Source organism: Delftia sp. JD2 (genome assembly GCF_001682645.1).
Lineage (GTDB): Bacteria > Pseudomonadota > Gammaproteobacteria > Burkholderiales > Burkholderiaceae_C > Comamonas > Comamonas acidovorans.
Genome location: NZ_LFJT01000003.1, coordinates 52734 through 110257 on the forward strand (window position 1 = coordinate 52734; position 57524 = coordinate 110257).

The following is a 57524-nucleotide window of genomic DNA, read 5'->3' on the forward strand; positions in this document are numbered from 1 at the left end:
TCGATTCCGAAGGAAGAGACCGCTCCGTAGCCCATAAACGATTCGAACTATTCGTTTTTTGGGCTGGTTAGGCTACGGGTGGGCCAAAACGATGGGATCGGTTCGATTTCCTGCCGGTTAGCGCGCCGTGCGGCTAAAATCGATGCGAACTCATCGATTGGCTATGCAATATCCTATTCACACAACGGCGGAACTCGGCGAGGCAGTCCTTGCCGTCAGGAAGGCCCTCGGCCTGCGACAAGACGACGCAGCGAGCGCGGCGGGGGTGGGCCACGTGTTCCTCCGCGATGTAGAGCGCGGGAAGCCCACCGCGCAAATCGGGCGGATCTTGAGGGTGCTGGATGAGCTGGGGATCAAGATCTACCTAGATATCCCTGAGGAGGTATTTCAGAATTTAGACGTCGTCCACAAGATCCCGAACGCCGCATCGACTCGTTCCATTGCGCCTATGACGCCGGTTGTCAACAAGAACGTTCACCAGAAATTGATTCCAATCCCTAAATTCAAGAAGGGCTGACGGATGAACCAGCGGCAATTGGAAGTGGTGCTCAATGACCAAGTGATCGGCGACCTAAAAGAAGTCTCGGACATCTGGGGGTTCGATTACCGGAGGGAGTGGCTGGAGAATCCTAAGTCCTTTGACCTCTCCCCAGCTATCGGGAGGCTTCAACAGCAGCACCTGGACGGCTCAACGACGCGGCCGGTGCAGTGGTTTTTCGACAACCTGCTGCCGGAGGAGGGGATGCGCGCGCTTCTCTCCAAGGAGATGAACGTGCCCAAGGCAGATGCCTTTGGCCTTTTAGCCGCCCTTGGGCAAGAGTCAGCAGGTTCACTGGTGCTTAGAGTGTCGGGAGCTCAACCCTTGGCTCTGGGCAGCAAGCCACTCGCCCTCGACCAGCTGTCTGAGCGCATCCAGCGCCTGCCGCGTGCGTCCCTGAGCAGCGAGGCGCCCAAGCGCATGTCTCTGGCGGGGGCGCAGCACAAGATGGTCGTGTTCTTCGACAAGGAAACAGGGGATCTGGCCGAGCCGCTGCCTGGCAGCGCTTCGTCGCACATCCTGAAGCCCGATTCCCAGGCCGAGGCTTATCCCCATTCAGTGGTAAACGAAGCCTTCACGATGAAGCTGGCGGCACGCCTGAGGCTCCCGGTACCAGAGGTGCACATGATCTACGCGCCAGAGCCCGTCTACATCATTGATCGCTTCGACCGCTTCCGGACCGAGCACGAAGTGGAGTGGCAGCGTAAACACGTCCTCGATGCGTGCCAGCTGCTTTCCTTGTCTTCGGGCAACAAGTACAACGATGCGAATGTGGAGACCTTGAGAGAGCTGAGCGATATGTGCCGAAGCAAGGCCAGCACCAGGTTGCTGCTGTATCGCTGGCTGGTTTTCAACACTCTCGTTGGAAACTCAGATGCCCATCTGAAGAACTTGAGCTTCCTAGTCACGGGCGATGGCATAGCGCTGGCGCCTTTCTATGACCTTCTTTCCACTTCCGTGTACGTAACGCCGCTCTATGCGGATTCTCAGGCTATCTGGCCTAGGGAGCCATTGCACCCACCCATCCCGGGAGCTTCTGTTTTTGACGAGGTCTCAAAGGACAAGATGTTAGCGGCGGGAGAGGCCATCGGTATCGGAGTCCCGGCCGCGAAGCGCATCCTGGAAGAGATGGTCGGAAGACTTGAGAGCCATGCCGATGCATTGATTGAAGAATTCTTGCAGGGAAGACATGTGCATCCGGCATCACGCGCGCCGTCGGGAATGCAGCAAGGGTCCGAGGCCCAGATGCTTCGGGCAATCCGATACGTAGTAATTGCAACAATGGTTCAGAAATTGCGTTGAATTATTTGACAAATTGCAATTATTTTGGTTAAATCGTTACTAGAATTGAATCAATAGCATATTCCTGGAGAGGGTTTCTTCTGAGTGATTCGGACAGAGAATCGATTGGGGAGCGTGGTCGGATTTTTAGCCCGAATGCTGCTGAAAGCTGGTCCTTGCTAAGTTATGAGTAAATCAATGCAGTCAAAAATACCTCTTCCGGCTCCCGATACCCAAGAGGGGCGGCATGCTGGTGTGGTGCCATCCTTTGCAATTCAGTGCTTCAGCTCGATCATCAAATGCTCCGCTGGTGATTTCAAACGTGAGTCATTGTTAGCCTGGAACGGATCTCTCCCATCACAACTGGTTGCGAACGCAATTCGCGAAAGTCTGGTAAAGACACAAGCATGGGTTGGATCAAAGGGGTATGGCAGCGGTATATGTTGCGTGCCAACTCGCGTACGGCTCACTCCAGGTTGGCAGAAGGTCTTAGGACCTTCTGAATTTGCAAAAATGGAGGGATTCGTCAATCGTCTATCATCTGAGGACGAATTTCCTACTTTGAGCGCTTTTCAGGTGCGTTCGACGTTGAAGATCAGCATTGTTAAGACGCTTGAAATCCTGGCCAAGTTTGAGGCGCTTTATTGGAAAAATGAATCGGATGAACAAGGCGATTACGAGTTGCAAAACGTCAGCCAGGCTTGGAGATCCAGTGTCAAGTCTGTACTGCAACAGCAGTGGGTTCAATCCCTTGACGGACAAGATATACGTTTCCCGGGTTTTGTATTTGCCGCTCTTGATGATTGGGTGAAGACGTATCTCCACGAGTCTCGACTGCCTAGTATCGCTGTCGCGCAACTTAATGCATTGCTTAAGGCGGATGCAATGACTGTCGAGCAAGAAGTTTTAGCTATTGCTGAAGCAGCCTTAAAGTATATTCGTAAAGGTCCCGAGGATGAGAACAAGGCAAAAAAATGGATAGACTGGTTTGTACAAGTTACACAGGACGGGCTCTACCGTTATCCGGCAGATAAAACAAAGAGAATACTTGATCCTCAGTTGGAGGGGCGGAAGGCCTTTGATACCGTCTTGTATGAATTACACAGTCGCCGCGTAGCAACCCCTCGACTTAGCAATATTCTAGACAAAGCTAAAAGACTGGCTCCATTGTCTATTATTGAGGCGCAAAATAAATTGCGACCCCTTCTTGGCCCGAATTACTCATTGCTCGGCGCGATGGAACTGAGTGATGCAATCGGATTGTCCATTGCATCCTCTAATTCTCAAATTGAATATGTAACTATAGCCGGACGCGAAAATAAAGATGACCGTATTGCGGTCTTGAAAGATAGCGGCGCGCCACCTTGGGTGGCAGCCGCCGCCAAGTTCCTGATAGACGAGTGCGTTCAGGTCGGCTGCACTTCTTATGCGCGCGTAGCAGGCTATTTGGCTGATGAAGCACACGTAGAAGTTACTCGTGACCAGTTATGCTCTGCTCTTCAAGCTCTTCCGGGGTTCATGGAGCTTGACGTTAAAGATGGCTGGATCTGTATAAATAACGAATCAAAGCGTAAGGTTAATTATGCTTTGCGCAAGATGTTGGCGCTTAATCCAGAAGGGATTTCCGTAAGCGAATTGATGGATGGGATTACTGTCAATTATGAGAAATACAACAAACAATATGATGGGTATCGACCTGGTTTTCCTGTCCCTATTCACGTACTGGAGCTGTGGCTCGCTAGCAGGGATTGGCTGAAGCGCAACGAAAAAGGGGACTTTTACAGTGCTCAGACTATCAAGATTGATAGCTGCCTCACGGAAGAGGAAATTAAATTAGTAGGTCTCATGGAAAATAATGGTGGGGTTGTCTTGTATTCCGAGATCGGTGATGCGGGGATAAGTCGCGGGACCATTATATATTCTGTAATCTTCAAGAGTTTAGTAAAAGGTGTCTATAGCATCCGTGGGCGAATAGTTGCAGTAAGGGCTTTGCAAAATGCTCTTACTAGGAAGCTAGGGCTTCGGAGGAGGTCTGAAAGAAGGGGCGGTTTAGTGGAGGCCGGGAGTATTAATGAATTGTCACAAGGAGCTTGTGGCAATGAGCTGAAAGCATTGAAGTCCCCAAAGCCATCGACTAAGAAGAAGTCGGCCATTAATTCGACGGTTAGTAAGATCGAGTTCCCGACGATTGCCAATGAGATTAGTCCGGGATTGCTTAAAAAATGGCTTGCTGAGAAGAGGAGTTTATTGATCAGACGCAGGGTGCGGCAGAAAAACATTCATACTGATAGGATTCAGGCGGTGGAATCTTGGGAGAGCTTCGATTTATCAAGGGAATTTAGCTTTTGCGTCGCCTTAAGTGGACAGAAGGAGAAGAATGGCACGCGGAAATTCCATATGAATATCCCAGGTTCATTCTTGTTAGATGGCTATTATGAGCACATGGTAGTGGACGGGGTTGTTCTGAAAACGTACGCATACGGGAAGACCGCTTGTGCTCGGATTTCTCTTCCAGATGTAGCCAAGTTGAATTTGCCATGGGACTCCAACATCCGGTTGACGTTCGATCCAGTAGCGCGCACCTTTGATGCTGTTGTTGAAAATGAAGGCGGGGAGAATAAAGTCAATGTGACCGATGGCTCCACGTCGGAGCACAGCGAATGATCCCACGGAAGCGTGGCAATTCAAGACAGGGTGTTGTCGTCGATAACAGTTGCGCGGGGCTTCAGCTGACGACGGCCCAGAAACCTCGTCGGAAGGGCGAACGTTGACTGCAAAGCGCCATCATGGCCATGGGCCGAAGAGGATCATGAACGGGCGCTACGACCCCAACGTCCTAGAAGGCCTCCGACGCAAGCTGGAGGCGTCGGGGTGTCAGCCGCCCCATCCGAGCTTCAAGCACATCGATTTCCACCCTTCCTGGGGGGCATGGCGCGTGCAGTTGCCTGGGATCTGCGGTTCAGGCATTACCTTCTTCGGCTTCGGTGACTACGGAGGGCCAGAGGCCGCTTTGATTGAGGCCCAGTTTCATCGCGACGAGGCGTATGCCAAGCAGGGGCTTGACCCCTACATGCGAGTGCGGGACCGCTACACCAAGCAGCAGCGTGGGAGCCTTCTGAGCATCCAAGAAATCACCGACCCTCGAAGGAACAATGCCCAGTACGTCGTGGGCAGCTGGATGGTTACGGTGGGTGGCAAAGCTCGCCAAGTCAAAGTGAGGCGGGTGTTCGGTCGTCTGCGCACCAGGGAAGAGGCTTGGGAGATTGTGGAGTCGGCCGTTAGGGACGGCATGGCCGCCGAGGCGGATCGTCAGCGTCTGGAGCACAAGCAGCCAACCCAGTGAGCCTGGCCCTGCACCGGGGGCCGGCGTGCGTGGATGCGCTCTGCAATGTGAGTGACGCCCGTCCAGCTGTCTCGGGAGGTCCCTGGGTATGCGCGTCGCGCCGGCGCCGTTGTCGGAGCTGGCGCTGGACCGCTACGGAACTACAGCGGAATGCCTTCACTTGTTGGCGGCGCGGGCGAGGTTGGGAAAAGTCCGTGGCGCAGCCATGAAAAAGCCCCGGGGCCTTGACCTCGGGGCTTATAAGTCACTTGGGTCGGGGAGTGCTAGTCGCCCCGCGATGAAGTAAACGGCGCCTGCGCCAGGTCAATGGTCTTAAGGCGCATTTCCTCAAGCGACACGACATGCAGGCGTTGCCAGTTCCGCTGAAAGGTGAGCGCAGGGTTTGCGCTGACAATCCGTGCCGTGCTGCGGATACCGTTCAGTGCTTCATCTTCGTTTGCGAACGTGGCCACGACGACGAGGCCCGGGTGCTTTGCCAGCAGTGCGCGCAGCGTCGTCGTGCCCGTCTCCGTCATGCCGACATACCGATAGGAGTCGAGGGGAAGCGTGGCGTGACGTACCCGGCGTGACTTCCCCAGAGCGCTCAGCGTCGTGAGTGGTGGAGGTGCAGGCCTGGGTTCACCAAAGGCGGGGCGTTCATAGAACTCGCGGGCAGGTTCGGACGACTGGTCAAACACCAGCAGTCTGTCGCTTTCCTTGAACCTTATGCGCTGTATGTCGATGAGCGAGGCTTGACCAACGTCCACAATGAAGCCGCCCTTACGGTCCACGACGTGCGCCGCCAGGAGCGTTTTTCCGCTGCCGGGGGGGCCGATGAGGGCCACAACCTCCAGAGTGCCAGGGTGGACACTACTCAAGGCTTCGTCGATGAGCTGGTAAGCCTGGCGCTGCCAGCTCTCGTCAAAGCGAGGAGGGAGGTTGCCTGGAAACCGAGAGCCTCGCTTGATAGCCTCGGACTGCAGTAGCTTCACTGCCTCTTGGTGGTCCCAGCCGCGAATGTCAGGATCAGTGGCGCGCCTGCGCAGGTCGTAGTAGCTGTCACAGCCCAGTAGGCGCGATGCAAGGTCCAGACACTCATCATGTGAGGCATCGGGACGGAGTTGCTTTTTGATGCTGCGCGCGAGGCGCGAGATTTGGACGCGGCCGGCGAAAGCCTCGTCGTTGCGAAAGTGAAAATCCATGTCGTTCTCCAGTTTTCCCGGGCGAAAGCCGTGGACGCATACAACAACCCGGTGATCCAGAGATCGAAAGGGAAGATGAAGTTGGTGCAAAAAACAAGGCCCTGCCTAATCGGCCCCCCGATTGCGTCCGGAGGTGGCGGCAGGGATTCTAGGGGGTACGGCCCAGTCTGACAAGTGATGGACGATGAAAAGAAAAAGCCCCACGCATGCTCAAGAGAGCAAGCGTGGGGCTTTGGTGGGGTGCCGAGATCAGGAGGCGCAGGCCTCTTCTGAACTGGCAGGAGCGGTGAAGCTCTCCAGGATGTCGGGAAGTCGGGAGGTCTCGGACGCACCCGCAATGTCGTCCAAGAAATGATGGCCTTCCACCGAGAGCTGCTCGTCTCGCCAAGGTTCGAATTCGCAGTCGAGCACTGATTTCGCGTGCGCCTCACTGGGCATGGATTCCGCCCAGATGACGTAGGTCGAGCAGCCGGCGCAGTGGGTATGCGTGACTGTGTAAGGCTTGAGTCCGTCAAGCTGCTGAGCTTCCTGCAGCATGGCCAGCGCCTGCCTGCGGAGCTGCAGGGCCTTTGTGGACTTCGGGTCGGTGCATGTCATCGTAATTTCCTTGAGAAATGCGGAAGGCTCCGGCCCAGTGGGCATCAGGTGCCCTCCATGGGTTTCAATACCCCCGTGCCACAAACGGCACGGGAGGCGATGGTTGCGCGACTACTCGCAGTCTTTCAGGGGGTGGATGTACGTCGCCCAACGTTCCCCGGATGGGAGCGCGGATGCGATATCCACCACCTTCGACATGGCGGAGAGATGCTCAATAAAGCTATCCGAGAGGATGGCGCTATGGAGGTACATCAGATCCGCGAGAGTGCACGTGCCATGCACTTCGGCGATGCCCGATAGTGTCTCAACGCTGTTTAGCAGTTCGACCATGAACTGGCCTGCTAGCTCCGCGCAGATCACCGTTTTACAGGCGGCGAGCTCTGCCGCACGTTGCGGCTGTGCATCCGCATTTCCGCTGGGAACGAGGCGGCCATGGACGCCTGAAACCATGCCGGTGGCAAGGGACAACTTGTCGCAGGCGCCCATCATCTCGCGGTCTCCTGTCGCTTGGAAACCCGCGTTGAGGGTCGCCTGAGCTTGCAACAAGTCGATGAGCACACCATTCGCCAGCCGGAGAACGCCCTTGTAAATCGACGCGTTGTAGACAGCTTTGGCGCACAAGTAGTGCTGCACGAGGGCGGCCGGTCTCTCCTCATAGGCCAACTGGCCTGAGCATTCGGAGTGAGCAACCAGATCGTCTCCCGAGGTTTCGGAATCGTCTTCTTCAAGCATGGTGCCGTCTTCCAGGAAGACCGAGATCTCGAAGTCATCGAGGACTGCGATACCCTGGTTCTCATGAAACTCGGTCAGCACCGCCGCAGCAATCGCTGAGGACTCCCGCTTAGTCATAGCCAGAGGAGCGACCGCGCGTGCAAGGCGGAGCTCAATCAGGAAGATGCCGGGAAGACCTTCATCGTCCTCATCAGACGCGTCCCCTTGGACGTCGACGAAGCAGTTGAGCCTGTCTCCATCGACGTGCACGGGCACAATCGGCGCCCGTGTATCTGGATCGATCTGGGCGGCGAGCTCCTTCAGCTGCAGGATGACGACTGCTGCCAGCGTGCCCCAGGTCTGCCCTTTGCTGTCGGTGGCTGTAGCTTCCACTAGGGCCCCTGTCGCAGGGTCGAAGCGCACTGTGAAATTGAGGGTGCAGCGCGGGGGGGGCCCGTCATCCTCCATCTCGGTTTCGACATAGACCTTGCGGGTCCGCTCGTAGCCGGGTGTGGTGTACTCCCAGCCAGAGACATCGGCAACCTCAACTCCGGTGCCGAAGTAGTAGTTCTCGAATGCGCGGTCTGCGGCGGTAGCCTGGTAAACGGTGCTTTCCATTCTCTTTTCTCCTGTGGTCAAAAAGACGGGCACCTACCCTGAGGGCTGGTGCGCCCGTCAGGGGTTATCCCCATCCGTCCGAGGACGGGTGGGGGCTGGGTTGCGATTGCTAGAAACAGGTTCAGTGGGTGCTGGGCCCTTGGCCAACGACGCAATCCACCTAGGGCTCGATTAGCTCGCCAAGGACCAGACGCCTCGCGCCAACGGTGCAAAGGAGGACTGGTTTTGGTTCAGTGTCTGACGTACTTTTGCTTGCCAATGCGAGTTGGCTGCCAGACGCTCAGGAGCGTTCTTGGCCACGACCGCATAGATTTCGGACAGGGTTGCTTTGCCGCCAAGACTCACCAGTACCGTTCGCACCAGTGCCTTCCATGTTGAGGTCAGCCGAGCCGCTTGCTGCTTGGCCATGCTTGCCAGGTCGGAAAGGAACGAGGTGATCACCTCAGGGCGGCGCCAAAGAAGGATGTACTCGTGTGTCAATCTGGGCAGCCTCATGCCGCGATAGGTACGCGTGTCCGACATGACGTTGTGCTGCTGCTTGATCAGCACGGCCGCCAACTCCTGCGATGGCATTCGCGCGATGGCTTCCGCCTGGTAGGAAACATAGGCGCCGTTCTTACGCTTGTCGCCAACAATCGTCCCGTAGTAGCCGCCAGGTTTAGTCGCATCGCGCTGGTTAAGGAGCGCGATGTGAAGCTTCTCGTGGAAGTCTGCTTCGCTGGTGCAGCGGGAAAGATCGTCAGGATGAGGGGAGCCCCACACCTCACCGGAGTAGATCACCATGTCCCCGTAGGGTGGGTGTGAGAGGCAAAGATCAGCATGCTTGCCGACGGCGTCCAGGATGCTGTCCCGGAGTACGTTGTGTCCGCTGTGTAGATCGAGGCCGTAGGCCTCAATGCCCAGTTCCCTTGCAACCTCGATAGAGGTTCCAGAGCCGCACATGGGATCTACGAAGACTGCTGGGCGCAGCTGCTCAAAAATCGTTTTGTAGACGTATCCAGAGCAATTGCCGCGCCACTTGGCATCACCCCAAGGGCCGCGCTGGGGAAAAGAAAGAACACTCATCAAGAACTCCAGTGAAGAAGACCGAGGAGCGAAACCCCTGAGGACTTCGCATCCCCGGTGGGTTTTAGGAAAGCACCAGAAGGTGCGGATTTGCTGGTTGCCAAAGCACGGCCAGCTGCCGTATCAGCCCTGGGCGTTACGCCGAGGGGTTGAATGCTTTCCAAAGCCCCAGGCCTGCTCGGGCGTTGGGGCTTTGGAAAGCCCTCCTGCCCTTGCGGTAAGGAGGGAAGGGGTTCTGGGGCCTCCCAGAAGATGTAGTGGTTGTTCAGCGCCAGCGCCATTTGCGAAGACGCTGACTCTCACTCGGTTCTCCAGGTCTTGCCCAGGCGCCGACCAGCTGTGGAGCTGGGTTGATTGAGCGCTGAAGGCTCGGCCGTGTCTCCTGGCCCGGTGGGGCCAGGGACAAGGCTTAGAGCTGGTGCAGGGCGCCGATCAGGTCAAAGCGCTGCAGCGCATCAAGCAAGCCACGAGGCACGAATGCCCAGACCGTTGTGCGTCCCAGCTCGACGTGTTCGCGATCAGGCACCGCGAACAGCACGCCTGGGTAGGCGATGGCGAGCTTAGGAAAGGCGCTCAGGATCTGGCTGAACTTCTCCTCCTGCAAAGGGAGACTCAAGTACCAGGGATCCTGTGGGTCAACCTTGCCTGTCTCGCTCTCGACTGTGGCGAAGGGAACCTCGAACAGGATGCCCCAAACACCGTCCTTGCGAACGATGGATGAGACGTTCCAGGGCATTTGCGCCTGCAGGCTCCTGAGAAGAGCGGGATCGCTCTGGAGTCTGGGCAATGCAGGGCGCCTTTCAGGGTCCGGTGCATTGAGCAATCCGCAGCGGTTCGTCAGGCGTAGGCTGATCCTCCATTTCGTCCACCCCCGGGCTTCCGACTCACGAACGCGAACTAAGGGATCGAGGAGGTAGTGCACTCCCTCAATGCCGTAGGTCCGTTCCATGTCTTCCGTCCTGGGTTTGACGAACTCCACGCAGCAGTCGCCCAGGCCATGGCCTGTGTCCTGATTGTGGAATTGCCGACCTGTGATGCTTCCTCCGCAGCAACAGCAAACCAAGCCGCGAACGGGCTTCACGATGTCCGGGTGAACTGTGCTGACGCACATGAGCGAATCAATTTCCATGGCGAGTTCCTTTGAATTGGTTCTCATCCAGGGATGTGCTGGGACGATGCCGCGTTGGTAGCGGCGAGCACCTTCTGCGCCAAGTCGTCGCGGCTCATGTTGAACCGGTCTTCAAACTCCCAAAACTGGTCGCCTGTGCGCGCGAAGATGGTGGTTATGTCGCCGCAGGAATGCTCCATGAAGCGGAAGCTCTCGACGCCCAGGTGCGTTTCCCACCGTAGCGGGGGCAAGCACTCGAAGGCTTCTTGGAAGCGTTCTTCGGTGATGAGCCTGGGCTCTGTCACGTAGCTGTCGTCCTGCATTCTGCTGAAGGTGTCCCTCTCGGTAACCAGCAGCTCAGTCTTCATGCGCGAGCTGAGTTCTTCCTTGGTCATCCGGGTGTAGCGACCAATCACGCGGCCATCCTCCAGAGTGACCAGGTCATCCACCAAGCGCGGGTGCCGTTCGCTGGCGCTGGCGGGAACGTATAGCACCTGGTGGGTGGTCTGCAGAGTGATGTTGGTGTCCATGGTCTTTCTCCTATGTGAAAAACCGGGTACACATCGCCCACGCTGGGGATGCGGTCCCCGGTGGGATTGAGATGCCCAAGCCTGGTGGCAGGGGCGGTAGTAGCTGCATTGCCGAAGGCGCGGGCAGCTGCCGCATCGGTCCACTTGCGTTGAAGCGGGTTGCCTTAGTCCGATACTGCCCAGAGGCAGTGATGAAGGGAACTGACTGCCTCTTTGCGCAGAAGCAGCACCAAAGTTCTCAGGTAGCGCGAACCGATCAGGGCTATGACGCCGCCTGCTGAGCGCAGTTTTGATAAGCGGATCCGTTCCATTTCTGCAGCAGCATCATGGAAGGGCTATCGACACTCCTTGCGGCTTCCCGAAGAGCGTCAGCATCATCTGTGGCTCCGATCATCACCCATCCGAAGACGGAGGGGTGCCGGTAGCTCTTGAGACCTCTGGCCGCAAGCGGTAAGGAGGTCATTAGCAGCGCATAGCGGCTGCTGTTCACACTTTTCATAGTGGCCCCAGAAAAAAGCCCGGAACCACCCCCCATGCGGGAAGCTGTCCCGCGCGGGTTTGTTGAACATCCGGCGACGCCGAACGTGAAAATTGCTGGTTTCTACTCCTCAGCTTGGAGAACTACGACAGGCAAATCCTGTGCGAAAGATGCAGGGATTCTAGCGCATGCTCGGCCCCTCCGGAGGGCGGGTAAGAGAGCATGTTTGCCTGACGGGACAATGAAGGACCATGGCAACAATTGAATGATATTGGTAAAGACTTGGTAATTAAGCTACAATTTAAATTGACAATTAATTGATCTTTCATTTGGAACCGTTGCGCAAAACCTAAAGGATCCTTCGACATGCCGACAGCACAGCACGCCGCAAATCGTCATATCCTCAATATCGATGAGCCGATCTCTACCGATACGCAGGCGCCAACGATCAACCCAACTCCTGCGCAACAAATCCTTGCTCACTACCCCAAAGGAAGTTGGGTTGCTCAGTTCGATTGCGGCGCCGAGCGGCCCGTCATCGCCCAGGTTCGCGATGCCTACGCTGACCCAGTGGCTGCCGGGGCCGCGCCTCTGCTGGACCTGGTGATCTTCAATCGAAATGGAACGCGGATTGGACGGCAATCCCCTGGCATGGGTGGACCCCGCAGCTTTGAGCCGGCCTGTTCCTCCCAGCGGTGGGAGCGCATACAGCGGCCGGACTTCTCCCGGATGAGCGAAGAGCGGCATCACTGGGGTCACCATCTTGTTAAGGTTAACCCTGGTGCCTGACATAACAACGGATACCCTCTTCAAGGACCGTGTACCGGAGGCTGCCGCGCGCCAATTGGCCACGGTACTAGCTTGGCTCACCGAATGCCAGCTAGCTACGCTGCAAGACCTGCGCCAAGTTAAATCCACACCGAAGAGCAAGCTGGCCCGCCAGCAGCAAATCTGCGACCGGGCAGTAACCCAATGCCGCGACCTCGGAGTGGAGCCTCGGGGTCTGCGTGGCGAACGATGCCTGCGCCTCACAGAGGAGCTGTCGAAGCTCCGGGCCGAGACCTATATCCACCACCTCAGGAGTTGACGATGAGTGCCGACATGAGCAAGGACATATTCGCCGAGACCCAATACGGCAAGTTGGCGCTGGAGAAGCTGGCGCCGGTGCCCGAAAACTTCCGGCTTTTCGAGGCGGGTTGGCTGGGCAAGCGGCCCGAGGATTGGCGCGTGATGTGCGTCAAGGGAGCGGAGTTCAGGGTGGCAAAGACAGGCCCGCGCAAAGGCACACTGAGCATCATGGTGAAGGGCACGGAGCGAAGCGTCTGTCTCACCAGGGAAGAGATCGCCGCTGCAGGCGCGGACAATACCGTATGACCAGTTCCACTATCCGCCTCAACCATCGGCGAGCAGCCTCCGCCTTTATGGATGCCCTGGACGGGCCTTTCCGGCGTCAGCAGCTGGCTCAGGCCATCTACCCGCACACGACTCCCCGGTCGCGCGACCGTGCCGACCAGATTGCTCAGTCGCTCATGGTCGAGATGGCCAAGTCGGGCGCCATCCAGCGCCACGCTCACCTCCACTGGGTCAAGGTGGCCACGAAGAGGATCTTGCGAAGCGGGCGGGAAGTGCCCGAGTTGCAGGGTCCGGTTCCCCCGCTTTCACTGGACACCCGTTGCCCGCAGAAGTGGGCTGCAGTTGACATGGAGACCGGGGAAGTCTTGGTGGGAACAGCGCAAGGGTGGCGGCGTGCGACACGCGCCCAACAGGCCGAAGTCGCTGCCTGCATGGGTACAGCTTGAGGAGGGAAGTCAAAATGATCTGCACCATGCCCGAATGGGCCAAGGACGTGAAGCTAGGCGACTACCTTACTGTTCAGGGGGAGTACCTGTCTCGCGGTGGAGAACAGGGGCAGGTGGTGCTGGTTAACGAGGAGGGCGCGGGCATCGACTTCTTTTGCGATGTGAATGGGAATCCCAAGGGGCTACCCAGCATTGAGTTTTGGGAGTGGGGCGAGATCATCCCGGTGTGATGAATGCGGTGCGTTCGTACCGCTCGATGGTGGGGGCGACCCTGTGCTCCATCAAATATGATTTGCTGATTTGGCTGGATATAGCTTTCGCCCCGATTCGCGCTGCGGCTCGTAGCGCATGGGTTCTGTTTCGTTGAGTGCCGTTCTTAGCGATAGCCCAGCGCCAGTACCTCATTGGGCCTTCCGATGACCAGCTTGCAGATGCGCGCGTGCCAGCAGCTCCGGTAGAAGCGTTATTGCAAACTTCTGTAACCGTGATCAATATGACCTCCTCAACCACCAGGAGGAGTCAGCATGTCCATTCGGATCGCGGAAGATCGAGTCATATACGACGACGACAATACTCTTGAAATTTGCGCCACTGACATACGGGCGTCGGAAATCAATCCACGCATCGGCGGGCGTAAGCGGGTTGTCGTGCACGCGGACTCACTGCGCTTGGATTCACCAATCATTGCTCCAGGCGCTGCCGTCACGCTCATTGCGCGAAAGGCCTTTGGCGGGTCGCAGGCCACCGTAAATGTGTCCGGCATTGACGGGGTAGACGCGCCGCAGGTTCGGCCTCCTACGCCGATTGATGCCGCTGCTCCGCCACAGGATGGCAAGGACGGAGGGAGCGGTGGGCATGCGGGCAGTATTGAAGTTCTCTTCAAGGATCTGGATGGGCCTTTGGCGCTCATCGCGGTAGGCGGGCGGGGGGGATTGGCGCAACCTGGAGCGAACGGTGCGAATGGGAAGAGGGGCTATCCGGACAATGCCGAGGGCAAGCCCGGTGGGCCTGGCGGTGATGCAGGGCCGCCTGGCCATGCTGGTCGGCCTGGCACAGCCGGAAACGGCGGGCTCATCCGGACCTTTGTGGACAGCGGATCCGAACAGCTGAGTTTTTCGTTCGTGGGCGGTGCGGCGGCACCTGCTGCTATGCATGGGAGTCCAGGCACACCCGGTGAGGGAGGGGTGGGGGGCAAGCGGTGGAAGTGCTATCCGCAGGATCGGGGCCCAAAAATCACGGTTCCACTGCAATTTAGAGGCAGGGACTGTTTTCCTGACGGGAAGCACCCCGACGGTCAGCGCGGCAGACCTGCCTCGCCAATCTCCGACGCTGCGGCCGAGGGAAGCGCAGGGCAGAACGGCTCAGCGGCGCCAGGGGATGTCTTCCGCCATGGCCTCTCCATCCCACTGCGGGGCGTCAAGCTGCTGGGCATCGACGCCGACCTTCAGCACTTGCGCGGCAACGAGGAGGAGGCCGCAGCCATTGCGGCCTGGTTGTTTGCCATATCCAACTCGGCGGGCGACGGCCAGATGCAGGAGATCCGGCTGCGGCTCTCGGCGACACTGGCGCGGATATCTGCCGGCATGCCGCCTGTAGGCATCCAGGGCGTCTATTGCTCGCTCCGCCCGATCGACTTCCACATAAACAACCTGCGCGGCATGCTGGAAAGCCGTGCGCGCGCTCGCTTCTACGTCGCCGAGCTGCGCGATGAGCACGTTCAGGTTGAGACCGTCCGCCTTGCCGCTCAAAAGGTGATCAGTAATGCATTGGAGGTGGCAACCCTCGGCAAGGCGCGTCTGGGGGAGGTTAATGCGAGGCTGCAAGACGTTTCAAAGCAATTGGATGCGATTGCAACCACTTACTGGGAGGTGTGGCAGCAGGTTCAGAAGGCGGATGAGCAATTCAAGGATGCAGTGGCACGGAAGAACCCGTGTGCGAGCTTCCTGAACACCGTCATCGCAGTTTCCATGGTGGTGGTGACTGTCGCGTCAGGCGGGGCCACTGCTGCCTCCATCGTTGCCGGTGGCGCCGAGGCCTTCCAGTGGCTCAGCAAGGACGCTCAGACCAAGAAGGAGTACGGAGCGATCATCGACTCGTCGAACAAGTTCAAGACGCGCCTGGAGGGCTATGCAAAGGACGCTAAGGGTGTCGCCACGGCGGCTGAGAAGCTGAAGGAGTTCCTTGGTGGGGACGAATTGGAACCACCATCTGACCAGGTCCGCATCAGCATGTCCCGGGAGGACTTCAACCGAATGATCGAGCCCTACAAAGGTATGGCCGAGGCAGAACGGCTGCGCGGGCTCATGGACAAGTTCTTCTCCATGACTGAGACGCGCAATAGCCTCCTCATCGAAAACACGCAACTGATCGTGGAGCTCGCCACCATCCGGGCTGCGATTGCGACTGCCCAGCGCCAGCGTGATGATTTCGAGAGGGCTGATGGGAGCGCGCTTCTCACGCAGATCGGCGACGTGTACGAGGCCGCTCTATGGGCAGACCTGGAGTTCGGCAAGCGCCATCTCGTGGCACTTGCCGAGGCAAATTCCGCGTTCGAGTACGAGTGGATTGCTCCCCGATTCGTGGACCTTTCAAGCACACGGGGCGAACACATCGAGAAGGAGTACGACCGCATGCTTGGGGATCGACGGCTGATCCCCGTCGATAGCAGGCTCGCGTCGGTGTGCGAGTTCCGCATCAGTGGGAACAGCCACAAGGAGGTGTTCGATCAGTTGAAAGGCGACAAGGCCTATGTATCCCTGATGCCAGGTCACGTCGCTGGCGCTCAGAGGAGCCGATGGGACGAACGCTCGACCTCGCTGGGAATCCAGCTGGTCTTTGACAGCGGTTACCTGACCCACAAGGTGGTGGAGACGCCTGCAATGCTGACAAGCATGGGCGTCTCTTGGTTCAAATCGGAGGCTGGGCAGATGTTCTCCTTGAAGGTTCCCAAGCGCAGCGCCGTGAGCACCGCGCGCACAGTTCTGAACATGGATCTCGTCCAAGAGGAGCGCAACTTCATGGATGCCCGGACCGACATCGTGGAAGTCTCGCCTTTCGGCGTCTGGGCGCTACAGCTCCCGGGGATCTCGGAGCACCTTCAGCACCTGCAGGAAATCCGATTCGTCTTTGTGGGTACGGCACGGCACTCTCCTGACATGCGGGTGGCAATTCGTCGCTACGGGGATGCGCTGCTTGAGAACCACATCAGCGCGGCGCAGACGGCGAAAGTCAAGGCTGGAACTGGCAGCACAGCGCCCCTCCCGTTGCTTCCGTTCGACGTGGATGCAGAGGAGGCGTTCTACGCAAGTCCCGCAGGCCTCAGAGTACGAGAGGCGGTGAAGATGCGACTCGTGGAGGATGCCGTTTTCAGCGCGCAGGCTCCGGCAGCTTGAGGCTGGGGGAATTTCCGCGAAAAAGCTCAAACGCTGCGAGCTTTTCGCAGTATTTTGGAGAGGCGGAGTCTGTATTCTAGGTGCCTCATTTTGAGGAACCGTTGTGAGTGATAAAAGACTCTATCTCGATGAAGCCACTGGCGAAGTGAGTGCATTACCCGTTGAGGCTGGAAAACTCAGAGCCTTAATTGAGCTCTCTAGCGAAACCCGATCGTTTGCGAACGATTCGTTTAGTACGGCAGAGCACGAGTGGTTGTTTTCCAAAATAAAGAGCGGGTTCCGTGATGGCCTTCTAGTTTACGAGTTGGGGATAGCACAGTTTACGATTCGCAAGAAACTTGGGATTGAATCCTTTGTAGCCGCCGCGACCCATGGGTCGTTACAGAAGTATTTCGACTGGGTGAAAATGATGTCCGGCTCAGATCTGTCAGATTGGAGGCCTGTAGTTGTCACGTTGTATGAGTGCTGGGAACCAGCTATAGACTACCCTAGTGATCCGGAATTCACGCCGATTGATAGACGAGTGTGGTACTACAAACATGTTAGCGACGCTGCCTCCTGTCGCGAGGTGGATGTATTCGCACTGCGACATCGCTCTTGGCGCTGTCTTAAGAAAGGGGAGGCGCGCAAATTCTATTGCTCTAGATTTAGTAGCTTGGAAAGAGCGCTCTGGTACCGTGATAATCCAGGTGTGCGTCCAAAGCCGACCATAATCGGAGGTCGATCAGAAAGAGGGTTCTATATAACCGGAAAGACCAAGCGCGCTGCCGAAAGAGAGATTTTGACTTGGCCATCGTCGGACCTTGGTGTCACAATTAGTAGGGCAAGGAAGCTCCTTGATCGAGGTGTTAAAGATTTGGTAATTTGCGAGTTTGGTATCGGATTCGTGTTTAATGAACGGATGGAAGCCATTTGGAAGATTGTGCTGGAACTAGATGTGGAGGGTAACCAAAATTTAACGCTCCTTGGCCTGTGGGACATACTTGCAGGTCTTTTTCCGGCAGGGGCCGTCATCAAAAACAGTAATCTGCGTATTTGGCAGAGGTGACCGCTATTGCTGGGTCAGGCGGTACCTTTGTTCCTTGGTAGGTCTCGCGAGCGCGTCTCAGGCAGCGCGCGCCATAGAGCGCAAGGTGTGGGACTTGATCAACGACGGGCGGCAGGTAGTGGAGGCGTTCGGCTATCGGGCCAAGGCAGCTGCCGTCGAGCGCGCATGGCGTGAACGGGAGAAGGATTTCGAGGAGATGAAGAGGGCCGTCGCAGCGGGAAGCGCAGAGACCCTTGTGGACTGGTGTGGGTCTCTCCTCGCCCTCACTCTGCGATCAGCCTCGCTTGACAACTCTCTGGATCGAATGGCGTCACGGTGGGGCTGCGACGCACTGTTTGGGGAGCAATGGCAGTGGCAAACGCGGATTCCGATGGGGTTTCGTAGCGAGCGCGCAACGCCTCTTTCCCAGGGTGAAACACAGTTTCTGAGGGTGCAACAGCCTCTTGCGTTTGCCATTGCCAACCCACAGACTGGCGCCCAGGATAGCTTCTACGCGGTGGAAAGACGATGGCGAACTTGGAAGACGCACTGGTGGACAGATGCTTGAAGCGCGCTCGCGACTACGGCGGCGTGCCATTCACGAAACAGCGACTGGCTTCAAGGTGCTTTTCGGATATCTCCATGCATGGCCCAGAAGCCAACACTTCGGTCCGGCTCAAGGGCACCCGTGGCTTGGGTCTAAAAAAGCAACGCCGGCTCTTCCCATCCGGTCCGCTTGGGGTGATCCGTTTCGCGGAGCCCGGAGTGCTAGAAGTCGAATTTCCGTCAGTCGAGCTTTTGACCGCCCTGGATGGCCGGCACACTGCGCGAGGAGCCCTTGCCGCCTTCTTCACTGGGCCATCGAAGGCATTTCCGGAGAAGATGCCGCTTGCTCTCGCACTGCAGTTTGCTCAGCAGAATCTTCGTGTCGATCTTGATCCCGAGGTGGTCGAGCTCGTCTATCAGAACAGTGCCGCCAAGCCAATTGGCAACAGCAGACTCCTGATACAGGAGCTGCTGGAAATCGAGGATGTCGCGGTAGCGCGCCGCTGGAAAACACTGGACATGGGCAAGTGGCGTGCGGCGGGGTTGACATGGCCCCTCATACGTCCACTGCGCGCTCGATCCCTACCCCCTAAGACTTCGGGGAGGATGTATCTGGTGTGCGAGCGGCATGCCAAGTTGCTGCGTCATTTCGACCAGGCCGACGACGCGGGCAAGCTGTTCATCGAGCAGTCCGCGTTCCTCGCAGCTGCGCCGCGCCCGCAGCCAGCGCCCCAGCAGTAACGCATCAGCCCAGCTTCGGTTCGGCCTCGCAAGCGCTCGCCGCTGCTTTCTGCGAGAAGCTCCTGAAACCTGTGCTTTTCCCCGGAGATTTTTCAGGGCGTCACCTTACTCTAGGACTGGTCCTTTTTAACCAGTGAGAAGCCCATGAACGACGCTCAATGCCTTGAACTCCGAGATCTGATCATCGCCAGCACGTTCCCTGCGAATGAGCACGGATACGCGGCGCCCCGCTTTCGCTACGTTGCTGTCGTGCGCGACAGCGATTACCCCCCGAGTGTGTCCGGGGATGCCACCGTGCTTTACCACTACTTGCCTGCAGCGTGGGAGCGCGCTGGCGCTGCGTGTGATGCGGACGCCTTCATCAGAGGGCTTTTGAGCCAGTCCCCGTTTCACGCCAAGTCCATCCGCCTTGAGCACCGGCCAAAATCATGGGATGCGCTGTGGTCGATCGCGGCGGTGAGCCCGAGCGACAACATGCCCACGTTGGTCTTGATCGAAAAGCCTGACCGCTCTGTGGAAGGTGTGGTGATGCGCGAAGTCGGCACGTTCGGCTCTCACGCCACTTTGGCCGACACCTACCCTGAGCCAGGTCAAGCGCAAGCGGCGCTGCAGCAGCTGGTGGGGCTGGAGCCTTACGCGCCGTTCATGCGCTGGTACAAGGAATCGAACCTCGCTGCCGCGACACTGGATGAGGCCTGCTCACGGGCGCCGGGGTCCCCTCAAGGTCAGAAGTTCGTGATCGTCTACCGCCGTGACGAATGGCTATGGGGGATCTGGAACAACCCCGGCCTGCAGCACAGCGCCAGCAAGGAACCGTTGCTGCTTTCGAGCGTGGCCGATTTTCATGGCTCGCGCGTTTCGATGGCCAAGCGTGCCAAGCGCCCGGGGCTGGAAGATGCAAAGCGGAGGCAGACCATCGAGGGCGACGGCGCCGCCTTGGAGCGGGCTCTGACCCTTGCGAAGATGGCGCGCTCGGAAGAGCCGAAGTTCGGCGAGTACGAATCGCACCCCGGCGTCAAGGCGTTGTGCGCCTGGTGGAATGCTGCGGCGCCGGACAACATGCGAACTGCGGGATGCTTTCGCCTCTACGCATGGGACGACGCAAAGCAGATCTTCTTGGCTGGTGATCCCGAAGAGCCCGCGATGCAGGCGGATGTCCTGGCCAACGGAGGCGCCTATGCGATCTTCGAGAGGGAAGGGTGCCCAACCATTGCAGTTCAGTTCTATCGGGGCCGTGAGTACAACCAAGAGCAAAGCGGGGGTTCTATCGTGTTCAGCGCCAGCGGCATCGAAGCCTATGACGTTGGCCTCAATGTGGCCGATATCGACGAAGCGTACTACTCCGCACGGGGCCTGTGCGCGTCCCACGTCCAGGCGTTCGCGGCGGACGGGGTGCAGTGACCGGAAGCTGAGAACGCCACTCCAAGGGCCTCTCGGCATAACGCCCGGTTGAGGTTGTCGCAAATTGCGAATATATTCATCCCATGGCAGCCTCGCTGCTCCCGCTCCGCAGGGCATTCGTGGAAGGTCACCATCATGAAAATTCTCATCGGCACCCGTGCCAACCCTCGCGGCGAAATCGTCTACCTTGGCCACGGCCCTAGCGAGGCCGCCGCCCGACGCTGCTTCCGCGAGTGGCTCAACAAAGGCCTGAACCCCAACGATGAAGAAGCCGCAGGCGGGCGCCTGCTCGACAGCAGCAAGTGCACAGAGCGCCTGTTTGCGGCGCTCACTGCCCCCCAAGCCGAAGGTGCAACGGCGGATGCGATACATGTCTTCAACTGGGCCAGCGGGAGCCTGTATTTCAACGAGTCAGGTCTGCTCGATGCCCGCTACGTCTGCCGCGAAGAGTTCGATGTAGCGAATCCCCATCTGGCCCGGAATCCACAACCCGCGCCCACGGTCGATGCACAGTGGGATGGAGAAGATGGCTACGTGTACGACTGAATCACCTCGCGAACAATTTCTCTGCCGCACAGGTAGCCGATTTGCACGCAAAGGGCATCATGATTCACGCACAAGACAAAGCGTCATCCGGCTGGGTGAGCCGCATCATTCATCGCTACGAAGGCCTCTACCCCGAGGGCCAAGCTGACCGCACAGCGGTGGCCGCAGGCTTGGAGAAATCAGGGGGCTGGTGGCTCGCTGGTGAACTTCTGGTGCTCGCTGACACCCTGGGCGACCCGAAAATTAGCAGCATCATCCACACGATGCTCAATCCTCCAAGTCGCCATTCGCGGGTGACACAAAAGCAGCGGCATGCCGTGGCCGATGCACTTCTGACGCGCTATGAGACGGCGTGGCATGTCTATGCAACAGCCATGGGAAAGACAGTGGATGAACTGAAAAGCGCGAGGGACGATTGATGGAAGGCCTTGATTTCTCTGGCCTCACAGATGACCAGCTCATAGAGTTGGCCCGTGGCTGCTGTGTAGAAGCCCTGGCGCGCAGCCCTTCAGTCACAAATGCCATGCTTGACATGATGCGCGACGAATCTGCGAAGGCCCGCGATCTGGCCGAGATTGCCAGAAACCGGGATCTCGCATTGATCTTGCAGGCTGCAGAGCTGGTGGGCCATGCCCCCGATGAAATCAGCATTTCGCATGTCTATTCGCGTGGCAGTCGGCGCGTCTACATCAACATGGGCCGCTATCGCTTTTCGCGGCACCACATCGTGGACTACAACACGGCGACAGCCGAAATATCGACCGTGGCGGCGTTGCGCGATGTACGGCCCCAACTCATTGAATTTTGCGCGGGCCTCACTGCTGTCGTCCCACTCGACACATTCATCACAACATGACACGTCAACTCGTAAACCCCCTGCAGAGCCTCATCGGCAAAGCCAAAGCCTCGTTGCCTCAGCACACAGGCACCGTGGCAAAGGCTCACGACCGCATGACGCGCCTGGGCAGCGGGCAAACCGTCGTGCTTGCGGACGTTTCCGGCTCGATGGACAGCCTTGCCTGGGGTGGCCGCAGCAAGCATTCCCTGTTGGGCGAAGCGATTGCTGCCACAGCAGCAGGCCACGAAGTCCTGGCATTCGCCGAAGATGTCACACCCGTGCCGAATGCGTCCTCGCTACCACCAGCCAGCGGGAGCACTGCACTGCATCTGGCTCTAAACGCCGCGCGTGAGCGCAATCCTGGGCGCATCCTCGTCATCAGCGATGGGGAGCCCGACGACGAAGTGGCAGCGCTGGCAGCCGCCAAAGCGTTTCCAGGCGTCATTGATGTGCTGTACATCGGCCCGGACAGCAACGCAGCAGCGATGCGATTCTTGCGCTCGCTAGCCCAGGCAGGCCATGGCAGGTATGAAGGCAGCGACATAGCGCGAGCTGGACAGCCAGCACTGGCACACACGGTGCAGCGACTTATCGGGAGATCGGCATGAGCTACGTCGTCTACACAGTGCTCAATGACGGCATTCGGGAGCGCGTGACGCATGAAGACTGCGATGCCTGCGAGCAGGCCGGCATCATCGACCGCACGCTCTTGCCCGTGCTCAATACCGGCAAGGGCTGGGCCGACAGCCGCCGCAGCGGCTATAGCGTGACTGGGGAAATCAAGGCCAATGCCGCCACTTTCCAGTTGCTGGATGAAGGCGTGCCCGTGGCCGTGCTGGCGGTGTGTCTCAAGGCCAAGGCCAGCGCTGGGCTGTGGCGTTGGATCACGGCCCATGCGCAGGCGCAATTGCCTGATGTGGGCGAAGCACCTCCGCCCGCCTGGGCCGCGCTGCGCTATGGCGTTCCAGAAGCCGCGCTGCCGTCCTGGCTGGACTGGTGGGCCAAGCATGTGGCCTTTGCACTGCTGACCCGAGAGGGCTGGTGAGGTGACCGGGAACGAGCTGCAAGCCCTGTTGGATGCGCGGGCCATCAAGCCTGTGGCGTGGGCTGCCGCCCTTGGCGTGAATCAGTCCACCATATATCGCCTGATTGAACGAGGCGATACTCCGCTGCCATCGCCGTGGTCCCATGCGCTGGCGGCCTGGAAAAGCGGACTCAAGCCTCTCTGATGGTCCGGTTTTGGATCAGCTGGCCGCGCCGATCCTGCTTAACAAGGAAGGTGAAGCCAAGCGTCCACTTTCCTTGCGGAGGATAAGGTCGGATAGGTGGCTGTGCAGAACTTCCGAGGCGCCAACGGCCCGCGCCCTCGGGCTCCTCGCTCCAGCTGGCGCTGGCCCGTCTCTTCAGTGGGATCCGGTGTGGCATGGAGGCGGAAACGATCCCTGCGGCAATCGAGATCAACTCCGTCCGCCAGCCTTAGGAAGCAGTGGCAAGCGCCCAACGCTCCTTGTCGATTCCGATGCTCACAAAACGCTGGACGCGGGCACCCTGGTGCCGCGTCCATTCTTCGATTCCGAGATATTCCTATGGCATCATTGGCGCTCGGAATGGTCTCTTCCGTACCGCTGGCATTGGTAAAGGCATCGCCAGAGACCCGCACCCCTCATCGTTGAACGCATTTCCGTTTTTCATGGTGGCGCACTCCCCGGCAAGCCAGCCCCCGAATTGATTTCCGTCGCCACCGGAAGGAAGGAACCATGCGCATCCCAGTCACCCGGGCGGACCTCGATTCGCGCCGCTTCACGAAAATTTCCCGCACTCTGATCAAGAGCTGGCCACATGGCAAGCTGAGCCTCATGCAGGCGCAGGGAATACTGGCCCAAATGCTGGGCTACCGCTCCCTGCACGATCTTCAGGAGGCCGTCAAAAGCGGCCATGCCGTCGCTTCGCCTGGAGTGGCGCTTTCCCGAGCTCAGATCATCGCAGGCGCCGCCTGGAAGCTTTCGCGGCACGCTTCTATTCCGCTGGCTGCTGCGAGCCTTTTGGCGGAGGGCCTCGGACTCTCGACCCTGGATGCGGATGCCGCGACGCAGGATGCGAACTTTGAGCGCACCTTCGAGCATATGAGGAGAGATTCCGAGGGTCACGGGAAGATGCTGATGCTCGATGAGAGCCCTGCATACCTGAACCCGCCCTGGGAGCCTATGACGCCCTTGCTTCTCGATTGGGGCGTGCCGCCCTACGAGTTTGCGGTTCTCCGCGATGGCAGTGCGTTTTCCTGGCATGTGCTCACCGGGTTGCTCAGCAGATTGCCGGAGGGCTATACCGAGGAATTGGCCCAAGAGGAAGCCTACCAGCAGGCCACCACCAACGATGCCATCACCCGCCAGTTCGTGTCGAACGAGTTGATCCCGCAGGCCTTCTCACCTCTGGCCAGTGCAATCAAGCGGGACAAGAGGATGCCGAATGGTTTTGCCATCCGCTGGCTCTTCAATGAGGAGCGCCGCTGCCTTGGCCGCGTGATCGAGAACTGGATGTTGGGTGGCGTCGTGCCGGTGGTGTTCGATCCGGATAGCGATGCCATCTTCGATGCGCTGGCCGAGATCATGTGCGGTCGGGCCGTCCCAGCTTCCTCTGGTCCTTTGATGCCTGTGCCCGGTGTTTCCGGAGATCCCGTACGGATCATGGCCTACCTATCCGCACAGCTCGGTGGTGGGTTCGACCTGCGCGAGGACCTGAGCAGCTACCCGTATTCCAGAAGCGGCGAGCCACTTGATTTCGAGCTGAGGCCGCTCGGCATCCCCCTCACATTCTTGGGTCAGCACGCGGTGCTGGATGCGGGCTCGGGTGGTACTTTCGTTGAGCAGGGGCAAACTTATGTCCGTCACCAGCAATCAAAGTTCCTGGTCGCCGGGGACATCCCCGACTGGATGCGAGCTGACGCTCAGCTCAACACTCTGCAGCAGCGCTTGAATGTTCTCCAGCCGATGGGTAGAGGTGCCATTCCCGATCCGCTGGCGGCCTTGCACAACGTAGCCAAGGAGACCTTGCGGACGAAGCTTCAAGAAGCTCGTTCACGCGCAGCAGCGCGCACGCCGGACGGGCTTGCGCTCGTCGCCCATGCGCATGCTGTGCCCGAGGCGCTTGACGGCTATCTTGGTGCCTATGTAGGGGAACATGTCGGAGAAGATCCGGTGTGGCTGCAGCGGCTCGGTGGAGAGATCAAGGCGCTTTGCCCCTCGCTGCAACCCTACTCGAACCTGACCCTGGGGGGGCTATCGAAATTGATGGAAGACTCCGACAGCCCCAACTCTCCAGACAACGTGCAGGACCTGTTCCCAGCGCTGGTGGTGATGTCCGCCTTCTGCGCAGCCGAAGTCGATATCGAGGATGCCTGCAGGGTAGCGTCCGCCGAGAGCTTTTTGCTGGTTTGCGAGATGCTGATCGAGCGGCGGACTTCTACCCAGACAGCCTTTGCCGATGCCTTGGCACTGGCGAAATTCAACTCGGCTCTGGAGCGACATGATGGGGCCGTGCGCAGCATTCAGCGCTGGCGCGAGGAGGCTTCGCAGCAGGACAAGATCCGCGCCGAGGGGGCCTATCTCTATGCGAAGGGGCCACTATCGCGCGAAAAGCCCAAGACCATGTTGGAGATGGTGAGCCGCGTACGCAGCTACGGCCATGAGCCTATTTTGGCGAAGCAATCCTTGCATGACTTTCAACGAGGGGCGGCGGGCAAGGGGCACCTCATCCCGCTTTCGCATGCCATCGCACGGACCGCCACCGACGCAGATGCAGATGCAGATGGTCCAGCTGCCTGATAGGCTGGCGCTGGCGCTGCAAGACGTTGTCCTGGCCGTCCAGCAGGGCCTTGCCGACGCGCAGGGGCGAGCTCACCTCCCCATGGTGTCCAGGCGCTTTATGGCGCACGGCGTGCACATGTACTACCGTTGCCTCAGTGGTCGGTTGGCAGGCGCGCGTTATGCCGCGTCGGCCGTTCCCGCAGAGCACTTGGCCCGCGCGCGCCGCGTCGTTGTGATCGCCGACATTTCTCTGGACGGACACTGGCAGGGCTTGGGCTTCTTCAAGGCCCTGATCGCGCAGCTTTGTGAGCCCCGACAGGACATCGACCTTATCGAGGTCGAAAACGTCTCCAACGAGCGCCTGGCGGGGCACTTGGCACGTTCTGGCTGGCACTCGCGCAACGGGCTGGCTACAGGCGGTTCCTGGGTCACGACCACTGCGCTGGCGAGCCATTCCTCAGCGATCTCAGCGCCGCTATGAGAAGAGGGGTGCCATGCGGTGCGCCAGGGAGACATCGTGGCCTGCGGCGTTCATAGTCGCGGCTAAGTCGTTGGCGGGTGAAAACGCGGCACTTGGAGTGCGCTCGCGGAGAACGTTGATCTCACGCCTCAGCTGCTCTATCTGCGCTTTGAGCTGAGTCCCTTCGGCCGCTGCCTCCTGCAAGCCTGCGGCCAGCCCATCTCTGTAGGCAGCAAATTGCCCAGCCGTCTTCACGCCTTCGGAGGCCTGGATGAAAGCGTCCATTTCGTCTACGAGATTGCTACCGAGGCAACGAACGACTGCCCGTGATTCACGATCCAAGACCGGGGCGCCTTGCCTGCTGTCCGCGGCCTCGTCATCAGCATGGGGCTGGCGCTGCAGGAGTACCTCGGTGGCATAGGAGATGTCATCGAGCTCGCTCAGAATTGTCCGAGCCGCCATGCCCCGAATCAAGATTGGCATCAGCTCGCGGCGCCAGACGGCGTTGTTGATTGCATTCCAGCCTTTCTCGGTGACCAGGTAGACCTCCTCAGGCACGCTGGGGTCGGTTGAGCCAGCAATCGCAATATGGACGGCACTGGATAGGAGCGGTAGTCCAAAAAAGTATGCCCCCTCGCGAGGCGCAGGGTCCATCTCCTGAGCGGTGCTCGAAAAGACCTCAGCCAGATCCCAACCGGATGCGACGGCCGTCTCGATGGGAAAGAAGCAGGCGTCATACCACGGGTCTTCCAGATCGATCATGTACAAGCGCCCCTGCAAGGCCATCTCCCGCTCCATCAATTCAATGTGGCCACGTGTCATCGACACCATGCGAGAAGTGGTTTCGCGGAGCAGATCCCAGGCGCGGGACTTGAAGCGCGTTTCCTTCAGGCTCGCAGTGATCGACTTGGCTTGACAAGCCTTGAGCACAGACGCCTCAACCTCCTCCGGAGCAACCTCGCCCATCGCAGCCAGTCTTACCGTCATCACCATCAGGTCATCCATGCTGTTCAGGCGGCGATTTCTCTCGTGCTGGCGCTGGCGGTTGCGCTTCTCTTCCTCCCGCTTGCGCAGAGCACGCCTCTGGTCGCTTGTGAGCTTCTTTCCGGCCATGGCGCCTCCTCAGGAGCTGGATGTGTCGAGATGGGCCGGCATGGAGCCGACTACGACCTTCTGCTCATCTTCGTCGAACGTGAAATAGATCCGTAGGCAGAAGCGGGGGTCTCGCGCGCTCCCCTTGGTGATGTGCTGATCGAGGAATCGTCGGCGACCCCGCCATCGAATGAAATATTGGTCGCCGCGCTCTCCTGCTCTTGTCGGATCGACCGAGCCACCATATTCCAGCCCCATCGCATCGGCCTTCTTCTTGAAGGCAAAGCGGTCGGCTGCGCCAGTCTTGACCTGCGTGTACTCGGTCGCCAGCAGCTCAAGGCAATCGTAGAGAAACGTGGCGTTCTCGTAGGGGCTGCGTTTCGTGGCGCTGATAGCGCGCGGCAGTATGGTGATCCGCTCCATGTTCGCCGCTGCCCAAGCGTCGATGTCAGCAAGTGTCAACTCGGGTTCCCTTTGCGGTGCTTCCGGCACGGAGACTGCGGTGCTGGGGTGGCTTTGGTGATGGACTCGGCGCTGGCGCTGGGGGAGCTTGGACAGCGTCTTGGAAAGATGTGTCCAGTACTCCACTTCGCTTTGCAGGTGGGCAACGACACTGCGGTTGTCCAGGACTGCAGTGACCCCGCTCTGGGAGCATCCAGCGGCGAGCAGGTCCGTGAATGTGGGGATTCGCGCCCCATCCAGAGGCGCTCCGAGTACAGGGTTGAAGACCTTCTCCCACAGGGATGGAAGCAGCGACCGGCCCGCAGCGGCCTCCCAGTTCAAACGGCAGCCTGCAACGCATTTGTCCGCAGCCACAGGCACATGGAACACCTCCCAATGACTTGCGTCCAAGGTGTCGAGTGCTTGGACGGCGAAGTACCGGCCCGATGGATCAATCCACCACTGGATGTGCAGCCGATCGCCCCGTATCGAGCCCGTTGAATCCGGCACTGGTGCGATAACGCAGCTGTCGATCCCTGCAAGATAGTCCCACATACTCGCGGCGAGCTCGTGCTTGCCCGGGGAGGGGGCTACCTCTCTCACTGTATCGATGCCGGTACTGTCCACGTAGCTCCCTGTGTCGTTTAGGACGTGATGCTACCCGGTCAAGGGATGGGCGGCTTTGATGGTCACTGCCTCGGTAGGAAGCGCGAGAGCGTCATCATCGCGCGGCGCACATTCGAGCTGGTCGGAATCTCTGCAAGTGCCTGGGCAAACGGAGACTCAGGCGACTGCTGCATCGTCACAAGCACTGAACCGCCAGCAGCCAAGTGCCGCTCCAGGATGAGCCGCAGTTCCCTTTGGCTGAACGGAATGGTCTCGGTTTCGTCAACGATCCAGACCTCACCTGCGTCAGCGTTTGTCACGAATGGGAAGCTGTCGGCGTCAAGGGCGCCAGCGCCAGCTGCCTTAGCGCCTTCGAAATCGGCGACGGTCAGCGGCGCATCACCGAAGGCCTGGGAGTTGAAACCGTTGGAGTTGACACGGAGCATTGTGCCGCCAACCACTTCGGCCAACTTCGCGTAGGAGCCGCCGACATCGGCGACCCTCACCGTGCGGCCTTCTCGCACTGCGTTCAGGGCGTAGTCGTAGGCCATGAGCGTCTTACCGGAACCTGATGGGCCACAGACGATAGTGAAGTCTTGGGGTTTAAGTGGAAACCGATCCGAAGTGCACGTGCGTGCGGTGGCCACGGCGAGTGGCGAGCCCCCGCTGTTCATGGCGCAGGCCGTCACATGCTTCCAGTGCCTGTATCCCGCTTCCTTGGCGACCTCATCCAGGGCGTGTGCATGCAGAGTACCGGGGGCGGCTCGTACGCGAAGTTTTGCCGCCTTCTTGAGCTTGGAGACGGCATCGGCAGGGGTGTGAACGTGTTGCATGGATATCCTGACTGGCGGATCTGCCCGGTGCCTACCTGCCGGGACTCCGCGAGTGGGAGATCGGATGCTTTTTGATGGGTGAAATGTCGTCCCTTCGGGTTTGCAACGGTAGGCAGCAGGCTTCGACACAGCCTAAAGCTGCTATATGTTAGCGCAATTCAGCATTGCACATGTTTGCAATTAATTGACCCAATTCAGGGCGCCCGCCATGCTGGCGCTGCGCGGGCTCTCCGGTCGAACGAGCATCCATGCGCGCGTAGAAGCCCAAGCTCGACCTCCCTCAGGAGCTGGGCCATCGGCCCAGCGGCATTGTCAGCGGAGCATCAGAGTTAACGCGCAGAACGCCAAGAGTGCGGTGAGGTACTGCGCAAGCAAATAGCACAGCATCGAAAGCACAGGCCGCATCGCAAACCAGGCGCAGTGAAGCAAGGCTCGCATAACAAACACTGCGGCGCGTACCAGGTGGGCCAGAAAAGCTTTCATACCTATCTCCATATGCACAGGAACAGCCCTGTGATAGGTGTAGCGTTCTTTTTTATCTGGCACGCGCCGTTTCGGCTCGTCTCCCGCTTTCGCAGTGAAAAAGTGGCCGTGCGTATTGGCAGTTTTCGGGCTCAGAAATTTTTCGACCGATGGATCCACCTCCGAGCATCCAGGCCTTCACAGCCTCAATCGTGCGCAAGGCTACCAAGCCGGGAACGCGTCGTAGCTGCCCTGGGTGATGTCACCTCACCTGAAGGTTGGAGGGTCTGCGGTTGGCCTGGCGGCAGCTGGTCGGCCGCCCAACCTACCGGCGAACAGCCTTCGCTTTTCAGGAGGAATAGGCCTTGCCCAGTTCCTTTGTCCAGCAATGCCGCCCCGTGTGGTCGCTCAGGGCCGGGAAGTGCCCTGTGCTGCAGAGCTGGCCCATCCGCCTTGCATTCCCAGATCCGCTCGCCATCCTTTGCCGCCATGGGCGAGTACGAAAGGCATGCGGCTGGGGCTGGCGCTGCGCTGCGCGGCCAACGGGAGGCGGGCAGTCCATACCTTGCCTTGCCATCGCTGGGAGCTGAGTGCGGCTGTCTCGACCACGCCAGGGACTTCCGAGAAGACCTCTAGATCCTTTCCGCGAAGCTCCGATGGAAGTCCAGTGACCTCGACCTCCAGGTGGGCGCCGTTCACCCGCGCCATACTGCCTGCGCCGGTGGGAAGTGGCTGAGGCAGGGACTTCGCCGCTGCCGCGAAGGCCGCTGCATGGGCGACCGATGGAGCGCGCACTGGGAGCTTCAGGACGAAATCGCCCTCCTCGGGGATGCACTCCTTCCGGCACATCAGCCAGGTGGCATGCAGCTTGACGTCCACCTCGGCGGCCTGGCCAGGGCTGAATGCGGAGGAGATGGACACAGGAACGGGAAGGAGCACGAAGCCGTCATATCCGTAGTTGACCAGCTTTCCAAGCGGGAACTTGCTGGGCAGAGGCCATGCGATGGCCCCTGCGTCCATGCCCTGGGGCAATCTCCACGCCAGCTCGGTGGGGAGCCCCGCGTCTCCAGGGTTGGTCCAGTAGGTGTGCCACTCTGGCTGGTGTGTAAAGGTGAGCCCGAGCCACAGGGGCTTGCCAGCTGCGACCCCTTCAGGTGCATGCGCAACCAGTTCCGCGCGTACGTGGGGAGTGACGACCTGGCTGCTTGGCTTGGATGCATCCTGCTTTTGCAGATTGAACTGGGCTGCGGCCTGCATGGGGAGTAGGGCGATGGCAGGCAAGAGCGCGGCTGCACTGACGAAACTTCGAAGCATGGTCTGTTTGGGTGCTCTGTGGAATGGGAGAAAGGTCATGGCGAAGGGGTTTGAAACTCGCCAAGGAGCGCATCGGCAAGTCGAGTACCACCGTTGTTACGATCCCCCGCAATAAGGCGCAGCCTCAATGCGTGCCCGGGGCGTGTTTGCCAGCCATGGGCAGCCCATCTCAGGAATCGCAGGGGGCGGTCTCCCCGCTGCATCAGTGCTGTCAGCGCGCGCCATGAGGGTTTCGGATCCCACTTCAAGCCCAGCTTGAGAACAAGCTTCTCCGTGATTTCGCGAAACGGCAGGACCTGAATAGGGTGGTTATCGCTTTGGATGGCGACTGCCCAGGGAAAGAACGGCACTGGAGAGGCGGTGAAACCCGGTATTTCCGGGAATGGGTGTTCGACCACCAGCGCCAGCCGATCCACTCCAGCCAAGCGCTGGAGCTGTGCACGGTTTTTGCCTTCCCCCGCTACGAACAGCGGTAGCCCAGTCCAGACGTCAACGGACGACTCGGTACCGTCCCCTTGGTTGGCGGCGTGCGCCCTGAGCTCCAAGTCTTCGGGGGGAAGGGATGGCGTTTCCTTGTAGAGGTCTTTGCGCACCCAGCCCAAAACGGCCCATGGCGGGATCTCCCTCAACTGGATGGTCGACTGAAGGTCGCGGCGACAGAACCTGCGACCGAGAAGCATTGCCAAGAAGCTGTCGGGAAAGGTGGGCCCGTCTTCCTTCGAGCCCTTGGCAAAGTCCTGAAGGTTTAAACCGTGCGGACGAAGTGCGTCATCAATCCATGCTTCATTCCCGCCTTCGCCATGCCATCGAAAAGTATGGTCCAGCGCATCCTTGAGCAGGCATATCTCTTCAACGATCGGCCGCCAGCTTGGGTCGATATGCACCTTCACCGGCGTGGCCGGGGCCGAGCTTTGGGTAGAGGTCTCAGTCATGGGCTGCCGCCTTTGCTTTGGCCGCGCGTTTGTCGAGGGAGGCGATCATGGGAGTATTTCGAAAGTGCTGGAGTAGCCTGACCTTCTGCTCTGGGAGAAGGGCCGAGGCCTCAATCATGGCTGGCCAGGCCCCGTGCGCACGCCGCACCGTCTCCTTGACGATCGAATGTAGCTTGGGCTCGGAGAGCACCGGCACAGCGTTGCAGAGCTGGCGGATAACTGCGGGCGACACGCGAGCATGCTTTTGGCCTCCCGGGGAGAAGGCAAGCGCATGGCCGCGCCCCGTGAGGTACGCCGCGTAGGCCACCACGTCGTATGCCGGTGACAGTGTTGGCGTGCGGCCATCCAAATACAGGAGACCGAAGTTCTTCAGGTGGCCGTCAAAGTTGCCCAACAAATCGTTGACGACGATCCGGCGCAGCAGCTCGTGCGCGGCTTCCAGCCCCAGCGCCTCGGTGTTCGCCAGCAGCGAGAACATGGTCGCGTAGGAAGCATATGGGTGGGTGTATTTCTGGTCGGGTGGCACGCCGAGGATCTGCGCGAAATCCTCGCAATGGACGTGCTTGCGGCCCGCGCGATCGAAGCGGCGGACGGCGAGAAATTGCTTGCCCTCGCCCAGAGTAAAAGGCTGGTCAGCATCGATGTGCTCAAGGGGCTGCAGCGAGACATCGCAGACCTGCACGCCCGCCACTGCAGCGAGGCGCATCGACAGCTCTTCCACCTGGGGCAGTAGCGGGTACTCAACGGTGGGTAGCTTCGCAATGATGTGCACGCCCCTGGCGTCTTTTGTCCTGGCCACGTAGCGTCCACCGGACTGGATCAGGGATAGCTTGGGCTGAACGCCGGATAGCGACGTGGCTTCGGGTACCGGCACAGGCACTACGGACATCTCAAGAGCGTCGTTGTCCTGGGTGACAACACTCGCCACGCTGGCGCGGTCCAGAGGCGCGGGCTCCACATATACCGCGCCTGGCAGATCCGTGCCGCAAAGGCTGAGCAGGCCGAAGTGGTCACCCTTGCCGAGATTTCCGATCTCCTCCAGGTGCCGGCGCAGGGGGCCTTCTGGCAGGAGGTTCTGGAACCAGTTGGGGAGCATTTCCCCGTCCCCGTTGAAGAAGGGCTGTACCGCATGCTCGGCGAGGAACGCCGCGCGCACGGCGCTGTCTGCCACCCAAGCATTGGCCGCAAGGATGGGGGCTGTGTCGTCCATCCAATACTTGAGGTCCGGCACGAGGCGCGTGATCGCCGAAGGGCCAGTGCCGTACTGGTAGAGGAGGCCGACCCGGCGCTTGGAGGTGCCGATAAATACGTCAAGGGCTCGGTACTGCATGGTCTCCCCGTCACGTCACGCTCTCGGTAGCACTCAGGGCCGCGCGGTGCGCTTGCTCCTGCTCGCTCTCGAAAATCCTCTTACCAGTCGCGTGGTCCTCCACCCATGCGCGCCAGCCATTGCGGGCCACTACTTCGGCACCGGCCAGAGCATCCGCGCGCTTCATTGGGTTGTCGGCGTTCGCTGTCACTCGGGTGAACATCGCAGGGTTGCCCACGACGTACATCAGGTTCCAGACCTTGGTGTTCATTCGACCATTCCTTTTAGTATTTCGTGCACGTTCCATCCTGGATACGTGCCATCCACTGCCATCGAGGCCCGCGCCTCTCCCCGGTGGCGACAAAGCCCCAACGTGGCCAGGTGATGACCAAGCGGCCCTACAGGCGCGCGGGCTGCGTGCGCATAGTCGGCGGCCAAGACCTAGTGGTCCGTGTAGATGACCTGGCCGACAACCTTGCCGTTCGCCACGATGTCCGAAGCCGCGTACACGAAAGGTGCCTCGACGTCGGTGTTGCAGCGGCTTTGCTGGCCGACCGTCACAGGGTAGAGCTGGCCGTCCTCGTCGCAATAGAAGAACTCGGGCACGTCCTCATCGCAGTCCTGCAGATCGTATGCACGGCTCACGTGGCCTTCGGTCGTGGGCCACAGCTTCTTGCTGCCGTTCTCCAACACCCGCAGCACAAAGAACCGCGACTCCCACCAGTCGTTCACCTCGGCCTCTCGCTTGCGAACGGCGCTGCAGGCCTCCCTGAATGCTGCTTCGAGGCCGCGATTGTCACGGACCCATTCGATGTGTGCGCTGCTGCTCATGGTCAATTTCCTCGTACTTTGGGATTGGGGCCCGGTGCGTTCCCGGGTATGAGTCGTTCCACATCCGACACCACGGTGCGCCCTGCGCGCTGGCGCTGGACAAGCGACTGCGCAGCTTCGCTGGGCACCAGCATGAGCTCGAAACCAAGCTCCTGCGCCAGCGCCATGGCGTTTGTAAGCCTCGGTGCGGTCGCGCCTTCGAGCACGTGGCGCACGGACTGAGCGGACAGCCCCGTCCGGTTCGCCAGTTCGTTGACGGTCAGTCGGCGAGCCTTCTTCGCCTCCCTCATCGTCTCAGCGAATTCCTGTAGTGATCGCATGATATGAAACTAGCATCATTGTTGAAAACAATACTTTTATATCACACTGGCTGCAGAAAGTAGATGGTTATAAAACTGTCGTTTTAAAAAAAAACAATAGTTAACTATCATTCTTTCCTTGACACCAAAGTACGGCTGTAGACAATTCGTTGCATGGTTGCAGCGCGGTCGGTCGGACGAACTGCATGGTCATCAACTAGGTTTACCCATATGGAGAAGGAAAGCATGTCCCAGCTCTCGAACATTGACTACGCCGCCCTCGTAGAAGAGCTTGTGTGGGAGCGCGATCAACTCGCCTCCCGCTTGGAGGAGCAGCGCGATGCCCTGGAGGCAACGACGGCTTACGTCGAGCTCTTCACGAAAGACGGCGTCCGCAAGCAACCCCCTGCCTGGGCCATCGGCCATGATGGCGATTTCGATGCCCAGGTGATGGCTGACCGTGCACGGAGTGTGCTGGCCAAGCCGAGCTCTATGTCCTCGATCGCGTGATACGCCTGCTTGTTTGTCTGGCTGGCGCTGGCCTCCATGCTTTCGACGGTGTACTCGGGGGCGTGGGCGAGGTGGTGAAACCGAAACGAAGGGGGAGATGATGGCTGAGTCCTGCGATAGCCGGAACGAGGAGAGGGGTAACGAGGGGTTGCGATTGCTTAGCCGCCCGTGCCCCGGTTGCCCATGGCGATGTGACAAAGGCGCTGCCGACATTCCCGGCTTTTCACTGGAGAAAGCGCGGGACTTGTCGCCACCAGTCCCGATGCACGCGGATTCGGCCCGAGCTTTGGAGCCCCCCTGTTCGCATGCCACCAGTCCAAGGAAGGGGAGGAACTGGCTTGTGCCGGGTGGCTGGCCACGGTCGGTTCGCGCCACCCCAACGTGCGCCTCGCGGTCATGAGCGGGCGATTGGACGGCGAGGCGCTTCGGCCAGCGCTCGACTGGCCGGAACTGCATGACAACTATGGGGATGTTCTGCGCAAGCTTGAACAGACCGAGAGCTAATCGCCTGATGGCGGCTGGCGCTGCCTTGACACGTCTCGGCTGAGCAACCGCGAGCTGTGCGCGCCACAGGCGCTTCTTTTAACCCACACCTGATGAGTTGCGCGGCCAGGATCAGCAAGCAATGCCGATCAATCTGCGCGACGACGAAGCGAAGGAGAGAGACCTAATGGGACGTTTTACGAAATCTGCAGTCATAGACGACATCAGGGCCAGGGCTACCCGCGTGGAGGAAGAACAGGGCTTCGACCGGCGCACCGGTACTGCCCAGCTCCTCCCGCCTGGCGCTGACGAAAGCACCGAGGCACTGATTGATCGCGCAGTCGCTTATGGGGAGTGGCTGGCGCTTAAGCGTGTGGCCGAGGGTATTGAAGACGGCCAGCTGGGCAAGTCAGCCAGCCAGTAGGAGGCAACGTGCGCGCATACCTGCTCATCTTCATTTCAAGTCTTGGATGCGTCCTGGTCGGCTTCCTCGCAGCGACCAAAGTCTCGCCGAGCTCGCTTTTCACGGGGGAAGCGGCTTGGCCAGCACTTGCTGCATTGTTCATTGGCTGTTTGGCGCTTGCCTGTATAGCATTTGAGGGGCGTAGGCAGGACGAACGCACCCGTCCAGAAGTCAAGGAAACCTGCCGTTAGTAGATGTCGCGCCCCTGGCGGGCGTCTAGCCGCTCATCGCGGGACAGAGTGCGGGCGACCTGGTGCGGCCGTGCACACGCCGCGTCAAGCAGGCGGCGGAGAGAATGCATCTTCTTGCTTTGCCAACGTGACAGGACTACGAATGCATGAGTACACGATAGAAATCCCTGGCCTGGCAGAAGCCGTAGCCGCCGTCGCGCAGCCATTGACTTCTTCCCGGGACAAGGACAGGCGCGAGACGCTCCTGGCGGCTGTTCGCGGTGTCTCGGGCTGCGCTTCCGGGGCGTGGGCGACGAGCCGCGAAGGCGGATGGCTGACTCGACGCGGTGTTGCCAGCGCGGATGGGTGCCTCATATCGACGGACCATGCTGCCTGGCTGACCAGCGAGTATCTGGCCGATGGCGCGCGCGCTCTGCAGACGTACGAGCGCCTCAGCCAGCTACAGCTGCGGCTGACCAAGACGGAGTTGACGGAGATCTATCTGGTGGTCGATCGAGGTGGAGCCCAGGATAACTTCGTGCAGATCGAGATCGAGCTGCAGCAGGAGACTCTGGACTGCGAGTTGCTCCGGCGCTGGTCCGCCCCGCGCACGTTGCAAGACCTGGTCGAGGAAGCCTGCGGCGATGAGCTACCCGCTGGCGCACGTCTAGCGCTCGGGGCACCGCGCTATGTCGTCAAGCGTGTGATCGATGTCGCCAAGTTTCTCAGGCTTGCAGATGAGCTTGAGGAGCGCAAGCGCGAGCGCGCCCGAACGATCCTCTTTGATGTCAGCGACAGTTACACCAAAGAGCCGCTGGGAGTGAAGTCGCTGGCAGACCTGGATCCTGGCCACGACAAATTTCCCTGCAAGGCAAGGCGTCTTTTCTCGGACTGGGAGACCAGCAGCGCGGGCCGCGCCGGCGCCCGCCTTTGCCAGCACTGGGTGCTCAAGACCAGCGATTGGCAGGACCCGAGTCCCCGTGGTCTGCGTGAGTTGTCGATCGTGCCGGTGTGGACATATGGAAAGCATCTCGCCGAAGTCAGCTCCCGAAAAGGCACTGCCCAGCAGCTGCTCGACAAGCTCCAAGTGATCGACCGCCGAACGGGCGTGCCGTTCGCCTGGTTCTTCTACCTCTTGCACGGCAACAGGGTGCACGATGGCTCTGGGCACCGTGTCATCCATGCGGCCGAGGCCGGGGAGATCGACTTGCCTGAGTGCGACTACCAGACGCTGCGCCGCTGGCGCGAGCGCGAGTACGGCTTCTAGGCCCTCGATGAAGACCTGGGACTCTGCCGTTCGAGCCGCCCATCTCGCCCGCGTGCGCCAGCGGGAGACTGATGTCCTCGGCCCACCGGGGCGCGAGGCGCTGGACGCTCGCGCCAAGGCGGTCCTGCAGCCAGCAAACGGTGATCGCCTGCGTCTTGTGAACGAAGCGCTCGCCGCGCCCTCACGCGCGAAGGCCATCGTATGGCTGCACCGCGCCGCCGATCGGCTCAGCATGGCCGTGGCACCCGAAGTCGCTTGCCGCCGAGGCTGCTCTGCTTGCTGCCACCAAGACGTGCTGGTGTCTGATGCCGAGGCAGCGCTTATTGGGCGCGCCATCGGCCGCAAGCCGGTGGCAGAGCCAGCTGGCGCTGTGGTCGTTGCACGCGACCTGCAGGACGCACCTGTAGTGCCGATCCGGCATTCTGGTGAGCCGTGCACGTTCCTGCAGGACGACCAATGCAGCATTTTCCGAAACCGTCCGCTGATGTGCCGGCTGCACGCAAACTTCGACCGCGACGCGCTGCTCTGCCAGATAGTGCCGGGTGAATCGATCTCTGCGCCGTACGTGGATGCGTCGATCGAGAAGGCCGTGTACCACGGCAAGGTGACGGCCGGTGGCCTGGTGGCCGATCTGCGGGACTGGTTTCCCCGCGCCGCAGAGCGCTGACACATGCGTGTTCCAGAATCCCTGGGGAGCGAGAGGCAAGGGAAGAGTGCAGGGTGGCATGAGCGCACATCGAGCTGGTGCCGTCCAGGCGCCTCCTGATGCTGGCGCTGGAAGCTGCCCCGCCGACGCCAAGCCTTCGCCGTAGCGCAGACGAGAGGCACTGCAGGTGGACGCAATAGCTCTTGCGAAGGTCAAGCAGGCTCGATGCAATCGTTGACGATGAAAACGCTGTGCGCGCTGCTGAACCGGGGCGGGTGGGCGCCGCCGCGTGGCGCGGTATCTGCGTGGGCCGCTTGCGTGCTCTAGGCGGTTGACCGGCGATCAGCGCTGGCCGCGCTCGTGCTCGGCGCACGATGCACGAATTGCCCGATCCCAGGGCAACAGTCCGCGCAGGTTGGGAGCCAAGCAGGCCAGGCCGGAAATCATCGCCCTCCCGGTAGTCCGCCACCCCTCCAATTGCGCAGTAAAGGCGAGGCCAGCGGAGGCTGGCGCTGGAGAACTTCGCCAGGGAGGCCTGTGTACCGCCATAGGTCCTGCGGAGATACCCGATGCCGCGGCTCCCTCCGCCCGGAGGCGCGCGCACGGAGATGGCTGTGTCGATGCTCCAAGCCTGTGGCGGTGCGTTGAACCCGCCTCATGGCGACTCGTCCACGGGTGGGAGGATCTTGAGCACTTCCGGCCAACGGCTGACTACGGGGGTGGAGAAGCCCCGGGCCCGAAGCCATTGGAGAGCCATGACCACGTCTTTCACAGCGTAAGCCGTCAGGGAGAGGTCTGGCACGCCCACGGAGGGAGGAAGGGCCTCATCCCACCCATCGAATGCAGGCCACGGCGCAATCTTCTGCGTGCCGTCGCGATGCTGCACCCGAACCCAGCACTGACCATCGGCGCCGCGAACCACCCCTACCGACGTGTTTAGCTGGTGCTGCCAGGGCCAGGGGTGCTGTGGCAGAGTCTGCAAGGGTCTTGCGGGCGTTGGAGCGAACTGCGCTCGACGAGCAGCTTGATGCTGGGTCGCGCGTTCGCGCAGTGCGCGCAGCTTGGCATCGGCGAGCGCCATAGCGCTGTCGTGGCGTTTTTTGAAGCGCGCCATCAACGCGGCTGTGTTCTCCATGAGCATTTGGCGCTCCGCCTCTTCGAGCGTCCCACCGTTCCCGCCACCAGCGGCGTACGAGGGCAATCCCAGTGCATTGGTGCTTCCATATCGCTTCGCGAAGCACGTCGAGCCGAGAACCATGAGAGTGCCTTCGTCTTCGACCACGTGGACGGCGGCGTAAACGCCGTGGCCGCACCCCGGGTTTTGACACATCACTCGGCGAGCAGGCTCTACGGCCACGATGGCAAGCAGACGCGCGCGCGGTTGAGTGGGGCTAGGTTCCGTATTGAGGCTCATACGCTGGGGCTGAGGTGTTTATGGCCAGCCGATTGTTACCGCGATTCAGGACTACACGCCGCATCGAAAGCAAGCGTTGTCTCGGATTGCGAGTGAATTTCGTGTTGCGTCCTAAATCAGTCTTTCACTCTTGTCTTGCGGGGATAGTTAAAGCAGGGGCGGGGGTGCACACCGCCTCGCGACAATCGTCCGTGGCGAGCTGGAGCTTACCGCAGCAGGAGGCTGATCGTACCCACCAAGAGTTCCGCTAGGTGATGACGCCGTGCGTCAGTGCAGCCGGAGTCGAGATGTGTATTCGCACGGGTAGGCGTTCGTTCGCATGAACCAGCGCTCTCGTTGATTCAGCGGCCAACAACGCCGCCATAGTCGGCTGCTCTGAAAGCCATCGGGTGCTGGGGCAGTGCGTTCTGGGCCGTGTGCAGAACACGTCGCTTGCTTCAAATGAGAAGCGCGGGGGGCAGGGAGCAGCGGGTTGAGAATTTACATCCGGCTGGCGCTGGCGCGCCTCATTGTGCATGCGAATAGGGGCAAAAATGGTTTGCAGGTGCAAATTGACGGCCAGTTCCGTCGAGACACTGGTCGGGGTAACTCGCCAGCCTTTTCCAAATTACAGGAAGCGCCACTCATCGAAGTCGCGCCCACTAGGGATGCGCGGCGATCAGCAGAGGTCTTGCTCGCTGGAAAGTATCGCTGTTGGCAGATGGCTGGAGGACGAACGTCACTCGATGTGCGAAAACTGGGGAAGCTACAGAAGGTCAAATGCATGGTATTTAATATTACATGACCTCGCCCCACGGCTCTAAAGACCGCCATTGCACGAACTTTATATCTTGAGTGCTTCGCACTACAGAAACGAAGCGACTTTGGACTACTGAGGGCAGGGGGCTCGAAATTGGGGGAAGGCCTTCCAGGCGTGCGGAAATTCTCAAGGCCAGTACTAGCCGCCAGGGAACGGCGGTCGAGCTATAAGCCTAGAAATCAGCGCAGGGTATCCGAGACCATCAAGCGGCTCGGCTTAGCCGTCTTGCATGCGCTGTATCTGGGGTAGCAGGGAGAAGGTCGCCGAGCTTGAACCCATGGAGCATTGCGGAGAAATAGCCACATGAGGCACACAGCTGAGTGTTGGATCATGTTGTAGGTTGAGCATGACAGCTCGTAAAGCGGAAATCGCCTTGCAATATCCGAGCATCGGAGCCACGATGAGTATCGACGCTCTAAGCCGCAGAAGAGAGGAACAAAATATGGCGAGCTACGCTAGATGCTCGTGAAAGTAAATATAACCAGATGAGGAATGCGGAAATCCAACCAGATGCCGTGAACAATCTACAGCAAATACACGTACAGCAAGAGACACACTGCCTTCGGCCATGGTTACGCAACACGAGTGTCCGTTTTGAAGCGAAGAGGCTTGTAGAACCATGAGGGAGCCCCGCGAAGACGTTGGTAGCGCCAACTGCCGCCGTAATCCGACGTTCAAGCATCCGCTGTTGCGAAACTCGACCCAATAGCTGCGGATGAGCCGATACTCAAGTACGCCTGTACGCGAAAAAAGATCATCGCGCTAGAAATCCATATACTGAGCCATGACGCTTCGCTAGTACCTGATGTCCATGGGGTGGGTCGGTTAGAACGGCGACGAAAAGTGGACAAAGCGGTTTGTGTGCTCTGAGAGTCTCTACGTCGCTTCTTTATAGAGCTGGGCCTCGGCACTTCTTGAAGAAGCAGCTTTTACCTTCCTAGTAGAGCAGCTTCTGTGGCGCTGTCCGGAACGATCCGATGGAAAGTGATTTTCCGCATGCTCTAACCGAGGTTCGAGAAAACGAAAAGCCGGGAACTCTATCGAAATAGCTCTTTGATTTCGCGGTATCCAGGACCATGAGCAGCGCCCCGGAGGTTCGATGGAGAGTTCCCCGCATTCGTGCATGTAAATCGATGGCAATCGCTAAGGGCGAAGGCAAGACCTCAACGCTCATCGCGTAGCTTTTGCAACTTCTCATCGGCAACGCGTTTTACAGCCTTTGCAGCACGTATGGACATGATAGCCCTGACTAGGTGATGAGCTTGTCGTCGGATTGACTGCATTTGCAATTCAGTCTCGCGCACAACTTCCCATTCCCAATCTTTGGCGTGTTTTTTCAGCTCTGCATCGGTGTACGTCATGTTCTTGCTGTCGCGCGCAATTGCAATCCGTGTCCTGGTGCGGTTGGCCTTCGAGCCGTACCACTTGATGCCCTTCCACACAATCTGAAGGTTGTTGCCGCGTTTGACGCACGAGAGTTCAAGTGCGCTACGTGACTCATACCCGGTGGCCCTGCGTTCATGAGCGGTCACCGTGTCCCAGTAGTGATCAGCGATCCGCATTGCTTCGTCGTACAGGTCGGTGACGATCGCTTCAAGCGACTCGATACCCTTGTCATGGCCTTCCATTCATACCCTCACATGAGCCTAGTTACCGTGGGCTGATCTACCCCCCAGATGCACCCAGGGCGTGCTTTGACCCGCTATCAGGCGCTGTCGAGGGCTACGAACCTTTACACCACCCTGGAAGCACCTATCCACCCGTTACCGGGTGCATCTGGTAGGGCAGATGCACCCGGTAACGGGTACATGGATGATAGCATCGTCGATCTCGCGGCCATCTTTGTCATCTTCGGCCCCCACATGCACCCTAATAAGGCGCATGTGGGGTTGCTCATGACGTTCCAACGTTGCCAACGAGCGAGCCAGAAGCCGAAATGCTGCTACGGATGATCGCCTCGGCATCCAGGAAAACGCAGCGGCACTACAGGGGGGCGACTGACGCTATACAGAGCGAGGCGACTAGACAACCACAGGGCGTGAACTGGTCCACCACAAAGTTCCAACGCGCCAAAAAATTGCATTAGAATTGCAATTCCTAATTGTGCAAAGGATTGCAATGAACGTCATCGGTCTAGACATCGGCTACTCGAATCTGAAATTGGCTTTTGGCGACAGCGAAGAGGGCATGACAACGGCAATTCGACCTGCAGGAGCAGCGCCCGCCGATCGTTTTGGAAGCCGCTACGATGGGAAAGCTCAGGACGACTTCCTTCATGTTTTGGTTGATGAAGAACCATTTGTCGCAGGCGTATCGTCTGATCAGGCTGCATTGTGGGAACGATCGCTGCATGCTGAATACTCGAATACCCAATCCTACAAGGCGTTGTTTCATGCAGGCCTCCTGATGTCAGGCATGTCTGATGTGGATATGCTGGTCACAGGTCTGCCAGTCCATCAGTACAAAGATGAGAAACTTCGCGCAGCCCTAGAGAAGAAATTCGTTGGCAAGCACCGCATTACACCCAAGAGAACTGTGGAGATTGCCAAGGTGAAGGTGGTTGCTCAGCCTGTTGGTGGGCTGTTCGACATGATCGACCAGGATGACGAAGCAAAACCGAAAATCGATGAGGAAGCGAGAATTCTGGTGATCGACCCAGGGTTCTTCAGCAACGACTGGGTATTGATTGCTGATGGCCAGCTTCAAATGCGTTCAAGCGGGACAAGTCTCCAGGCATCGTCGGTTGTTCTGGAACAGGCGGGCATCCTCCTGGCCGAAGAACATGGGGTGAAGCCCACGGTTGAGAGCTTTGAAAAAGCCATTCGTGAAGGTAAAGCTTCAATCTTGGTAGCGGGGCAGCGCGTCGCTATTGCGCCGTACATCGAGCAAGCCAGTAACGCCCTGGCGTCGATAACCACTAATTCCATATTGACCTCCCTTCGCGCAGAGAAGATGTCCCCGGACGTGATTGTGCTGGTAGGTGGGGGGACCGAGTTCTTCCGAAAAGGGATTCAGGAGGCATTTCCCAAGCTGGAGGTTGTTTCCCCGAAGCAGCCGGTGTTGTCTATCGCACGGGGCTACTGGCTTCTTGGACAGGTATGAGCGTCAAGATTCTTGTCGCTCTGAATGAGGCATTCCAGGCCCTACAAACGCATCTGGAAGGAATGCCTTCTTCAGTCCGATCGGAGCGGTTGCGAGCCCTAGCCTCTATCGGACTTCAAATTCAGACCGGCAAATTACAGGCTGCGATTAGTGCTCCAGATCTATTTTTTGGAGGGAGTGCTTTAAGGATTGCCTTCTTGCAGTTTCCAGTTGTGCTCAACGAAGCGTATCCTGACCTGTATCAGGTGTTGCGTGATACACCTGCACGGCTTCGGGCAGAACGGTTGAGGTCGCTTGCACTGCTTGGCTTACATGCAGTTGCTGTATCTCCAGAGCAAGCGCCAGCTCAGCCCGCGCAGTCACGTTCGGAGTCACGGCCGACGATGGATGCAAACCCGAAGACACGGGTTGTGCCTGAGGCGGTGCTGCCGCCTCCTAAAAAGGTGCAGCAGGAGACAGTCGAGAAGAAGCCTCCGCCCGAGGCCCATGAGGAACCGGCTTCGATATCAGCTCTCGCCGATACTGAGCGCGCTCCTAGAAAATTAAAGCCACGAGTGGCGCGCTTCGCATTGACTCTAGGAACATAAAAAAGGCCACCTTGGGAAAGGTGGCTTTTCCTACGTCAAATAATCAGTATTTGGACTCCTCGAATTTTGGCAACAGTATTGGAGAATGGATAAGTTAGAGAACATGCTGTGCATGCCAGCTTACGCGTGAGACCTGGAAGGTATCGACCATGGGCTCGCCACCTAGCATAAGAATCTCGATTTCGCCCTTTTCCTCCATTTCATTGATACGATGAATAGGAACGTTGAGTTGATACGCTGCCTGGGATTTAGTGATGAGGTGATTCATGGTATTGCCTTTCTTCGAGTTTGCTTAGATTAATACAAACTGAGATACATGTAAATAACTTCATGGCATGAAATTGATTGTTTGCGACCAGAAGGCGAATCAACTAGAAGTTGGCGTGGCAATTTCTAGTGCTCGACCCCAATTTCGCACGCTAGTGGAGCGACAGCAAGAAGAAGATGTGGTGAAGAGAGCACGGGCAGGCCTTTTGGCCAAGGTGTTGCGTGACTGTTGAATTTCCTCAACCGGACGAAGGTTCAGACCGCACTTCCTGGTGTAAGGCAACGCGAGCTTTGCCACAGTCAGAGGAACGATCTCTCAAGCATCGAGTGCTGAGCAGCAACGCCAGTCATCGCCGTCTGCTGCATTCGCGGCTGCTCGTCCAAACATCGGTAAGTTGGCTCTGCTTTTAGACAGATCCATACGCAGCAGGCCAGGCGTTGCCCTCGCCTCTTGGCCAGGCGTAAGCCAAGCGCTGTTTGGGCGTGTATTGTGCAATACAACAGGGGCAGGCTGTGCTCGCGAACTCGTCTCGCCAAGAATCTTCCTACAACTCTGTGAACCTAGTTCGAATCCCAACACAGGGCAGCTGCCTGGAGAGTTCGCTCAAACCAGCATCGCGCATGAGCGGTTCGGCGCAATTGCGGCAGCCTCCTTCTGGCTGCGCGTTGCTTCTGGGGCGCGCGAAGCCACATAATTTGGGCTGGAGCCTCGACGAGGCTCATTAAGCACCATGAGTCTATGAATTTGAAAGAGTTGCTCGCAGCAAAAGCTGCCCTCGACGCCGAGATTGCTACGGCACGAAAAATTGAATCGACGGACGCGCTGCGTCGTGTTCAGGCGTTGGTCAGTGATTTTGGTTTCACGACCCAGCAGGTTTTTCCGCTCGTAGGCATCCGGCCAAAAGACAAGAGGGAGGGGGATGCGAAGTTCCGGAACCCCGAGACGGGCGCGACGTGGACCGGCCGAGGGAAGCCTCCCCAGTGGTTGGAAGGGAAGAATCGAGATGATTTTTTGATTGCAGAGGAGAAGACTGAAAGGCAAGTGAGCGGGCCCTACCTTGCGGAGATGGCTGCTGCTGCCGGCCGCAACCGGGCACTCAGTTGAGGCAATCTTGTCCGCGCTGTGATGTTCATGGATGAGGGGGGTTGCCAAGGGCTCTCGTAGGGCAGCTAGCGACCCATTGCGGTTGCCAGCGAGATCACTAGCCAGCGTCTGTTCTCAGCCTAAAGCCGACGTGCTTTGCAGGTGGTCCCCGATGCAACGGCATCACGGCCCACGCCTCGCTATGTTCCAGCGAGAATTTTTATGGCACTGTCGACTGACTGCCGCTTCTTCCAGAATTCCCTCCAGGGATCTTCCTGCTGAAAACTCAAATACTCCCGCGCCGTCGCAATCGTCCACTGCGCGCCGCCCTTGAGCTCCTTGAGCTGCTCCCAACCCACCGGCATCGAAACCCCCATCCCAGGCCGCGAGCGCGCTGAGAAGGCGCACGCGGTGGTCTGCCCATGGCCGTTGCGAAGGTAGTCGACGAAGATTCTCCCGACGCGGTTTTTGCCGCCCATCACAGAAACGAACCGGCTTGGGATCACCCGCGCCATGTGCTTAACCACGCCTTGCGAGAACGCTTTCACCTCGGGGTAGTCGCGCTTGGGCGTGATCGGCACCACTACGTGCAGTCCCTTTCCACCGCTGGTCTTGAGCCAGCACTCCAGCCCCAGCTCGGCGAGCATCACGCGGGTGAGCTGCGCGGCCTCCTGAAGCATCGGCCAGCTGACACCCTCTCCAGGATCAAGGTCGAGCACGAACCGGTCCGGCTGGTCGATGCGGGCGACCTTGGAGTTCCACGTGTGGAACTCAACCACGTTCATCTGCGCTGCCGCAATCAGCGCGTTGGCGGAGTTCACAGCCAACAGCGCCTCGTGACCGGGCCACAGGGTGGGGTCCAGCTCCTTGAGCCCCGGCATCTTGCTTTCTGGGTGCTTCTGAAAAAACAACTGCCCCGTAATCCCGTTTGGCGCTCGGACCAGCGATGCCGGCCGATCCTTGAGATGGGGCAGCATCCACTCGGCAACGCTCTCGTAGTAGCGCACAAGATCAATCTTGCGCAATCCCGTGGTGGGGTCAATCACCCGGTCGGGATGGGTGATCTTGACCTTGGAGATCGTCTGCGCTGCCTGGGACTCTGTCGCAACGGGGGCAAGCGCTGAGGCGGCTGGGTTCTTCACGCGCTCGCGGACGATCATCTTCGCCGGCTTGTCCGTGCGGATACCTCGGAACACCGCGTGCCGAATGCGTTTGTCGGGGGTCCATTCCCCAAACGCCACCTCCACCACCAGGGAGGGACGGACCCACCGCTCAGCACCGACCTTGCGCTTGGACCACCGGCCCGGCTTGAACTCGGCTGCGTCCAGTGGCGGGTCCGGAACTTCGAGCTTCACCAATCGGGCATGCAGTTCGGCCCCCGTCGAGGAACCCCATCCCGTGCCGACGGATCCGGCCGCCACAAGCTTCCCCTCCTCGTGATAACCCAGCAGCAGACTCCCGACCTCTTTGGTAGCGCCAGTGCGGTCGGTGAAGCCCAGAACCACGAACTCCTGCCGGTGCTGGCACTTGAGCTTCATCCAGCTGTCGGTCCTCCCGGATACATACGTTGCATCCGCCCGCTTGATCATCAGGCCCTCCAGCCCCATGTCGCAGGCGGCGCCCAAAAGCTGGGAGGGCGCGACCTCGAAAGCCTGGCTGAACCGGACGGTGCTGCTCTCGCGTTTGTCGAACAGCTCCTGGAGAAGCTGCCGCCGCGCTACCAGCGGTACGCTGCGAAGGTCCTGATCGCCCAGGTAGGGCACATCGAACACGAACATCACGATGTCCCGCGTGCGAGCGTTGTCGATCGCGTTCTGAAGGCGGTTGAAATCCGGGATACCGGCGTCATTCAGCACCACGATTTCCCCATCAAGCCAAGCGCGCGTCAGGCCAAGCTCGGCGATGCCATCGGCCACCTGCTGGAGCTTCTCTGTCCAGTCATTACCGTTGCGCGTATAGAGGCGAACCTCGTCTCCCTCCACGCGCGCAAGAATGCGATAGCCGTCGAACTTGGTCTCGATGATCCAGTCGCCATCAGGGACCGATGACACCAGCGTGGCGAGTTGAGGCTCCAGCTTGGCAGGAAGGCGGGATTTTCTGGCGTTCGCCAGCGGTTGAGATGTGGCGCCAAGTGCGGATCCCGTCGTGCCAACGACCGGCTCACGTTCCTCCGCGAGTCCCAGCGGCGTCTCGACCACGCTGTCGGGCAGCGCGGCGATGACGTCGTACTCTGTGCTCGGCCGTGCCCAGGCGTCGCCGCGTTTCTTGAACAGCATCCACTGATCCTGCTTTTTCTCGCCAGGCTTCGAGATGCGCACAAGTTCCCAAAGTCCCGCAAGCTTTTGGCCGTGGAGGTGGAACATGATTTTGCCCTTGGCCAGCCCGGCGCGAGGATCGCCCACGGGCTCCCACGTTCCGCGGTCCCAGATGAGGACCTTGCCGGCGCCGTACTCGCCTTTCGAAATGGTGCCCTCGAAGGTGTTGTAGTCGGTGGGGTGGTCCTCGACATGAATGGCGAGGGACTTGACCTTGGGGTCGAACGATGGACCTTTTGGTACCGCCCAGCTCACCATGACGCCGTCCATCTCCAGCCGGAAGTCGTAGTGCAGACGGGACGCCCAGTGTTTCTGGATCACAAACTGCAATGGCTCCGCCGCGCCCTTTGCGCGACGAGGGAGCTTCGCAGCAGCGCCGGGGGGTTCGGAAGTCTTCGTGAAATCGCGCTTGGCCTTGTACTGTGCGAGCGGTTCGGGAGTGAATGGGGGTTTGGCTTTCGCCGTCCTCTCGGCCTTCTTCGTGGCAAGCGCCTTCTTGGCAGCTATGGTCGGTTTGCGCACCGCTCGTGCTTTTTCGACAGTGAGCTCCGCCCACACCGGGGCATGGTCGCTCGGACTCTCCTTGCCGCGCTCCTCGCGTTCCACTCCCGCGTCCAGCAGCTTCAGCGAGTGTCCAACGAGAATGTGGTCGATGCGCAGCCCGGCGTCGCGTTCCCACCGCTTGCGCCGGTAATCCCAGAACGTGAAGGGCACCTTGCGATGGACCTTGCCGAGGGCATCCGTCCAACCTTGCGCCAGGATGCTGGCAAAGGCGGCACGCGCCTCCGGCTGCAACAGGGCGTCATCGCGCCAAGTATCGGGTTTGTAGATATCTGCGTCCGTGGGCACAACGTTCCAGTCCCCCAACAGCACCACAGGGTGCCCGGAATGCCAGAGCTCCTCGGTCCGGCGCCGTAGGCGCTCGAACCAGCGAAGCTTGTAGTCGAACTTGGGACCCGGCTGGGGATTGCCGTTGGGCAAATACAGGCAGGCAAACAAGATCCCCGCGATGGCCGCCTCCAGGTAGCGCGCCTCCTTGTCTGTCGTGTCACCAGGCAACGCCGTGACGATGGGCAGAGGGTCCGCCTTGCGGCTCAGTATGGCAACGCCGTTCCAGGTGCGCTGCCCCACCACCAGGCTGCTGTACCCGGCCTCCTGCAGCGCGGCGGTCGGAAAATCAGCCGTCGGGCATTTGATTTCCTGCAGCGCGACCACATCGGGCTGGGTGCGTTGCAGCCAGTCCACCAGCAGCGCTAAACGCTTGTTGACGTTGTTGACGTTCCACGTCGCGACGCGCACAGGCTCACCGGATGCCCTTCAGGTGTTCTTCGACAGCGGCAGCATCGTTGCCCACGGCGCGGACAGCGGCTTCGAGTTGCTCCGGCGTCACGTTGAACTTCTTCGCCCAGTCGCGAACCTCGTACTCTTGGGAGAGGCTGATGCGTTTGCGGTCCTGGCCGCCGGATTGGGATTTGTCGTCGGGCATGTTGGCTCCTGAGGTGGAAACTGTAGATCAAGCGGCTTTGCGTTCAGTACCGGACTTTCGCGCGGCAGACTTGGCCGGTGCCTTCTTGGCGGCAGTCTTGGTGGACGCCTTGCTCGCCTGCTTGGCCGGGGCTTTGGTAGCTGACTTGTCGCTGGGCTTTCCGCCGCCTTTGAGGCTGCGCTGCAGCAACGCGGTGAGATCGATGACATCGGCGGACTGAGGTGCTTCCTCCTCAGGTTCGAGCACCGTCTTTCCTTCCCCTGCCTTGGCTTTCTTCTCGACAAGTTTCATGACCTGAATGCGGAACTCATCCTTGAAGTCGGCGGGGTTCCACTTTCCGGACATTTCTTCGACCAGCTGCGTGGCCATCTTGAGTTCGGCTGCGCTCACAGACTTGCGGCCCTCCGCAGGGAGATCGAGGCTGTCCAGAGTTTTGACTTCGTCGCCCCAGCGCAGCAAAGACAGCACCAGCGCTGGTCCGGAAGGTACGAGTGCCGCAAGGTGCTGCTTTGTCGCAATCACCACTTTGGCCAAGCCGATTTTTCCGGTGGAGATCAATGCTTCCCTCAGGAGGGTATAGACCTTGTCACTCTTGTTGATCGGCGCGACGTAGTAGGGGCGCTCTAAGAAGACAAACGGCAGTTCGTTGGCTTCGATGAACCGCTCGATGGTGATGGTTTGTGTGGTCTTGGGAAAGACTGCTTCTATCTCTTCGGGGCTGATGATCACGTACTTGTCATCTTCGTACTCGACGCCCTTGACGATGTTCTCTTTGGTGATTTCGCGGCCGGTGCGCTTGTTCACGCGCTTGTAGCCCACCGGGTCCATGCTGCGCTTGTCCAGCCAGTCAAAGTCCACGCCTTCCTCTGTCGCCGCTGTGTGGAGGCCAACAGGGATGTGAACCAATCCGAACGTGATGGCACCCTTCCAGAGGGTGCGGCTGCCAGTGGCCATGGAGCTCTCCGCAGTTTGACTGCAGAAAGTTTGCTCGGCAGCCTTGTTGACGGATGTAGGCAGCGACTTAACGTTTCCGTAGGTTTGGGCACATTCCAGCACCAGTTGTCCGTGCCTATACTTCGGCATGGTCGATGTACTACGCCTCCTCGCCGTTCATGTTGCGGAGCCTGACCCCGGGATGTTTGAATGGGTCATCACTGAACGCGTGAACGAGGATCAATGGAAGGAAATCGATCGCGCCAAGGAAGGATACAAAACCTACAAAACCGCCATGGCCAGCGGACTGATGGCATTGGAAGAGATGATCGCCGACCTGGATGTGGGGCCGCGAAGAGACGCTGAGCAGACCGACCGACAGCAGACCCCACCTGAAGGAAGGATTCAGCCAGCGACATCCGATGGGAAGGATGCTGCCTCGCCCAAGGGGCCAACGAACGCTGCCTACTTTGGATTCGGCCCCATCCGGTAGCTCCGAGTTCCCATCCAAACGATGCTCACCCCCTCATGGTGCCAGTGAGGCAGGGCGGCCGAGCATTCGAAACCACCCCGCATAGGTCATCGCCAGAGGCTTCGCTCCTCATCCGCCCCCGACCTGGTCAGGCTCCCCCGTCATCGCCCCCCGAAGGCGGAGCTTCCCTCCCTCTGACTCTACAGAGGTCACCAGCCGAGGCTTCGGTCCTCGTTCGCGCCTGATCTCGGGCAGTCACTCTGCACGGCTGGCTGATCTTGGGTGCGCTCAGCCCCACGGCCATGCGCGCCCTCGATGCGAGGTTTGGGCACCGCCCGCAAGGCTGCATGGTGAGTCAGCGCCAGCCTTTCGCCGGCAGTTCTGTGTGCTCCTGCAGGCTGCGCTTCGCGGGTGGCCAACGCGGGTGCGTCCCGAAAAAACTAAAGATCAGTGGCGGAAAAACTAATGTGTAGTGGCGTTCCGCAAGTGCGGAACGCCACTAAACACGCAGCGCGCCACGTGGTTAACTCGTTGATTTCTCACGTCCTCGCAAGCCATGCGCCATCGATCTTTAGAGAGATGCGCCACTGTACTTTCGTCTGTACGGAAAACGCGCCACTGTACTTTAGATTTTTTGGCCAGCAAGGCTGAGGAGCGAGCTATCGGCCGAGGCGCAAGCGCTCAGGGCAGATAGAGCATTTCACGCGTGCGAGGCTGGTGGATGTCTTCAACGTCAGGGCTGGCAGCATGCGTGAAGGCCTAACCCGCAGCCAGGCCCGCAACAAAGAAGTTGCGCGCAGGGCTTGACCTCGTCGAGCCTGCAGGAGTAAATTCAACCTAGGGGTCCGAACCTGAGGTTGTGTTTACTGATGCAGCCGGCGACGCTGGTCATTCGAAAGGGTGGTCGGCGTTTTGCTTTCTGGGTTATTTTTTCTCATACGGGGCGATCTGCACTTTGCTTGGACACCTGGATCTGTGCGCTTGCCCCTGGTCGCTTCCACGCCAGTCTTTGGGTGGCTCTCGCAGGTAATCCTTGTGCTTGATATGCAGGTTCATCTGCTGGCCTGCAGGTCCCCGAGCTTCCTGCGACTGCGGCGCTTGAGCCCAAATTCCAGTCTCCGAACTGTGTTCACCCCCTAATCGCGCCAGTGAGGCGGGGCGGGGCCGAGCACCTGAAACCACCCCGCATAGGTCATCGCCAGAGGCTTCGCTCCTCATCCGCGCCCGACCTGGTCAGGCTCCCCCGTCATCGCGCCAACAAGGCGGAGCTTACCTCCCTTGACACCCCAGAGGTCACCAGCCGAGGCTTCGGTCTCGTTCGCGCCTGATCTAGGGCAGTGACTCTGAACGGCTGGCTGATCTTGGGTGCGCTCAGCCCCACGGCCAGGCGCGCCCTCGATGCGAGGTTAGGGCACCGCCCGCAAGGCTGCATGGTGAGTCAGCGCCAGCCTTTCGCCGGCAGTTCTGTGTGCTCCTGCAGGCTGCGCTTCGCCGGTGGCCAACGCGGGTGCGTCCCGAAAAAACTAAATATCAGTGGCGGAAAAACTAATGTGTAGTGGAGTTCCGCAAGTGAGCTGTTTGCTCATGGATGAGGGGGAGGGGCCCTGCATGCCCACTTGATCCCTGTTGAGGCGGCCCCCCTGATGCTGCCGCTACTACTCCAGTGCCACTATCAATCGCCGTTGTAATCGAAGTCACACTGAGCTAGAACCTCGGTGGGCTCATAGGTCCCAAATGATCCGCGCGGGCGGCCGTACTCCGAGATGAGGTGCAAATGCTTACGAGCACGCGAAGCTAGGACGTAAATGTCGCATCCCGTACGATCATATGGTCGCTTGTGAAACAGGTGCGGGTGGGTCTGGTACCAATCTTTCATGGCCTGCATCGGCGTACTGCTCTTGAGCGCTGACTGCGGCAACTGGTGGTTGTACAAGGCCACATAGCGCAGCAAGGTCTCCTCCATGTCCTCGCGGCTGTTGAACCGGTGGGTCTTCAGAACGTCCGCAATGCGTCCATTGAACCGCTCCACCATGCCGTTGGTTCTGGGCGTCCTGGGCTTGGTCAATCGGTGCTCTATGCCCAACTCCCGGCACAGTTGATCGAATTCATGGTTGCCGCTGGGTTCGCGTTCCTTGCTGGCAAACAGACGGTCCGTGAACTCTTTGCCGTTGTCGGTCAACAGCTTGTTGATCCTGATCGGACAGGCCTTGTGCAACGCCTTGAGGAAGGCCTGTGCACTGGCGGCGGTCTTGTTGGACTTGAGCTGCACAAACACCCAACGCGTGGCCCTGTCGATGGCCACGAATAGGTAGCGCCGGCTGCTCTCATCCTGCATCTGGGGCAGGTACTTCACGTCCATGTGCACGTAGCCTGGCTCGTAGCTCTTGAAGGCCTTGTGGGCTACCGCAGGCTCCTGGGGCTTGAGGGCGTTGAGGTTGCCCGCTCCATGGCGGCGCAAGCACCTGTCCAGCCCGGAGCGCGAGACATGGGGACAGATGAACTCCCGTGTCACGGCCAGCAGGTCATCCAAAGGTAGCAGCAAGGTACGGCGCAAGTGAACCACCACGGTCTCTTGCGCAGGCGTGAGCACCGTCTGCAGGCGATGGGCCGTGTGCGAGCGGTCTGCAAAGACATCGCGCTTCTTCCACTTGTAGACCGTCTGCTCAGTGATCCCAAAGCGCTGGGCCAGGATGCTGGCTGGTTCATCGCTGGCTGCGATCTCGGCACGCACGGCGGGCGTGGTGCGGGCGTTCTTGTGCAGGGCTATCAACATGGCTTCACTCCCTGGGTGGATTGCAAGGACTCTATCAACTCCTTTAGAACGGCTCGGGCCATGAAGAGTGGATAGCGTTTAGAGTCTATGCAATCGTCCGGGATGCGACACGTAAAGAAGCTTGCTGGCAGCGACATCACCCTGGGCATCGTTGAAGTGTGGCACCATGCCCTGCAGAAGGCCGAATGCGATGACCACGTCAAACTCCGCGCCCTTGACCCCGTGGATAGTCGATACGGTGATGCCGTTTCGTTCGCGGAACACCTTTTTGAAGAACGATAGGTCAGTGATGTAGGTGGCGCCGGAGTTCTGTAGCCTCTGCAGTCTCGCTTGTGAACTTGCAAAAAAAGCCTCCCTATGCTCCACCAGCGCGGGGAAAGCACTCAGGTCAATCCCCAGGCGATTGAGCAATGCGACGAACGCTTGGTCTAGGTACGCTAAGCCGTCTGTTTCGGTAATTGCAAGGGAGTTGGATTCCCGCAGCAGCGATCGTTGCGTGATCCTCGCTGTATCGACGCCCAAGTCCTGTAGATCGGCGATGACGTCACGCGCCCATCGCATACGTCTAACGAGCATCTGGGGCGATGACTCCGTCAGCAAGATTTTGGAGAGCTTGAACCAGAAGTTGTCGGGATCATTGCTGAATGGAACTAATCCTGGTCCGTCGAACTGCTGGTTGGGGAGTAGTGACACCAGTTTTCGAGTTGTAGATGCCAGCAAGATCCACCATGGCGCAAGCACGCAGATCTCTTCAGGTGCGTGCCCTCCATCCAAGCTCTTTTGAATAAGCCTGGCCAGCTCATCATGAAGGTCCTGATGCGAAATGAGTCGGTTGTATGAGACGTGGCTTGGAAAGCCTACCATATCGCCCGAGCCCTCAATGTCGGACGCGTGCACGTTGAAGTTGGAGAAGTGCCGGATGATCCGTGCGCTTGACCGGTAGTTCAATCTCAGCGCCATTGCCTTCAGCGGGAGGCCCGTCATGGCCCGGAAGTCGGACACAGAAATCGCATAGCCGCCAAGGGAGCCATATATCGCCTGGTTGGGGTCACCAACGATAAATGTCTTGGTCCTTCCGGCGCCAGCCCGGAGGATGGCACCCACCAGGTTGTACTGGATTTGTTTCGTGTCTTGGTACTCATCCACGAGGATATATGAAAATACCTGCGAAAGCAGGGCCGCAATCTGCGGCTGTTTCCGGATCAGGACTTGGGCGTACCAGAGGATCAACTCGAAGTCGATTCGTCTTGTAGTAGCCAATTCGTGAAAATATGCTTTTAGGACTTGATGGATACTTTCATGCTTCCAGGTATCGGCACAACCTAAACGGTATCCGTCCGCTTCGAAGTAATAGTCACAGTCCCATACCGTCAAGCCACTGTAGGGTGCACAAAGCCGTTTTAACATATTCTCGCGATCGTGCAGGTCTAAAACTGTGTAACCGCGAGATAGCTCAGGTAAGTAGATACCGTATGGCTTGATGATCCATTCGAGGCAGAAAGAATGGATGGTTCCGATCCACAGGGCCGTTGTATCAACCCCTAGCGCCTCAATTCGCTCCTGAATCTCGTCAGCGGCCCGGTGCGTGTAGGTGATGGCCACCACGATGCGCTTGTCTGTTCGCCGAGATAACTCATAGGCAATCTTGTAGGTGAGCGTACGCGTTTTCCCGCTGCCTGGGCAGGCATTCAGAAAGACGCTCGACGGCTCTTCAACGGCGGAAGCTTGCTCGGGATTGAGCTCGGATGTATCCCACACAAACATCATGTCATCTCGGCCAAGAAGGCATGCACCACGTCGCCTGGCAATGCTAGTTCGGCCGCTACGCGAAGAGTGGCTAGATCTATCTCCGAGCGGCCGAACAGATCCACCATAGAATTGAAGTCTTTGAGACGTGGGCGCGCTGCCTCATCCTTTTCCCACACATGGCTCATGCGATAGCGGACGATTCGCATAATAAGGGGGCGCGAAAGCGGGCCATGCGCAAACATCACGGCTTCTCGGATGTATTCGGGCATAACGGCTTGGTGATCCAGCGCTTGTGCAAGCAAGATCGCAAACCAGCCCTTGCCTTCCTTCTCGGCCATCGTCAGGGTCCGGTATCCACTCTGCCAGATGTTCCCCGAGCGGAGCTCCGTGGTCGCTTGAGCGATCGTCGCGGCCGACGTGTACACCTTAGTGACGCAGTTCACGAAGGCGTCGTGATTTCCTGCGCTAACTAGATCTACCTCGAAGGTATGCGTAGCATAGAAGTTTCGGACCCAGGCATTGCCCGTTATAAATGCGTCCAATTTCGTCCTCCGCGTTGCACCGGCAGCTTGGGAGCCGACCGCCTTTCGCTTCCTCGATGCAAGGGCGTCGCTATCCGAGGGGTCCGGCGTCGTGTCGAAGAAGATCTCGTCAAGATCCGTGACGATCGCGCATCGCTTGCGGATCCGGATGTCGTGGAACAGGACCGCGACGTTCATGAACCCCGTGCTGCGTATGTTGATCACGCTGATCCCCAATTCGTCTACGCTAAGGCCTAGGATGCGCTTGACTAGCAGGGGAACTAGGATTTCTTCAGCATCCCCTTCCACGAGGATCACGCTCTTCGCGAATAGCAGGTTGCTCCGCACTGCATCTAGGTATCGTTGGATACTTGTCAACTGGGCAGGGTCCAATCCCGCCGCCGGTTGGTATGCCTCACAGAATGAACCGCGCCGCCCTAGGATATTCACCTTGGTCACATTGCTGACCTCGGAGATTTGCGTTGAATGTGTCGTGTATATGACTTGGGCATCGTTGTAAGAGATGCGTTCAAACAGCGTCTTTTGTATGTGGGTGTGAATATGCGCTTCTGGTTCTTCGATAAGTAGAAAGTTCGCGATCGCCATTTTCTCGCGTTGATATCTGAATTCCAAGAGCTTGAGTGTCAAGTAGATGAGATTGGCGCCGCCGAGGCTAAGCTCATTTATCGTCCCTTCGTAACCGTCATCCGATTCTCCAACGAATAGACGCAACGACTGAAATAGCTCCTCTGCCTCCTCGGGCAGGGCTGACCGGATCGAGAGAGAGGTCGGGGAGTAGGTTTCGCCAGCGGTTTCTTTAATTGTCTGACGAATATGCTTCCGAACGGATTGAACATCCTCCAGCGCCTCAATGTCTCCATTGAGATCCCGTACCTTGTCTACTATTGGAACGAGCGCCGCCTCGTCTATGTCACCGCTTTTACTTTTAAGTAAAGTAAACAGGGGGTTGGTGCGATTGTTATGGAATTCAGCAACAACGTCGCGAAGTGCCTGGATGAAGGTGAGTGATACCTCTTTAGTAACGGACAAGAATCCCGGCACTTTGCTACCAATCTCAGGAAACTCGATTTCTCTAGGGATGATACAGTTGTTGAAATCTCCGACGATGCGTTTATAAGTCTCTGGATCAGCGAAATCAGCGGAGCTTCGCCCAGTGAAGATGGTCTCGTAGTCGTCTATGGCTATGTCGTTGCGGATTGCGTTCAACTCGGTGCACGCAAAGTCTCCAAGGGCCGCTAGCTTCAACCGAATTTCCTTTTTTGGGCGAAAGATTAGGTTGTAGGTCGCCTTGGAAATGGGGCCGTCTTCGATACCAGCCGCGCCGTGCAAGAACAGGGCTTGGACCGACTCATCGGGACTGAGGTCCTCGAACTCCATGCTGATGATTATCCAGTGGCCTTTCCATAGATCCAACGCTCGGCTGAAATCGGACTCCTCCAACCGATAGGCTGCTCGAACCATGTTGTCGTCGAGAAGCAGGCGGATGGCCCGGAGGATGTTGGACTTGCCCGCGCCGTTCTCTCCGATGATGGTGTTGACCCCACGCTGGAAAGCCAAGCTGGTGTTTTGGAAGTTCCTGTAGTTGACCAGCGTGAGCTTTGAGATATGCATGTCTTTTGCCTCCGTTTGACCCGGGAAATGCCAGATCCCTTTGTAACCCATCGTAACCTTTTTCGCTTTTGACGTGCGCGCGTACGTTGGGGCTTCTGAGTGACGAAGTGCCTGTAAGTCAACTCTCGTCGGACTTGGCGGAGCCCCTTTACGTCCGGGTAGGCTTGTGAGCCTTCACGCATCGGCTGGCAGCCGCGTTGGTGCGGAGGTTAAAGCGTTAAGCGCGGTCCGGTGTAATTTCAATTGCGCTGTTTACGCTCGGTCAAGTGAGGCGCACCAGCGGTTGCTCTCCATCGTCGCGCCAGGTCGGCGGGGCGTTCGAGGCTCTAACCCCGCACAGCCCATCGCGAAGGGCGTCGATCCTCATACACCGCCCACCAAGACGGACGGCCGCGCCGGATTGGCCCTATATCGCAGAAAGGCAGTGACGCCGGAAATCGCTGGCCAAGACCTCGCTCCTCGGTCACGCCCGCTCAAAGCCTTGATGCGACGTGAGTCCAGCCCACACGACATCCCGGTAATCCCGCTCAGGCTTTTTGCCGCACCTTCGGCGTGCCACTGCAGGTGAACGGTGCGCCAGTGCGGGAGCACCCGAACCCGACGTCCGAGGCTTCGCTCCTCGTTCGCGCTCTACCGAGCGCAGCCAACCTACACAGGTGGCTCAAGGTGGGCCTGCTCAGCCCCAAGGACTCGGGTGGCCTATGTGCGATGGGACCTACTCGGGCCGGA

The 57524-nt window shown here is 59.1% G+C and carries 51 protein-coding genes and 1 pseudogene; 27 read left to right on the top strand and 25 right to left on the bottom strand.

Features of this window, described 5'->3' with window-relative positions; genetic code table 11:
• The first annotated feature begins 163 nt into the window (after window positions 1–163).
• From ACM14_RS02455 to ACM14_RS02465, 4 genes are all read left to right on the top strand, one after another.
• A complete protein-coding gene (locus ACM14_RS02455; RefSeq protein ID WP_065345180.1) occupies window positions 164–517 on the top strand; it encodes a helix-turn-helix domain-containing protein in 354 nt (117 codons plus the stop codon).
• 3 nt (window positions 518–520) lie between these two features.
• Window positions 521–1840 (top strand): HipA domain-containing protein, encoded by a 1320-nt coding sequence (locus tag ACM14_RS02460; protein WP_047219295.1) that lies wholly within the window; start codon window positions 521–523, stop codon window positions 1838–1840.
• Between the two features lie 177 nt (window positions 1841–2017).
• Window positions 2018–4483, top strand: coding sequence for a hypothetical protein (locus tag ACM14_RS31240; protein WP_139093325.1), 2466 nt, complete (start codon window positions 2018–2020; stop codon window positions 4481–4483).
• A gap of 145 nt (window positions 4484–4628) precedes the next feature.
• The gene (locus tag ACM14_RS02465) at window positions 4629–5162 is read left to right on the top strand and encodes a hypothetical protein (RefSeq protein WP_065345181.1); all 534 of its coding nucleotides are present in this window, start codon (window positions 4629–4631) and stop codon (window positions 5160–5162) included.
• A 263-nt stretch (window positions 5163–5425) separates the two neighbouring features.
• Here the strand turns inward: ACM14_RS02465 and ACM14_RS02470 are convergent, their stop codons facing one another.
• The 6 genes from ACM14_RS02470 to ACM14_RS02495 form a co-directional block, all read right to left on the bottom strand.
• Window positions 5426–6343: an ATP-binding protein gene (locus ACM14_RS02470; RefSeq protein WP_065345182.1), complete on the bottom strand. Its 918-nt coding sequence runs from the start codon at window positions 6341–6343 to the stop codon at window positions 5426–5428.
• 249 nt (window positions 6344–6592) lie between these two features.
• A complete protein-coding gene (locus tag ACM14_RS02475; protein WP_074921878.1) occupies window positions 6593–6940 on the bottom strand; it encodes a hypothetical protein in 348 nt (115 codons plus the stop codon).
• A gap of 111 nt (window positions 6941–7051) precedes the next feature.
• Entirely contained in the window at window positions 7052–8269 is a 1218-nt protein-coding gene (locus ACM14_RS02480) for a hypothetical protein (protein ID WP_065345183.1), read from the bottom strand.
• 171 nt (window positions 8270–8440) lie between these two features.
• Window positions 8441–9334 (bottom strand): SAM-dependent methyltransferase, encoded by an 894-nt coding sequence (locus tag ACM14_RS02485; protein ID WP_065345184.1) that lies wholly within the window; start codon window positions 9332–9334, stop codon window positions 8441–8443.
• A gap of 409 nt (window positions 9335–9743) precedes the next feature.
• Entirely contained in the window at window positions 9744–10463 is a 720-nt protein-coding gene (locus tag ACM14_RS02490) for a hypothetical protein (protein ID WP_065345185.1), read from the bottom strand.
• 23 nt (window positions 10464–10486) lie between these two features.
• Complete coding sequence (locus ACM14_RS02495; protein ID WP_065345186.1) at window positions 10487–10972, bottom strand: hypothetical protein; 486 nt, start codon at window positions 10970–10972, stop codon at window positions 10487–10489.
• 844 nt (window positions 10973–11816) lie between these two features.
• Between ACM14_RS02495 and ACM14_RS31245 the strand changes: the two genes are divergently transcribed.
• The 14 genes from ACM14_RS31245 (at window position 11817) to ACM14_RS02575 (ending at window position 26024) form a co-directional block, all read left to right on the top strand.
• Window positions 11817–12239 carry a hypothetical protein gene (locus tag ACM14_RS31245; RefSeq protein ID WP_139093326.1) on the top strand — a complete coding sequence of 141 codons (423 nt, stop codon included), beginning with the start codon at window positions 11817–11819 and terminating at the stop codon, window positions 12237–12239.
• A gap of 312 nt (window positions 12240–12551) precedes the next feature.
• On the top strand, window positions 12552–12824 hold the full coding sequence (locus ACM14_RS02505; RefSeq protein WP_254661982.1) for a hypothetical protein: 273 nt from the start codon (window positions 12552–12554) through the stop codon (window positions 12822–12824).
• Window positions 12825–13275: 451 nt separating this feature from the next.
• Window positions 13276–13479 (top strand): hypothetical protein, encoded by a 204-nt coding sequence (locus ACM14_RS02515; RefSeq protein WP_139093327.1) that lies wholly within the window; start codon window positions 13276–13278, stop codon window positions 13477–13479.
• A gap of 294 nt (window positions 13480–13773) precedes the next feature.
• On the top strand, window positions 13774–16641 hold the full coding sequence (locus tag ACM14_RS02520; RefSeq protein WP_139093328.1) for a hypothetical protein: 2868 nt from the start codon (window positions 13774–13776) through the stop codon (window positions 16639–16641).
• 103 nt (window positions 16642–16744) lie between these two features.
• Entirely contained in the window at window positions 16745–17689 is a 945-nt protein-coding gene (locus ACM14_RS31250) for a hypothetical protein (protein WP_139093329.1), read from the top strand.
• 507 nt (window positions 17690–18196) lie between these two features.
• Window positions 18197–18955 (top strand): hypothetical protein, encoded by a 759-nt coding sequence (locus ACM14_RS02535; protein WP_139093330.1) that lies wholly within the window; start codon window positions 18197–18199, stop codon window positions 18953–18955.
• A 144-nt stretch (window positions 18956–19099) separates the two neighbouring features.
• The gene (locus ACM14_RS02540; protein ID WP_065345195.1) at window positions 19100–20356 is read left to right on the top strand and encodes a hypothetical protein; all 1257 of its coding nucleotides are present in this window, start codon (window positions 19100–19102) and stop codon (window positions 20354–20356) included.
• A 135-nt stretch (window positions 20357–20491) separates the two neighbouring features.
• Window positions 20492–20902: a hypothetical protein gene (locus ACM14_RS02545; RefSeq protein ID WP_065345196.1), complete on the top strand. Its 411-nt coding sequence runs from the start codon at window positions 20492–20494 to the stop codon at window positions 20900–20902.
• 59 nt (window positions 20903–20961) lie between these two features.
• Complete coding sequence (locus tag ACM14_RS02550; RefSeq protein ID WP_065345197.1) at window positions 20962–21321, top strand: hypothetical protein; 360 nt, start codon at window positions 20962–20964, stop codon at window positions 21319–21321.
• Entirely contained in the window at window positions 21321–21758 is a 438-nt protein-coding gene (locus ACM14_RS02555; protein WP_065345198.1) for a hypothetical protein, read from the top strand. Before ACM14_RS02550 ends, ACM14_RS02555 begins: the two co-directional genes overlap by 1 nt.
• Window positions 21755–22348 carry a vWA domain-containing protein gene (locus ACM14_RS02560; protein WP_065345199.1) on the top strand — a complete coding sequence of 198 codons (594 nt, stop codon included), beginning with the start codon at window positions 21755–21757 and terminating at the stop codon, window positions 22346–22348. Before ACM14_RS02555 ends, ACM14_RS02560 begins: the two co-directional genes overlap by 4 nt.
• Window positions 22345–22785 carry a hypothetical protein gene (locus tag ACM14_RS02565; protein WP_065345200.1) on the top strand — a complete coding sequence of 147 codons (441 nt, stop codon included), beginning with the start codon at window positions 22345–22347 and terminating at the stop codon, window positions 22783–22785. Before ACM14_RS02560 ends, ACM14_RS02565 begins: the two co-directional genes overlap by 4 nt.
• A 712-nt stretch (window positions 22786–23497) precedes the next feature.
• The gene (locus ACM14_RS02570; protein WP_065345201.1) at window positions 23498–25561 is read left to right on the top strand and encodes a hypothetical protein; all 2064 of its coding nucleotides are present in this window, start codon (window positions 23498–23500) and stop codon (window positions 25559–25561) included.
• Window positions 25545–26024, top strand: coding sequence for a hypothetical protein (locus tag ACM14_RS02575; protein WP_139093331.1), 480 nt, complete (start codon window positions 25545–25547; stop codon window positions 26022–26024). The genes ACM14_RS02570 and ACM14_RS02575 overlap by 17 nt, the downstream gene beginning before the upstream one ends.
• Here ACM14_RS02575 and ACM14_RS02580 read toward each other — a convergent pair.
• The 10 genes from ACM14_RS02580 to ACM14_RS02625 form a co-directional block, all read right to left on the bottom strand.
• Complete coding sequence (locus tag ACM14_RS02580; RefSeq protein WP_065345203.1) at window positions 26019–27116, bottom strand: hypothetical protein; 1098 nt, start codon at window positions 27114–27116, stop codon at window positions 26019–26021. The genes ACM14_RS02575 and ACM14_RS02580 overlap by 6 nt on opposite strands.
• A gap of 9 nt (window positions 27117–27125) precedes the next feature.
• Entirely contained in the window at window positions 27126–28091 is a 966-nt protein-coding gene (locus ACM14_RS02585) for a hypothetical protein (RefSeq protein WP_065345204.1), read from the bottom strand.
• A gap of 134 nt (window positions 28092–28225) precedes the next feature.
• The gene (locus ACM14_RS31255; RefSeq protein WP_139093332.1) at window positions 28226–28975 is read right to left on the bottom strand and encodes a PhoH family protein; all 750 of its coding nucleotides are present in this window, start codon (window positions 28973–28975) and stop codon (window positions 28226–28228) included.
• A gap of 312 nt (window positions 28976–29287) precedes the next feature.
• Entirely contained in the window at window positions 29288–29617 is a 330-nt protein-coding gene (locus tag ACM14_RS31260) for a hypothetical protein (protein WP_139093333.1), read from the bottom strand.
• A gap of 228 nt (window positions 29618–29845) precedes the next feature.
• The gene (locus tag ACM14_RS02600; protein WP_368072930.1) at window positions 29846–30790 is read right to left on the bottom strand and encodes a protein-disulfide reductase DsbD domain-containing protein; all 945 of its coding nucleotides are present in this window, start codon (window positions 30788–30790) and stop codon (window positions 29846–29848) included.
• Window positions 30787–31683 carry a hypothetical protein gene (locus ACM14_RS02605; RefSeq protein ID WP_065345208.1) on the bottom strand — a complete coding sequence of 299 codons (897 nt, stop codon included), beginning with the start codon at window positions 31681–31683 and terminating at the stop codon, window positions 30787–30789. The genes ACM14_RS02600 and ACM14_RS02605 overlap by 4 nt, the downstream gene beginning before the upstream one ends.
• Complete coding sequence (locus ACM14_RS02610; RefSeq protein WP_065345209.1) at window positions 31676–33013, bottom strand: type II toxin-antitoxin system HipA family toxin; 1338 nt, start codon at window positions 33011–33013, stop codon at window positions 31676–31678. The genes ACM14_RS02605 and ACM14_RS02610 overlap by 8 nt, the downstream gene beginning before the upstream one ends.
• A 10-nt stretch (window positions 33014–33023) precedes the next feature.
• Window positions 33024–33263 (bottom strand): hypothetical protein, encoded by a 240-nt coding sequence (locus tag ACM14_RS02615; RefSeq protein WP_065345210.1) that lies wholly within the window; start codon window positions 33261–33263, stop codon window positions 33024–33026.
• 170 nt (window positions 33264–33433) lie between these two features.
• Window positions 33434–33823, bottom strand: coding sequence for a hypothetical protein (locus ACM14_RS02620; protein ID WP_046983991.1), 390 nt, complete (start codon window positions 33821–33823; stop codon window positions 33434–33436).
• A 2-nt stretch (window positions 33824–33825) separates the two neighbouring features.
• The gene (locus tag ACM14_RS02625; protein WP_065345211.1) at window positions 33826–34143 is read right to left on the bottom strand and encodes a helix-turn-helix transcriptional regulator; all 318 of its coding nucleotides are present in this window, start codon (window positions 34141–34143) and stop codon (window positions 33826–33828) included.
• 225 nt (window positions 34144–34368) lie between these two features.
• Here ACM14_RS02625 and ACM14_RS02630 point away from each other — a divergent pair, with 225 nt between their 5' ends.
• From ACM14_RS02630 to ACM14_RS31265, 5 genes are all read left to right on the top strand, one after another.
• Window positions 34369–34632, top strand: a complete 264-nt coding sequence (locus ACM14_RS02630) for a hypothetical protein (protein ID WP_139093334.1) — start codon at window positions 34369–34371, stop codon at window positions 34630–34632.
• A 297-nt stretch (window positions 34633–34929) separates the two neighbouring features.
• Window positions 34930–35136: a DUF6283 family protein gene (locus ACM14_RS32695; protein ID WP_074922050.1), complete on the top strand. Its 207-nt coding sequence runs from the start codon at window positions 34930–34932 to the stop codon at window positions 35134–35136.
• A gap of 121 nt (window positions 35137–35257) precedes the next feature.
• Window positions 35258–35539, top strand: a complete 282-nt coding sequence (locus ACM14_RS02635; RefSeq protein WP_065345213.1) for a hypothetical protein — start codon at window positions 35258–35260, stop codon at window positions 35537–35539.
• Between the two features lie 372 nt (window positions 35540–35911).
• Window positions 35912–37015, top strand: coding sequence for a hypothetical protein (locus tag ACM14_RS02640; protein WP_065345214.1), 1104 nt, complete (start codon window positions 35912–35914; stop codon window positions 37013–37015).
• Between the two features lie 7 nt (window positions 37016–37022).
• On the top strand, window positions 37023–37682 hold the full coding sequence (locus ACM14_RS31265; protein ID WP_065345215.1) for a YkgJ family cysteine cluster protein: 660 nt from the start codon (window positions 37023–37025) through the stop codon (window positions 37680–37682).
• Between the two features lie 634 nt (window positions 37683–38316).
• Here the strand turns inward: ACM14_RS31265 and ACM14_RS02650 are convergent.
• Both ACM14_RS02650 and mobI read right to left on the bottom strand, forming a co-directional pair.
• Entirely contained in the window at window positions 38317–38943 is a 627-nt protein-coding gene (locus ACM14_RS02650; protein ID WP_139093336.1) for a hypothetical protein, read from the bottom strand.
• A gap of 2094 nt (window positions 38944–41037) precedes the next feature.
• Window positions 41038–41502 carry a conjugative transfer protein MobI(A/C) gene (gene mobI, locus ACM14_RS02655; protein WP_065345217.1) on the bottom strand — a complete coding sequence of 155 codons (465 nt, stop codon included), beginning with the start codon at window positions 41500–41502 and terminating at the stop codon, window positions 41038–41040.
• A 490-nt stretch (window positions 41503–41992) separates the two neighbouring features.
• Here mobI and ACM14_RS02660 point away from each other — a divergent pair, with 490 nt between their 5' ends.
• Window positions 41993–42976, top strand: a complete 984-nt coding sequence (locus tag ACM14_RS02660; protein ID WP_065345218.1) for a ParM/StbA family protein — start codon at window positions 41993–41995, stop codon at window positions 42974–42976.
• Window positions 42973–43563, top strand: a complete 591-nt coding sequence (locus ACM14_RS31270) for a hypothetical protein (RefSeq protein WP_139093337.1) — start codon at window positions 42973–42975, stop codon at window positions 43561–43563. The genes ACM14_RS02660 and ACM14_RS31270 overlap by 4 nt, the downstream gene beginning before the upstream one ends.
• Before the next feature lie 94 nt (window positions 43564–43657).
• Here ACM14_RS31270 and ACM14_RS31980 read toward each other — a convergent pair whose 3' ends face one another.
• Window positions 43658–43831: a hypothetical protein gene (locus tag ACM14_RS31980; RefSeq protein WP_175403227.1), complete on the bottom strand. Its 174-nt coding sequence runs from the start codon at window positions 43829–43831 to the stop codon at window positions 43658–43660.
• A gap of 738 nt (window positions 43832–44569) precedes the next feature.
• Between ACM14_RS31980 and ACM14_RS02665 the strand changes: the two genes are divergently transcribed.
• A complete protein-coding gene (locus ACM14_RS02665) occupies window positions 44570–44935 on the top strand; it encodes an H-NS family nucleoid-associated regulatory protein (RefSeq protein WP_065345219.1) in 366 nt (121 codons plus the stop codon).
• Between the two features lie 179 nt (window positions 44936–45114).
• Here ACM14_RS02665 and ligD read toward each other — a convergent pair whose 3' ends face one another.
• Genes ligD through ACM14_RS02680 form a run of 3 tightly spaced genes read right to left on the bottom strand, consistent with a single transcriptional unit; the run spans window position 45115 to window position 49669 of the window.
• The gene (ligD, locus tag ACM14_RS02670) at window positions 45115–48528 is read right to left on the bottom strand and encodes a DNA ligase D (protein WP_065345220.1); all 3414 of its coding nucleotides are present in this window, start codon (window positions 48526–48528) and stop codon (window positions 45115–45117) included.
• Window positions 48529–48532: 4 nt separating this feature from the next.
• The gene (locus ACM14_RS02675; RefSeq protein ID WP_016452108.1) at window positions 48533–48715 is read right to left on the bottom strand and encodes a DUF3606 domain-containing protein; all 183 of its coding nucleotides are present in this window, start codon (window positions 48713–48715) and stop codon (window positions 48533–48535) included.
• Window positions 48716–48742: 27 nt separating this feature from the next.
• Window positions 48743–49669 (bottom strand): Ku protein, encoded by a 927-nt coding sequence (locus ACM14_RS02680; RefSeq protein WP_065345294.1) that lies wholly within the window; start codon window positions 49667–49669, stop codon window positions 48743–48745.
• Window positions 49670–49850: 181 nt separating this feature from the next.
• Here ACM14_RS02680 and ACM14_RS02685 point away from each other — a divergent pair, with 181 nt between their 5' ends.
• The gene (locus ACM14_RS02685) at window positions 49851–50141 is read left to right on the top strand and encodes a hypothetical protein (protein ID WP_016452110.1); all 291 of its coding nucleotides are present in this window, start codon (window positions 49851–49853) and stop codon (window positions 50139–50141) included.
• 1786 nt (window positions 50142–51927) lie between these two features.
• Here the strand turns inward: ACM14_RS02685 and ACM14_RS02690 are convergent.
• The 3 genes and pseudogenes from ACM14_RS02690 to ACM14_RS02700 form a co-directional block, all read right to left on the bottom strand.
• Window positions 51928–52893, bottom strand: a pseudogene (locus tag ACM14_RS02690) (IS481 family transposase); the annotation flags it as partial.
• A 78-nt stretch (window positions 52894–52971) separates the two neighbouring features.
• Window positions 52972–54660: a UvrD-helicase domain-containing protein gene (locus ACM14_RS02695; RefSeq protein ID WP_217491950.1), complete on the bottom strand. Its 1689-nt coding sequence runs from the start codon at window positions 54658–54660 to the stop codon at window positions 52972–52974.
• A complete protein-coding gene (locus ACM14_RS02700; protein ID WP_065345295.1) occupies window positions 54657–56795 on the bottom strand; it encodes an ATP-dependent endonuclease in 2139 nt (712 codons plus the stop codon). The genes ACM14_RS02695 and ACM14_RS02700 overlap by 4 nt, the downstream gene beginning before the upstream one ends.
• Window positions 56796–57524: the final 729 nt, after the last annotated feature.

Bases quoted from the DNA above. Each gene is read 5' to 3' on its own strand.
- ACM14_RS02620 (WP_046983991.1), bottom strand. From the start codon at position 33,823: ATGAGCAGCAGCGCACACATCGAATGGGTCCGTGACAATCGCGGCCTC.
- ACM14_RS02485 (WP_065345184.1), bottom strand. From the start codon at position 9,334: ATGAGTGTTCTTTCTTTTCCCCAGCGCGGCCCTTGGGGTGATGCCAAG.
- ACM14_RS02495 (WP_065345186.1), bottom strand. From the start codon at position 10,972: ATGGACACCAACATCACTCTGCAGACCACCCACCAGGTGCTATACGTT.
- ACM14_RS02515 (WP_139093327.1), top strand. From the start codon at position 13,276: ATGCCCGAATGGGCCAAGGACGTGAAGCTAGGCGACTACCTTACTGTT.
- ACM14_RS02535 (WP_139093330.1), top strand. From the start codon at position 18,197: ATGGCGAACTTGGAAGACGCACTGGTGGACAGATGCTTGAAGCGCGCT.
- ACM14_RS02635 (WP_065345213.1), top strand. From the start codon at position 35,258: ATGCCGATCAATCTGCGCGACGACGAAGCGAAGGAGAGAGACCTAATG.
- ACM14_RS02630 (WP_139093334.1), top strand. From the start codon at position 34,369: ATGTCCCAGCTCTCGAACATTGACTACGCCGCCCTCGTAGAAGAGCTT.
- ACM14_RS02520 (WP_139093328.1), top strand. From the start codon at position 13,774: ATGTCCATTCGGATCGCGGAAGATCGAGTCATATACGACGACGACAAT.
- ACM14_RS02475 (WP_074921878.1), bottom strand. From the start codon at position 6,940: ATGACATGCACCGACCCGAAGTCCACAAAGGCCCTGCAGCTCCGCAGG.
- ACM14_RS31245 (WP_139093326.1), top strand. From the start codon at position 11,817: ATGCCGACAGCACAGCACGCCGCAAATCGTCATATCCTCAATATCGAT.
- ACM14_RS02685 (WP_016452110.1), top strand. From the start codon at position 49,851: ATGTTTGAATGGGTCATCACTGAACGCGTGAACGAGGATCAATGGAAG.
- ACM14_RS31255 (WP_139093332.1), bottom strand. From the start codon at position 28,975: ATGCAACACGTTCACACCCCTGCCGATGCCGTCTCCAAGCTCAAGAAG.
- ACM14_RS02700 (WP_065345295.1), bottom strand. From the start codon at position 56,795: ATGCATATCTCAAAGCTCACGCTGGTCAACTACAGGAACTTCCAAAAC.
- ACM14_RS31265 (WP_065345215.1), top strand. From the start codon at position 37,023: ATGAAGACCTGGGACTCTGCCGTTCGAGCCGCCCATCTCGCCCGCGTG.
- ACM14_RS31980 (WP_175403227.1), bottom strand. From the start codon at position 43,831: ATGAATCACCTCATCACTAAATCCCAGGCAGCGTATCAACTCAACGTT.
- ACM14_RS02555 (WP_065345198.1), top strand. From the start codon at position 21,321: ATGGAAGGCCTTGATTTCTCTGGCCTCACAGATGACCAGCTCATAGAG.
- ACM14_RS02490 (WP_065345185.1), bottom strand. From the start codon at position 10,463: ATGGAAATTGATTCGCTCATGTGCGTCAGCACAGTTCACCCGGACATC.
- ACM14_RS02640 (WP_065345214.1), top strand. From the start codon at position 35,912: ATGCATGAGTACACGATAGAAATCCCTGGCCTGGCAGAAGCCGTAGCC.
- ACM14_RS02580 (WP_065345203.1), bottom strand. From the start codon at position 27,116: ATGGCCGGAAAGAAGCTCACAAGCGACCAGAGGCGTGCTCTGCGCAAG.
- ACM14_RS02570 (WP_065345201.1), top strand. From the start codon at position 23,498: ATGCGCATCCCAGTCACCCGGGCGGACCTCGATTCGCGCCGCTTCACG.
- ACM14_RS02455 (WP_065345180.1), top strand. From the start codon at position 164: ATGCAATATCCTATTCACACAACGGCGGAACTCGGCGAGGCAGTCCTT.
- ACM14_RS02565 (WP_065345200.1), top strand. From the start codon at position 22,345: ATGAGCTACGTCGTCTACACAGTGCTCAATGACGGCATTCGGGAGCGC.
- ACM14_RS02605 (WP_065345208.1), bottom strand. From the start codon at position 31,683: ATGACTGAGACCTCTACCCAAAGCTCGGCCCCGGCCACGCCGGTGAAG.
- ACM14_RS02575 (WP_139093331.1), top strand. From the start codon at position 25,545: ATGGTCCAGCTGCCTGATAGGCTGGCGCTGGCGCTGCAAGACGTTGTC.
- ACM14_RS02505 (WP_254661982.1), top strand. From the start codon at position 12,552: ATGAGCAAGGACATATTCGCCGAGACCCAATACGGCAAGTTGGCGCTG.
- ACM14_RS02540 (WP_065345195.1), top strand. From the start codon at position 19,100: ATGAACGACGCTCAATGCCTTGAACTCCGAGATCTGATCATCGCCAGC.
- ACM14_RS02480 (WP_065345183.1), bottom strand. From the start codon at position 8,269: ATGGAAAGCACCGTTTACCAGGCTACCGCCGCAGACCGCGCATTCGAG.
- ACM14_RS02680 (WP_065345294.1), bottom strand. From the start codon at position 49,669: ATGGCCACTGGCAGCCGCACCCTCTGGAAGGGTGCCATCACGTTCGGA.
- ACM14_RS02660 (WP_065345218.1), top strand. From the start codon at position 41,993: ATGAACGTCATCGGTCTAGACATCGGCTACTCGAATCTGAAATTGGCT.
- ACM14_RS02610 (WP_065345209.1), bottom strand. From the start codon at position 33,013: ATGCAGTACCGAGCCCTTGACGTATTTATCGGCACCTCCAAGCGCCGG.
- ACM14_RS02465 (WP_065345181.1), top strand. From the start codon at position 4,629: ATGAACGGGCGCTACGACCCCAACGTCCTAGAAGGCCTCCGACGCAAG.
- ACM14_RS02470 (WP_065345182.1), bottom strand. From the start codon at position 6,343: ATGGATTTTCACTTTCGCAACGACGAGGCTTTCGCCGGCCGCGTCCAA.
- ACM14_RS02665 (WP_065345219.1), top strand. From the start codon at position 44,570: ATGAATTTGAAAGAGTTGCTCGCAGCAAAAGCTGCCCTCGACGCCGAG.
- ACM14_RS31270 (WP_139093337.1), top strand. From the start codon at position 42,973: ATGAGCGTCAAGATTCTTGTCGCTCTGAATGAGGCATTCCAGGCCCTA.
- ACM14_RS02550 (WP_065345197.1), top strand. From the start codon at position 20,962: ATGATTCACGCACAAGACAAAGCGTCATCCGGCTGGGTGAGCCGCATC.
- ACM14_RS02695 (WP_217491950.1), bottom strand. From the start codon at position 54,660: ATGATGTTTGTGTGGGATACATCCGAGCTCAATCCCGAGCAAGCTTCC.
- ACM14_RS02625 (WP_065345211.1), bottom strand. From the start codon at position 34,143: ATGCGATCACTACAGGAATTCGCTGAGACGATGAGGGAGGCGAAGAAG.
- ACM14_RS02615 (WP_065345210.1), bottom strand. From the start codon at position 33,263: ATGAACACCAAGGTCTGGAACCTGATGTACGTCGTGGGCAACCCTGCG.
- mobI (WP_065345217.1), bottom strand. From the start codon at position 41,502: ATGGAAGGCCATGACAAGGGTATCGAGTCGCTTGAAGCGATCGTCACC.
- ACM14_RS31240 (WP_139093325.1), top strand. From the start codon at position 2,018: ATGCAGTCAAAAATACCTCTTCCGGCTCCCGATACCCAAGAGGGGCGG.
- ACM14_RS02585 (WP_065345204.1), bottom strand. From the start codon at position 28,091: ATGTGGGACTATCTTGCAGGGATCGACAGCTGCGTTATCGCACCAGTG.
- ACM14_RS02560 (WP_065345199.1), top strand. From the start codon at position 21,755: ATGACACGTCAACTCGTAAACCCCCTGCAGAGCCTCATCGGCAAAGCC.
- ACM14_RS02460 (WP_047219295.1), top strand. From the start codon at position 521: ATGAACCAGCGGCAATTGGAAGTGGTGCTCAATGACCAAGTGATCGGC.
- ACM14_RS02600 (WP_368072930.1), bottom strand. From the start codon at position 30,790: ATGACCTTTCTCCCATTCCACAGAGCACCCAAACAGACCATGCTTCGA.
- ACM14_RS02675 (WP_016452108.1), bottom strand. From the start codon at position 48,715: ATGCCCGACGACAAATCCCAATCCGGCGGCCAGGACCGCAAACGCATC.
- ACM14_RS02545 (WP_065345196.1), top strand. From the start codon at position 20,492: ATGAAAATTCTCATCGGCACCCGTGCCAACCCTCGCGGCGAAATCGTC.